This is a genomic window from Streptomyces gossypii (genome assembly GCF_025165795.1).
Classification (GTDB): Bacteria; Actinomycetota; Actinomycetes; order Streptomycetales; family Streptomycetaceae; genus Streptomyces; species Streptomyces gossypii.
In genome coordinates this window covers 403,700-461,370 of the sequence record NZ_JAJAGO010000005.1, presented here as the reverse complement: position 1 = coordinate 461,370, position 57,671 = coordinate 403,700, and the positions used below count along the sequence as shown (strand labels likewise).

Sequence of the window (57,671 nt, the reverse complement as noted above, 5' to 3'; positions counted from 1 at the left end):
AACCCTCCGCTGGCGCCAGGGTGGCCAAGAAGGAGCCGCAGGATGAAGAGGAGGACGTCGAGGAGGCCGGGACGGAGAACGGGGGCGTGGCCGCCCGGTCTGAGGTCACCCGACAGCCTCTCAGTGGCGGTTGCGGGAGCGCAGGCGGGAGCGGACGTCGCTGGGGGGCAGGAACTTCGTCCAGCGCTCCGGGAACTCCGCGGGCGGGTCTTCGTCGCCTTCGCCCTCCGCCCCGCGCATCGCGCGCCGTGCCGCCGCCGCGGCGACGACCTCGGCCGCCGCCTCCTCGCGCGCCCGCTCGGTGATCCGGCGGGCGGCGGCGGTGGCCGCGGCGGGCCAGACCCGGTCGATGGCGGCGTTGACGGCGGCGCCGACCAGTACGGCGAAGGCGGAGATGCCGATCCACAGCAGTACGGCGACGGGCGCGGCCAGTGAGCCGTAGATCGTCGGGCCCTCGATGGTGTTGGTGAGGTAGACGCGCAGCAGGAAGCTGCCGAGCACCCACATCACCAGGGCGACCAGGGCGCCCGGCACGTCCTCCCGCCATGGCGAGCGGACGGGCACGGAGACGTGGTAGAGCGTGGTGAGGAAGACGATGGACAGCAGCAGCACCACCGGCCAGTAGAACGTGGCGACCAGCCATCTGGTCTGCGGCAGCAGTTCCACGGCGGTCTCCGGGCCCGCGACCATCAGCGGGAGGGCGATGAGTCCGATGACGAGGGCGACGACGTAGAGGCCGAAGGCGAGCAGCCGGGTCTTGATGATGCCGCGGTGGCCGTCGAGTCCGTACATGACGGTGATGGTGTCGATGAAGACGTTCACCGCGCGCGAGCCGGACCACAGCGCGAGTGCGAAGCCGAGGGAGATGACGTCGGGACGGCCGCCCTTGATCACGTCGTCGATCAGCGGGCGGGCGATCTCATCGACGCCGCGGTCGGACAGGACGGTCCCGGCGGCTTCCAGGAAGTTGGCGCGGATCGACTCGATGGTGTCCAGGCCGATCCAGGTGTCGAGATAGCCGAGCAGGCCGACCATCCCGACCAGCAGGGGCGGGATCGAGATCAGGGTGAAGAACGCGGCCTCGGCCGCCAGGCCCAGCACGCGGTGCTCGATGCAGGAGTTGACGGTGTCCTTCAGCAGCAGCCAGGCCATCTTGCGCTTGGGGACGTTGCGGTACATCGCACGGGCCCGGCGAAGGGCTCCGGGCTGCTGCTCAGGGGGCTTTTCGGCTGCTTGCACCTTCTAAACGTATCCGGCCAGCGGGCCGGCCCTTTACCGGCCGCCGTCGGTGCACCGCCGGTGCCCGCCGCCCCATCGCGGGGGCGGCCGTCAAAGCTCAGCCGCCCAGGGCGGGTTCGCGCCGCGTACCGCGCAGACGGCGGCGGCGATCCGGGTGCCGAGCGTGAGCGCTTCGGACACTTGTTCGATGCGGAGGGTGTCCAGCCGCCCGCCCAGCACACCGTCACCGTGCAGCGCGTGCAGCAGGCCCGCCATGAAGGAGTCGCCCGCCCCCACCGTGTCGACGACCTCGACCGGCGGCGCGGGAACGTGCACCCGCTCGCCGTCGAGGGAGGCGAACACCCCGCCGGGGCCGAGGGTGACGACGACGAGGCGGGTGCCATGGGCGTGGAAGGTGTCGGCGGCACGCTCCGGTGCCTGACCGGGGCACAGCTCGGCGAGGTCGTCGTCGGAGAGTCGGAGGATGTCGGCGGCCCGGCACCAGTGCTCCAGCCGCTCCCGGTAGCGTGCCGGGTCCACCAGCAGGGGCCGCACGTTGGGGTCTATGGAGACGGTGGCCCGCGCCCGGATGGCGTGCAGCAGTTCCTCGAGGTGCGCGGCGCCCGGCGGGCGGACGAGCGCGAGGGAGCCGGTGTGGAGGGCGGACAGAGGCGGGTCGGTGGCCTGTGCCAGTTCTTCGGGGGTCCACTGCCAGTCGGCGGCGCCGTCCGCGTGGAAGGAGTAGTCGGCGCGGCCGTCGGGGTCGAGGGCGGCCACCGCCAGGGTGCTGGGCTCTCGGGCGGCGACGGCACCGTCCAGGTCCGCGCCGGAGCCGGTCAGATGTGCGCGGAAGAGGCGGCCGAAGACGTCGGTGGAGAGCCGGCCCAGAAAGCGGGTGGGGGTGCCCAGCCGGGCCAGGGCGACGGCGGTGTTCGCCGGTCCGCCGCCGGGGCGTACTTCCAGGCCCATGGCGGATGTGGCCATGCGCGTCGCCGCGTCTTCGACCGGTGTGGTGACGAAGGCGTCCGCGACGCATTCGCCGAGCACCGCGACGGGGGCGGAACCGGCAGGGGCGCCGGAGAGGGCGTCGGCTGGAGCAGGGGAAACAGGAGGGACGGTCACACGCGGGCCTTTCAGCGACAGGGGCTCGCGCGGAGTCCAGCAGCCCGGTGCGGTGAAGTCAACGGAGCGTCTTGCCCGGGGGCTCGGTCCGGGCGGCCACCACCGTGCTGGTTGGCTGAATCCCGATGGTTCACTGGAGTCATGCGCACCCTGTCCGTCACCACCTGGTGGCTTGAGCAGACCTCGCCGGACGACCTCCGCCTCGCCCACATGCCGGACGCCTCGTCCGGCATACGGATAGTGCGGGCGGAGACCGCCAGTCCGGAGTTCAGCCGGTTCCTCTACTCCTCCGTCGGCCAGGACGTCACCTGGACCGACCGGCTGGGCTGGACATACGGGCAGTGGCAGGACTTCCTGGGCAGGCCCGCGGTGGAGACCTGGGTGGCCTACGCGCACGGCACCCCGGCCGGGTTCATCGAGCTGGAGGGCCACGACGGGGGCGCGGTCGAGATCAGCTACTTCGGGCTGCTCCCCGCCTTCCGCGGACGCCGCATCGGCGGACATCTCCTCTCGTACGGGACCGAACGGGCCTGGGACATGGGCGAACGCCGCCCCGGCGACCGTGAGCCGACGCGCCGGGTGTGGGTGCACACCTGCAGCAAGGATGGACCGCACGCCCTGGGCAACTACCAGCGGCGCGGCTTCCGGGTGTACGACACCCGCACGGAGGACGAAAACTTCGTCCCGTCCCCGGGCCCCTGGCCTGGGGCGATGTGACCGACAGCAGAGTCATCCCACGATGCGGGACAAGTCTGTCCATATGACGGATAGTGGTGGACTGGACTGGCACCCCGTGTCAGGCTTTCCCTCATGTCTCGAGCGGGAATCGCCCTGGTAAGTCGACGCCACGTCGACCTCGGTCGCCTGTCCAGCGCCATGTGTCCGGCGGGCTGACGCACTCAGCACCGCCGTCCCTCCGCTCTCCCTCATCGTCGCGGGCGGGCGTCTCCGACACCGCAGAACCCCCCAGCCATCGAGCCGCAGAAGCACCGAACCGCCGCACCACCTGCGCACACGCCTGCCCAGGTACGCCGGTGCGGTGCGATCGAGCCGTATCCCCGTGAGTCCGAAGGACGTATCGTCATGGCCGACACCTCCCCGCGCCCCGACGCCGAACGGCCCCGTCGCAAGGCGGGCCGCCACCGCGGCGAGGGGCAGTGGTCCGCCGGGCACTTCACCCCGCTCAACGGCAACGAGCAGACGAAGAAGGACGACGACGGTCTCAACGTACGGACACGTATTGAGACGATCTACGCCAACGGCGGCTTCGACTCCATCGACGGAGCCGACCTCCGCGGACGGATGCGCTGGTGGGGCCTCTACACCCAGCGCAAGCCCGGCATCAGCGGCGGCAAGACCGCCGTGCTGGCGCCCGAAGAGCTGGACGACGAGCACTTCATGCTCCGGGTCCGCATCGACGGCGGCCGGCTGACGACGGCGCAGCTGCGCGTCATCGGCGAGATCTCCCAGGAGTTCGCGCGCGGGACGGCGGACATCACCAACCGCCAGAACGTCCAGTTCCACTGGATCCGCATCGAGGACATGCCGGAGATCTGGCGCCGCCTGGAGGGCGTCGGCCTGTCGACGACCGAGGCGTGCGGCGACGTGCCGCGCGTCATCCTCGGCTCCCCCGTCGCCGGGATCGCCAAGGACGAGATCATCGACGGCACTCCCGCGATCGAGGAGATCAGCCGCCGGGTCGTCGGCAACAAGGCGTACTCGAACCTGCCGCGCAAGTTCAAGACGGCCGTCTCGGGATCGCCGCTGCTCGATGTCACACACGAGATCAACGACGTCGCCTTCGTCGGCGTCGTCCACCCCGAGCTCGGCCCCGGTTTCGACCTGTGGGTCGGCGGCGGGCTCTCCACCAACCCCAAGCTCGGCGTACGGCTCGGCGCTTGGGTGCCGCTGGAGGACGTGGCGAACGTCCACGAGGGCGTCGTCTCGATCTTCCGGGATTACGGCTACCGGCGGCTGCGGCACCGCGCCCGCCTCAAGTTCCTCGTCACCGACTGGGGCCCGGAGAAGTTCCGCAAGGTGCTCGAGGAGGAGTACCTGCTGCGTACGCTCGCCGACGGCCCGGCCCCCGAGAAGCCCGCCCAGCAGTGGCGCGACCACGTCGGGGTGCACGAACAGCGGGACGGCCGCCGCTACGTGGGCTTCGCCCCGCGCGTCGGGCGCGTCGACGGCGCCACGCTCGGCAAGATCGCCGACCTCGCCGAGGCGCACGGCTCCGGCCGCGTCCGCACCACCGTCGAGCAGAAGATGCTCATCCTCGACGTCGAACCGGAGCAGGTCGCCTCGCTGACCGACGCGCTGGCCGCGCTCGGCCTGACCACCGAGCCGTCCGTCTTCCGGCGCGGCGTGATGGCCTGCACGGGCCTCGAGTTCTGCAAGCTCGCGATCGTCGAGACCAAGCAGGCGGGCATCGACGTCATCGAGGAACTGGAGCGCCGCCTCCCCGAGTTCGACGAGCCGGTCACCATCAACCTCAACGGATGCCCCAACTCCTGCGCACGTATCCAGGTCGCGGACATCGGTCTCAAGGGGCAGCTGGTCACCAACGACCAGGGCGAGCAGGTCGGGGGCTATCAGGTCCACCTCGGCGGCTCCCTCGGCCTCGAGCCCGGCTTCGGCCGGAAGGTGCGCGGGCTCAAGGTCACCGCCGAGGAGCTGCCGGACTATCTGGAGCGAGTGCTCCGCGCTTTCGGGGAACAGCGCACGGACGGCGAGCGCTTCACCCAGTGGGCCGCCCGCGCCGAAGAGGGGGCCCTCAAGTGAGCGAGCGTGCCGCCCCGTTCTACTGCCCGTACTGCGGGGAGGAGGATCTGCGCCCCTCCGAGCGGGAAACTGCCCGGGGCGCGGGGGCGGCGTGGGAGTGCACCTCCTGCGGGCGCGACTTCGCTCTGACTTTCCTCGGAGTGCGGGCCGTGGCCCCGCCGTCCGGGCACCGCACCGAAGGGGGCACCACCGCATGACCACCGTCAAGGACGCCCAGAAGCAGGCCGAGTCCCCGCAGCCCGCCGACCCGGACCGCCTCCGGCAGCTCGCCGAGGAGGCGGGCCGCGCCCTGGAGGACGCCAGCGCGCTCGACGTACTGCGCTGGGCTGCCGAAACGTTCGGGCCCCGCTTCTGCGTCACCTCCTCCATGGAGGACGCGGTGGTCGCGCATCTCGCCTCCCGTGCGTTCCCCGGCGTTCACGTCGTGTTCCTCGACACCGGCTACCACTTTCCGGAGACGATCGGAACCAGGGACGCGGTGGCCGCAGTGATGGACGTCGAGGTGATCACCCTCACTCCGCGGCAGACCGTGGCCGAGCAGGACGCCGAGCACGGACCGCGGCTGCACGACCGCGACCCGGACCTGTGCTGCGCGCTGCGGAAGGTGCGGCCGCTGGAGGAGGGCCTGCGCGGCTATGACGCCTGGGCCACCGGCCTGCGGCGCATCGAGTCGCCCAGCCGGGCGGACACGCCGGTCGTCGGCTGGGACGAGAAGCGGCAGAAGGTCAAGATCTCGCCGATAGCCCGCTGGACGGACGCCGACGTGGAGGCGTACGTCGCCGAGCACGGCGTGCTCACCAACCCTCTGCTGTCCGACGGTTACGCCTCGGTCGGCTGCGCACCCTGCACCCGCCGGGTGGCGGCGGGCGAGGACGCCCGCGCCGGCCGCTGGGCGGGCTTCAACAAGACCGAGTGCGGCCTGCACCTGTGATGCGCTTAGTGCGAATTTAGGGCAGGGATAGCACAGTGAACAGGGTGAGCACTGATGACGTACGGACATCCGGGGAGCGGGAGATGGGCCTGACGACAGGCACAGGGGCGACGGTGTGGCTTACGGGCCTGCCGAGCGCCGGAAAGACGACGATCGCCCGGGCGCTCGCCGACCGGCTGACCGGCGAGGGCCACCGGGTGGAGGTGCTGGACGGAGACGAGATCCGCACCTTCCTCTCCGCCGGGCTCGGCTTCTCGCCCGAGGACCGGGACACCAACGTGCAGCGGATCGGCTTCGTCGCCGAGATGCTCGCCTCGCACGGCGTCAAGGCGCTGGTGCCGGTGATCGCCCCGTACGCCGACAGCCGCGAGGCCGTACGCAAACGCCACCAGGCCGCCGGTACGGGCTACTTGGAGGTGCACGTCGCCACCCCGGTGGAGGTCTGCAGCGACCGCGACGTCAAGGGCCTGTACGCGCGGCAGGCCGCCGGTGACCTCACCGGACTGACCGGAGTGGACGACCCGTACGAGGTGCCCGCCGATCCGGATCTGCGGATCGAGGCACACCGCCAGAGCGTCGAGGAGTCAGCGGGCGCGCTGCACGCGCTGCTCGCCGAAAGGGGACTGGTATGACGGCCGCGGCCCGGCTCACGGAGGCCACCGACAGCCCGTACGCGCTCTCGCATCTGGACGCGCTGGAGTCCGAGGCGGTGCACATCTTCCGCGAGGTGGCCGGGGAGTTCGAGCGCCCCGTCATCCTCTACTCGGGCGGCAAGGACTCCATCGTCATGCTGCACCTGGCGCTGAAGGCGTTCGCACCCGCGGCGATCCCCTTCTCCCTGCTGCACGTCGACACCGGGCACAACTTCCCCGAGGTGCTGGAGCACCGCGACCGGACGGTCGAGCGGCACGGCCTGCGCCTGCACGTCGCCCACGTCCAGGACTTCATCGACGACGGCAGGTTGCGCGAGCGGCCCGACGGCACCCGCAACCCGCTGCAGACCGTCCCGCTGCTGGACGCCATCAACGGTCACCGCTTCGACGCGGTCTTCGGCGGCGGGCGCCGCGACGAGGAGAAGGCACGCGCCAAGGAGCGCGTCTTCTCCCTGCGCGACGAGTTCGGTGCCTGGAATCCGCGCCGCCAGCGCCCCGAGCTGTGGCAGCTCTACAACGGCCGCCACGCACCCGGCGAGCATGTGCGGGTCTTCCCGCTCTCCAACTGGACTGAGCTGGACGTCTGGCAGTACATCAGCCGGGAGAAGATCGACCTCCCCGCGATCTACTACGCCCATGACCGGGAGGTCTTCCAGCGCCAGGGCATGTGGCTGGCCCCCGGCGGCTGGGGCGGCCCGGCCGACGGCGAGCTGCTGGAGACCCGCCAGGTGCGCTACCGCACCGTCGGCGACATGTCCTGCACCGGCGCCGTCGACTCCGAAGCCGACACCACGGACAAGGTGATCACCGAGATCACCGCGTCCCGCCTCACCGAACGCGGCGCCACCCGCGCCGACGACAAGCTCTCCGAGGCCGCCATGGAAGACCGCAAGCGCGAGGGGTATTTCTGATCATGACCGACACCAGAAGCCTTCCCGACGCGGAGGACCCGGCGCTGGCCGCCACCTCGCTGCTGCGGTTCGCGACGGCCGGCTCCGTCGACGACGGCAAGTCCACCCTGGTCGGCCGGCTGCTGCACGACTCCAAGTCGGTGCTGACCGACCAGCTGGAGGCCGTCGAGCACGCGTCGCGCAACCGGGGCCAGGAAGCCCCGGACCTGGCGCTGCTCACCGACGGGCTGCGCGCCGAGCGGGAGCAGGGCATCACCATCGACGTCGCCTACCGCTACTTCGCCACCCCGCGCCGCCGGTTCATCCTCGCCGACACCCCGGGCCATGTGCAGTACACCCGCAACATGGTCACCGGCGCGTCCACCGCCGAGCTGGCCGTCGTACTCGTCGACGCGCGCAACGGCGTCGTCGAGCAGACGCGCCGCCATGCCGCGGTCGCCGCCCTGCTGCGGGTGCCGCACGTGGTGCTGGCGGTCAACAAGATGGACCTCGTCGACTACCGGGAGAGCGTCTTCGCCGCGATAGCCGAGGAGTTCACCACCTACGCCGCGTCGCTCGGCGTGCCCGAGGTCACCTCGATCCCGATCTCCGCGCTGACGGGCGACAACGTGGTGACCGCCTCGGCCGCCATGGACTGGTACGGCGGCCCGACGGTGCTGGAGCACCTGGAGACGGTGCCGGTCGTCGCCCGCGACCCCAGCGAGGACCCGGCCCGCTTCCCGGTGCAGTACGTCATCCGTCCGCAGACCCCGGAGCACCCCGACTACCGGGGCTACGCGGGGCAGATCGCCTCCGGGATCTTCCGTACGGGCGACCGGGTCACGGTGCTGCCGTCCGGCCGCACCAGCACGGTCGAGGCGATCGACGCGCTCGGCCACTCCGTGGACATCGCCTGGGCTCCCCAGTCGGTCACCCTGCGGCTCGCCGATGATCTGGACATCTCCCGCGGTGATCTGATCGCCCCGGCCGACGCCGCCGTCCGCGCCGGCCAGGACCTGACGGCCACCGTCTGCCATGTCGCCGACCGGCCGCTCAAGCCGGGCGACCGGGTGCTGCTCAAGCACTCGACCCGCACGGTGAAGGCGCTGGTGAAGGAGATCCCCTCCCGCCTCACGCTGGACGATCTCTCCCAGCATCCGGCGCCCGGGGAACTGGTCGCCAACGACATCGGGCGGGTGGTCCTGCGTACGGCGGAGGCGCTGCCGGTGGACGCGTACGCGGACTCCCGGCGCACCGGCTCCTTCCTGCTGATCGACCCGGCCGACGGCACGACCCTGACCGCCGGAATGGCGGGCGACGCCTTCGCCGAAGTGGCGGAAGCGGCAACCGCCGAGGCACCGGGCACCTCCGAGGACGAGGGCTGGGACTTCTAGGTGTGTATGCCGGGCCCGTCGGCCCCCTATCTCAGCGCCCATCTTCCGTAGCCGTCCCTTCCGGGGGCGGCAGACGACGAGAGGACTCACCTCCCGTGACCACCGAACTCGCCGCCCCCGCAGCCGCGTCGGCGTCCGCCGCCTCCAGCCACCCGGACCGTCACGCCTCCCGCAGCACCTCAGGCGCCGCTGCCGCCCAGGCGGGCCCGTACGCCGTCCGGCTCGACCGTGTCTCCAAGGCGTTCGGGCCGCCGGGTGCGCGGCAGCTGGTGCTGGACGACATCCGGCTGGAGGCCGCGCCGGGCGAATTCGTGTGTCTGCTGGGGGCGTCGGGCTGCGGCAAATCCACCATGCTCAATCTGGTCGCCGGGCTGGACCAGCCGAGTTCGGGCAAGGTCACGGTGCCGCACGGGCGCCCGGCCCTGATGTTCCAGGACCACGCGCTCTTCCCGTGGCTGAGCGCCGGACGCAACGTCGAACTGGCCCTGAAGTTCGGCGGCGTGCCCCGGAACGAGCGGCGGGAGCGGGCACAGGAGCTGCTGAAGCTGGTGCGGCTGCCGGACGCGCACGCGAAGCGCGTGCACGAGCTCTCCGGCGGCATGCGGCAGCGTGTCGCGCTGGCACGGGCGCTCGCACAGGGCAGCGAGGTGCTGCTGATGGACGAGCCGTTCGCCGCGCTGGACGCGATCACCCGCGATCTCCTGCACGAGGAGCTGACCAGGGTGTGGACCGCCGCGAAGGAGAGCGGCGGCCGGCAGGGCAGCGGCGGCGGCCCGCTGACGGTGCTGTTCGTCACGCACAACGTGCGGGAGGCCGTACGGCTCGGGCAGCGGGTCGTACTGCTCAGCTCGCGGCCCGGCCGGGTCGCCCGCGAATGGGACGTGGAACTGCCCTACCCGCGCCGTATCGAGGACAGCGGTGTCACCGAGCTGGCTCGGGAGATCACCGGCCACCTGCACGAGGAGATCGTCCGCCATGCCCGCCACTGACGCCGCCTCGGCTTCGGCCGGGCCGACGGCGAAGAGGGAGCAGCACCCCGAGCGGGAGCAGGGCCCGGAGCGGGAGCAGACCGCGCCCGACCCGTCCGACGAGATGGCCTCCGGCCTGGACGCGCTGGACGCCCCGGCCGACACCCGTGCCAAGGCGGTCTCCAGGCGGGTGCTCGGCAAGGCGGGCCCGCCGCTGCTGGCCGTCGGCCTGGTACTGGCGCTCTGGCAGCTCGCGCACACCCTGAACTGGTCTTCCACCCTTCCCGCACCCGGCCAGGTGTGGGCCGACCTCGCCGCCGCCCAGGCCGACGGCACCCTGCTGCCCGCGGTCGGGCAGAGCCTGCTGCGCTGCGTCATCGGCTTCGGTGCGGCAGCCGCCATCGGGATTCCGCTGGGCCTGCTGCTCACCCGGCTGACACTGCTGCGTACGGTGCTGGGGCCGATCCTCTCCGCCATCCAGTCGCTGCCCGCGGCCGGGCTGGTACCGGTGGCGGTGATCGCCCTGGGCAACTCCGAGGGGGCCGTCTACGCGGTGGTGCTTCTCGGCTCGGTGCCCTCCATCGCGGTCGCGGTCGTCTCCGGCATCGACCAGGTGCCGCCACTGCTGCTGCGTGCGGGGAAGTCGATGGGCGCCACCGGGCTGCGCGGGGCGGCGCATGTGCTGGTGCCCGCGGCGCTGCCGAGCTTCGTCGCCGCCCTCCGGCAGGGCTGGACCTTCGGCTGGCGTGCCCTGATGACCGCCGAACTGATCACCGCCACACCGCTGCCCGGAATCGGCCGGATCCTGGCCGAGGGCAAGGAGAGCGACTCGATGAGCCTGGTGCTGGCCGCGGTCCTGCTGATCCTGGCCGTCGGTGTGCTTGTCGAGTCGGCGCTCTTCGGACCACTGGAGCGGCGGGTGCTGCGGCAGCGCGGACTCACCGGAGCACGGCTGTGACCCCGCCGAGCGTCCGCGCACCGCAGTGCGGTGCGCCGACCGCCCGCCGGACAGCCGCGCGGCGCCCCGGTGACGCTCCCGCGCTGCTGATCGTCGCGCACGGCAGCCGGGACCCGCGGCACGCCACGACCATCGCCGCGCTCCGCGACCGGGTGCGCGCGTACCAGCCCCGGCTGCGCGTGGAGGTGGGCCATCTGGACTTCAACGCCCCCTCCGTCCCGCGGGTGCTGGAGCGGCTGGAGGCGGACGGCGTGCGCGAGGTGGTGGCGCTGCCGCTGCTGCTGACCCGTGCCTTCCACGCCAAGTCCGACATCCCCGCCGTGCTGCGCGAGTCCGCCGTCCGCCTTCCCCGGATGACTGTCCGCCAGGCGGCCGTGCTCGGCCCGCACCCGCTGCTGACCGGCACGCTGGAGCGGCGGCTCGTCGAGGCCGGCCTCGACCTCGCCGAGGCCGGATCGACCGGCATCGTGCTCGCCTCGGCGGGCTCCACAGACCCGGAGGCGATCGCAGTGATCGCTGAAACCGCGCGGGAGTGGCGGCGCACCAGAGGTTGGTGTGCCGTGCGGCCTGCGTTCGCCTCCGCGTCCGCACCGTGCACGGCCGATGCCGTGCGCGCTCTGCGGGCGGACGGCGTCGGCCGGGTGGCCGTCGCCCCGTACCTGATCGCGCCCGGCCGCCTGCCCGACCGGATCGTCCAGGGCGCCCGCGAGGCGGGTGCCGACCTCCTGGCCCCCGTCCTGGGCCCGGCTCCCGAACTGGCCCGCCTGCTGCTGGTGCGCTACCGGCAGGCATGCGCCCGCGAGTTCGCGAGGCTGACGGCCTGACGGCCTGACGGCGGGCTTGGTGTCCGCCTGAGCCGGCGAAGCCGGGGCGGGCGGTCAGCGGTTCAGTACCGCCGCCTCCGCCTCGGCGTCCAGGCCGACCACCGGGCGGTCCGGGCGCTGCGGAGCGACGCCGCCGATGCCGCACAGCCACTCCCAGGTGTCCTGGACGGTCTCGGCGACGGGGCGGCAGCGCAGCCCGGCGGCGAGGGCCTTGGAGGTGTCCGACTGGTGGATCGCCTCGTGCATCTCGCCCGGGGGCAGCCAGATGGGCAGGCCGGTCCAGGGTTCGATGCCCGCGTCGGTGACGACCTTCGGATCCGTCCAGTGCAGCCGGGCGTCCGATCCGGTCACCGCGAGGCAGGTATCCAGCAGCTCGCCCATCGTGGTGTGGCCGGGGGCGCTCACCAGGTTGTACGGGCCGTGCAGCTGTGTGCGGAGGGCGTGCAGAGTCCAGCGGGCGAGGTCACGGGCGTCGATGTACTGCAGCTCCAGCGCCTGAGGGCCGGGCGCCAGCACATCGCCGCCCTTGGCGATCCGCCCGAGCCACCAGGGCAGCCGTCCGATGTTCTCGTAGGGGCCGAGGATCAGCCCGGCGCGCAGCAGCAGCGTGCGCGGGGCGCCGAAGGCGCCGACGGCCGCGAGTTCGGCGCCGCGCTTGTCCCGCGCGTAGTCACGCTGCCCTTCGTCGGGCGAGCCCTCCACCACGGCGCCGTGCTCGTCGTTGCCCCGTGGTGCGGGGAAGGGGTACACCGAGCAGCTGGAGACGTAGGCGTACCGCCCGGCCCGGTCCGCCAGCAGCCGCGCCACGTCGCGCACGGCCCGCGGAGCACCGGACCAGGTGTCGACGACGGCGTCCCACTCCCCCTCCCGCAGTGCGTCCAGCCCGCCCTGCGCCGTGCGGTCTCCCTTCAGTGCGAGGGCGCCGGCGGGGGCGGGATGGTTGCCCCGGTTGAAGACCGTGACCTCCCAGCCCTCCGCCAGCGCCTCTTCGGCCATCGCGCGGCCGACGAATTCCGTTCCACCCAGTACGAGAAGCTTCATGCGGTGACTCTGGACCCCGGCGGGCGCGCGCGGGAAGGGCTGCATGCTGACAGCAGAATCGCTCTCGGCGTACGGCCTCGCCCGCGCGCGGCGGAGTGGATCAGACCGTCAGCTCTATCAGCTTGGTGACCGTGCGCCAGTTGCGCCCCGTGGCCGTCAGCCTCGGTGGGACGGTGAGGAGGGCGTCGGGGAGCTTGCTGCGCCCCATGCCGTCGGGAAAGTAGCAGTAGACGGCACGGCCGATGTGACGGAAGGTGTCCGGCGCGACGGACGCCGGATCGACTGCGGCGAAGTGGTCCGGCTCCGGGGCCTCTTCGAGGAAGAGGACGAGCAGCTTCGCCGGATCCAGCTCGGCGGCCGGGTAGGGGCATGCCTCGGCGACGGCGCGCAACTCGGCCGACGTACGGACCAGGCAGCGGACCTCGAACCCGAACCGCTCCGCGATCGCCCGCTCCAGCAAGGGGCCCGGCTCCGGATGTGAGGTGGTGAAGACGGCGTTGCCGCTCTGCAGATACGTCCGGACGTCCGTCCATCCCAGGGCCTTCATCAGCTCCCTCAGGTCGGCCATCGGGATCTTCCTGTGCCCGCCCACGTTGATCCCGCGCAGGAGTGCCGCGTATGTCGTCATGCATCGCACTCTATGCGGTGGGTCTGACACAGGCAGTGCCCGGTGCGCAGATGATTACGCGGGTCAAGCGCCGGCGCAGCACACCTAGGTGTAAGGGGCATCTCTGCTGGGAGGTAGGGCAAGCCCCAGGTCTCAGGGGGGACTGGGCACCCCCTCACCTCACCTGGCAGCAGGATGGGTTCACCCTCCGCGTCAGCCTAGTTTCGTACGGGAGGTGGCGGCAGCAGCGCGGCCACCCGGTACGAGGGGGCACCGCCGTGGTCGGGAAGCGCGGAATAGCAGCGAGAGCCGGGGCCTGGAGCGTCCGGCACAGATGGGCGGCCGTGGGGATCTGGGTGCTGTTCGTCGTGCTCGCGATGGGCATCGGCTCTGCGACCGGACGCCAGGACGTCAAGGACAGCGAAGAACTGCCCGGCACCGAGACCGGACAGTCGCAGCGGATCATCGAAGAGGCCGGTCTGGAGGAGCCCGACAGCGAGTCGGTGCTGATCCAGGCGAAGCAGGGCGGCTTGGACGCGGAGGCGGCGGACTTCAGGGGTGCCGTCGACGACGTGATCAAGGCGGTACGGGGCACCGGCGAGGCCGCCGACGTGACCTCGCCGTACGACACCGACACCATCTCGGACGACGGACGCAGCGCGCTGGTCCAGTTCGACATCAGCGGCGACCCGGAGACCGGCACCGACCGCGTCCAGACGCTGCTGGACGCGGTCGCTCAGGTGCAGGACAAGCACGAGAACACGCTGCGGATCGAACAGATCGGCGGCGCGAGCATGGACAAGACGTTCGACGACGCCTTCGGGGACGACTTCAAGCAGGCGGAGATCTCGGCGGTGCCGATCGCCTTCGGCATTCTGCTGATCGCCTTCGGCGCGCTGGTCGCCGCGCTGCTGCCGGTGCTGCTTGCCCTCACCGCGATCATCGCCACCATGGGCCTGATGGCGGTGGTCAGTCACGCCCAGCCGATGAGTGACGTCGCCGACTCCGTGATGCTGCTGGTGGGTCTGGCGGTCGGGGTGGACTACTGCCTCTTCTATCTGCGCCGGGAGCGCGAGGAGCGGGCGAAGGGCCACGACTCGCGGACCGCGCTGGAGATCGCCGCGGCGACCTCGGGCCGGGCGGTACTGATCTCCGGTGTGACGGTGATCGTGGCGATGTGCGGAATGCTCTTCACCGGACTCTCCGAGTTCGAGGCGATGGGCATCGCGTCGCTGATGGTGGTCGCGGTGGCGATGGTGGGCTCGGTGACCGTGCTGCCGGCGCTGCTGTCGCTGCTGGGCGAGCGGGTGGAGAAGGGGCGCGTGCCGTTCCTGGGACGTCTCAAGCGCGGTCGTACGAACGCGAACGGCGAGAGCCGGGTGTGGCGCGCGGTGCTCGGCAGGGTGCTGCGGCGGCCGAAGCTGTCCATCGCCCTGGCCGGCGGCGTGCTCGCGGCGATCGCGGTGCCCGCGGTCGGGATGAACACCGCGAACCTCACGCTGGACCAGGAGTTCGGCGACTCGGTGCCGATCGTCGGCACCTACGAGCGGGTCAACGAAGCGTTCCCCGGCGGCTCCGATCCGGCCCGGGTGGTGGTGAAGGCGGACGACATCAACGCGGGGGACGTCCGCACCGCGATCTCCGACTTCCGTGCGAAGGCGGTGAGCGAGGGCGCCTCCGAGGGACCGGTGGACGTGGTGACACATGACAAGGAGAACGTCGCGGTCATCGACGTCCCGCTGGTCGGCGGGTCGGACCAGGAGAAGGCCGAGGAGAGCCTGCGGGTGCTGCGGGAGGAGGTACGGCCCGGCACGCTGGGCAAGGTCGACGGGGTGGAGGCTCCGGTCGGCGGCTCGGTCGCCGGGTCCAAGGACTTCAACGACCAGCTGGTGGGGGCGGTGGCGCCGGTCTTCGTCTTCGTCGTCCTGTTCGCCTTCGTGCTGATGCTGCTGTCGTTCCGCTCGCTGACCATCGCGATCACCTCGATCGTGCTCAACCTGCTGTCGGTGGGCGCCGCGTACGGAATCCTCACCATGATCTTCCAGCACGGCTGGGGCGCCGGGCTGGTCGGCGCCGAGGGCATCGGCGCGATCATCTCCTGGCTGCCGCTGTTCCTCTTCGTGATCCTCTTCGGGCTGAGCATGGACTACCACGTCTTCGTGGTCTCCCGGATCCGTGAGGCACGGGTCGCGGGCCGCACCACCGCGGACGCGATCCGGCACGGCATCATCACCACGGCGGGCGTCGTCACGAGCGCCGCGGTCATCATGGTGGCCGTCTTCGCGATCTTCGGGACGCTCTCCATGCAGAGCATGAAGCAGATGGGTGTCGGTCTCGCCGCCGCGGTGCTGATCGACGCGACGATCATCCGGGGCGTGCTGCTCCCGGCCGTGATGGCGCTGCTGGACGACCGCAACTGGTACCTGCCCCGCTGGCTGCGGTGGCTGCCGGACATGACGCACGACGAGGCGCCGCCGGCACCGCAGGCGGCGGAGCAGCTGCCGCCAGGTGCCGCCGGAGAGGGAGCCGCGGAACCGGCCGTGCGGGTGTGACGATCTCGGAGGAGGTCGTCAGCCCGTACCGCTGACGGACGGAAGGGCCGGGCCCCGCGGAGGGGGGTCCGGCCCTTCTCTGTCGGCAAGCCCGCGTCGGTCGCCCGCGTCAGTCGCCCGCGTCAGTCGCCCGCGTCAGTCGCCCGCACCAGTCCCCCGAGGAGTCTTCTCGCCCTCGGTACGGACCCGGTGCCGTGCCTGCGCCACCGGGTCGGGCCGGAAGAGCCACTCCATCTTCGGCTCCATCACGAACCGGAACACCGCGCGGACCGGCGCCGTGCACAGCAGGGTGATCACCACGGCCGCCAGAAGGGTGACGGCGACCATCCCGGCGGGCGTCTCCACCCACTCGGGGCCGTACCAGTCCCACTCGACCGAGCCCTTGACCAGGAAACCGTGCAGCAGATAGCCGTACAGCGTCCCCGCGCCGAGCGCGGTGAACCACATCCGGCGGCCCGGGACCCAGGCCAGGAAGCAGACCGACATCAGCAGCGAGCAGCCGACCAGCGCCAGATACATGGAGCCGCCGACCCAGGCGTCCACTCCCAGCTCCTGGCCGCTCTCCCGGTGGAAGAACCACTGGTACTTGAGCCTGGTCGCGGCCCAGTAGGCGCACCCGAGCGCCGCCGCGGCGACGGGCAGGGCCAGCAGCCGCACCTTGCGCCGCCGCACCCACGCGAAGTGCTCGGGCCGCAGCACCAGTCCGAGGACGAAGAAGGGGAGGAACTGGAGCACTCGCTGGAGGTCGAGATTGCCGCCGATACCGGGAGTCACCGAACTCATCAGCCCGACGCCCACCGCGATCGGCAGCGGCCAGCGCACGGCCTGCCACAGCGGGGTGGTCAGCCGCCAGATGAACAGGGCGATGAGGAACCAGTTCAGGAACTGCGGGTTGACCACGTTGACGGGATAGTCGGGCTCGTCGGCCGACCATCGGCGGAAGTAGGCGTAGGCCACCTCGAAGACCAGGTAGGGCACGAGCACGCCGGTCACCAGCCGTCGGAGGCGGCGCGGGCTGAGGTCGAATCCGCGGGAGAAGTAGCCGGAGATGACGATGAACGCCGGCATGTGGAAGGTGTAGACGAACATGTAGAGGGCCATCGCCGCGCGGCTGTCCGCCCGCAGCGGCTCCCAGGCGTGCGCGCAGGCGACCAGCACGATCGCCAGGTACTTCGCGTTGTCGAAAAAGGCGTCGCGCCCGGCCTCCTCCGTCCGGGCCGCGGCCTTCCGGCGTCGCCAGCGGCCGCGCGGCGGCCCGGACGGCTCGTTCGCCGCCTGGTCCGGGCCGCCGTCGCTGCTCTCGTCGGCCGGCTGCCGCCGCTCGGGCGGCAGGGGTGACCGGGATTCGGCTGATGGGGTCGGCGGCATGGCTCAGCGGCTGCCTTCCGCCCCGTGCGGCCCCAGCATCCAGTCGACGACCCGGGAGGAGGCCAGGCCGTCGGCCGGCTGGCAGAAGTCCTGGACGAACTCCGCGTACTTCTCCCGGTACTCCACGGCCACCTTGTCGATATCGCGGATGGACCCGACGAGCTCCTCCGACGTCTTCAGCAGCGGGCCGGGCGCCTGGCCGATGAAGTCGAAGTAGAACCCGCGCAGATTATCGCGGTAGTGCTCCAGGTCATAGGTGAAGAAGAGCATCGGGCGACCCGAGTGCGCATAGTCGAACATCGCGGAAGAATAGTCCGTGATCAGCACGTCGGCAATCAGGTAGAGGTGCTCGATCTCGGGGTAGTCGGAAACATCCCAGACGAACCCGTTGCCGGCGCCGCTGATGTTGTCGACGATTTTCGGATGCTTCCGGAAAAGGAAGACATAGTCGTCGCCGAGTTCCCGCTGGGCTGCGGCGAGGTCGACGCGGAAGTCCAGTTTGAACTTCTTTCCGGTCCCGATCCGTACGTCGTCCCGCCAGGTGGGCACGTACAGCAGGACTTTCTTCCCCGCCGGAATTCCGAGCCGCTCCCGCACCTCGGCGGCGATCTTCCGCCGGTCCCCGCGGTAGAAGATGTCATTGCGGGGGTAGCCGCATTCGAGTATCTCGTTCTCGAATCCGAACGCCTCGCGCATGATCGGGGTGGTGAACGCGTTGGGGGTGACCATCACCTCCCACTCGTTGGAGCGGCCGGGCAGCGTCTCGATATAGGCGGGGTTGGCCTTGGTGGTGCCGCGGATGTGGGCGCCCATCTTCTTCAGCGGCGTACCGTGCCAGGTCTGCACGACCCGCTGGCCCTCCCGGCGTTTGAAGAAGCTGTTCAGCATGACGTTGGTGACCACATACCGGCTGCGGGACATCTCCGCGTACCACTCGGCGCTGTGCCACTCGACGACGCGGACACCCTCGGGCACCTCGACCCGCTGGTCCCCGACCGCCCAGACGTGCTCCACGTCCGTACCCCGCCGTACCAGCTCCTCGTAGATCGCCTTCGGCGAGTCCGAGAACTGCCGCCCGTGGTAGCTGTTGTAGATGACCTGGTCCTTGAGCGGCAGTTCGCGCTGCTGCGGGGCGTGGACGTTCTTGAGCCTGCGCTGCCGGTAGGAGCCGCGCTCGTCGTCGCCGAGCACCGGGCCTGACTCCAGGAAGATCCGGTCGAAGAAGCGCCGCTCCACGCTGTACATCCGGCGCGAGCCGGGATGCTTCAGCGGCAGCGTGCCCAGCAGGTCGGCCCGGAGCTTGACCAGGGCCGACTCCTTCTCGCGCGTCGCGTCCTCGCCGCGGAGCGACAGATACCAACGGCCCTGCCGCAGCGGCAGCTTCATACCGTAGAGGTCCATCTCCTCCGGCCGGATGCGGGCGGTGAAGCGTCCGCCGGAGATCTTCACGGGCAGGAACTTCTCCTCGGAGCTCTCGCCGTGCCGCAGCACCAGGCGCTTGCCCGCCGCGGTGCCGGAATAGGCCCCCTCCAGCACGAGGGTGCCGTCACTCCACTCCATCCGGTCCACGACGCCCTGGCGCATCCTGTCGTGCAGCTTGAGGAGTCCGCGCGCGTCAGTGGCGATCGCGATCTCCCGGCCGCCGGGCATCGGGTGGGTGCCGGTGAGCAGGCTGTCGGCGACGGTGGCACGGCGCTCGGTGCCGTCGGAGAGCAGGATCACCGGCCGGAAGTCGGTGGTCTTCTCCGTCTCGGACTTCGCCACGGAGAGGCTGGCGCAGGGCACGCGGGCGTAGTGGCGCCCGTCACGCTGCTCCACCGGGTAGGTGTGCTTGTCACCGCCGCCGACGGTCTCCATACGCAGCCACGCGGGCCGTACGCCGCCGGCGCGGGCGGGCGTCCTGATGTCGAGTTCGATGGAGTCCTTGACGACCCGCCAGCTCGCGACCTCGGCCGGCACCAGGTCGACGGAGAACTCCAGGCGCCCCTCGGTGAAGCCCGCCACCAGTCGTACGCCGTCCTCGACCGTACGGACGAGTCCGTGCCCGGCCGCGCCGACCTGCGTCTTCTCGATCCGGCCGGCGTAGATCCCGCCGGGGCCGGAGGTGGTGGTGCCCACCTCCCACTTGCCGGTCGCCCACTTCCCGCCCGTCTTGAACTGACGGGGGCTGACGGTGAACTCGAAACCCGACCAGTCGTAGCTGTGCAGGCCCTGCTTGGAGTCCCTCGTCGCCCGCGAATCCCGGAACGACTTCATCCGCAGCGGGACGGCACGGCGCGACCCCTCGCGCCGCAGGACGGCGAGCCGCGGGGTGCGCCGCTTGCTGGCGACCGGGACGTTCGTCAGGTACGCGTAGCCGCGCACGGTCAGCGCGCCGTCCTCACTCCACTGGAGGTCGGTGACCCTGCTGACGACGGGCAGCTCCCGCCGGGAGAGCAGCGCCACCTCGTCCGGCAGCGAGCCGGTGTCCAGGCCGGGGATCTCCAGCCGGGCATGCCGTACGCCGGTGACGTGGAAGGTCGCGGAGTTCTGCCGCTCGAAGCGGAGCACGGTGGTGAGGTCCTCGGTGCGCTCCTCGGCGGCCAGATACCACTTGACCCGCTCGACCGGGGGCAGCTTTCCCAGGGCCTTGGCGCTGTGCTTGGCACGCAGCTCCTTCGCCCCGGCCAGCAGCTCGGCGCGCTCCTCGGGGGTGCCTTCGGGGAAGAACCTCAAAAGCCGTCGGAGCGGCGGAGGAAGGATGTCTTCGGGGCGAGACGTCACGTCCGTGACCTTTCTGTGCTGCGATGTGCGGTGGGGGGATTCGGATGCCGTCTTGCGGGGCTGCTGACACGCCCTTCCGGACCGCTTACACGACCCGCTCCAGATTGCGGACCTCGGCCTTGGCGCTCAGCTCCCGGATCGCACGGTTGAACTGCTCGATGGACGACGGCTCCTCGGGGCCCAGCAGATAGGACTTCAGCTGCGCGCGGTGCCCGGCCAGCGGGTCCGCCGACGGGTCGGCGATCGCATCGGTCAGCACACCGATCTCCCCCGCCTCGTTGGAGAGGATGACGGCCGCGCGCACCGCCGTGTTCTGCCGCCGGAACTCGACGACGCCGAGCCCGGCGGAGTCGGTGACCGCGTAGGGCTTGCCGCTGGCGATGAAGTCGGACACCACGCTGGAGATGTCCGAGACCATGCCGTCCGATTCGTTGAAGCAGTCGTAGAGCGCCGGGCGGGAACCGGTGATCACCCGGTGCTCCCACCAGCCGAAGGACCGCCAGAAGGCGTCGTTCCACTCCTGCCGCACGCTCTTGATCTCCGCCTCGCGGGCCGGATCGGCGAGCGCGTCGCGCGCGGTCTGCGCCTCGTCGGCGGCCCGGCCGATCCTGGCGGTGAGCGCCGCCAGCCGGGCTTCGGCGTCCGCGAGTTGCGCGCGTGCCTGCGCGTGGCCGGCCTCGCAGCGGGCCTGCTCGGCGCTCCAGCGCGGGTCGGCGGCACGCTTCCCGGCGGCCTCCTCCAGCAGGGCGACGATCCGCCGGTGTGCGGCGCCGGCCTCGGGGGCGCGGGTGCCGGTGAAGGGGTGCGGCTTGTAGAGGACCCGTACCGGCCTCGGCGCCTCGACGAGGCGCCGGACGATGTTCTCACCGGCGAGCAGGATCGAGGTGTTGCCCGGGTCGTCGGTCCAGCCCTCCCACGTCGGCGCGTAGAGGACCGTCGGGATGACCTCCGGGGCGCGGTGGCGGGCCCCGCGGATGGGGGCGAGCTGCGGGCGGCCGACCTCCACGATGGAGTCGTCGCGTACGCCCACTCCGGCCAGTTCGTAGCGGTCTCGGCCCGCCTTGCCCGCCGACCACACCTCGTCGTAGACCTTGCTGTACGGGTTGACGCTGGCGATCTTGTCGCTGTCGCCGTGTCCGATGAAGACGTGCTTCATCGTCGGCACCCGCAGCATGTGGATGTTCTTCCCGACGTTGGCGGGGTAGAGCGCGACCCGCACCATCGTCAGGTCCATGTTCATCAGGTGAACGGCGGACGGCACGCAGGCCACCGGCACGGCGGTCGAGCCGAGGTCGTTGAGCGTGTGCCGCTCCCGCACGATCACCAGCGGCCTGCCCTCCAGCTTCTCCATCGTCTCCAGCCACATGTTGACCTGGTAGGTCGACGCGGCGGAGCCGGAGAAGTAGAGGACGGTGGTCGGGCCGTAGCCGCGCAGCCAGTTGTCGAACCACTCGAGCGCGGTGTCGGTGTCCGGCGCCAGTCTGCCCTTGCGCAGGCACCATGCCTGCGCGGCGAGGTAGAGCAGCGCCAGGCCGAGGGAGACGGCCATGCCCGCGTAGGCGTAGTCGGACTCGCCGGTCTCCGCAGCGGCGAGCACACCGGCGACCGCCGGGATGTCCAGGTGCTGCATCTTCTCGGCGGCCCGCCGGGTGAGCACCTTGCGGGGCGCGTCGGCGATGCGCAGGGCGCTCAGGTCGATGTTGCGGGTGATGACCGGCATCCTGCGGCGGGTGCGCAGCAGCGTGGTCAGCGCGGTGTGGGGGGCCTGGAGTCCGTAGAAGAGGAGGAAGCAGGCGATCGCGGTGTAGGCGATCGGGTCCTCGGCCAGATCCATCCGGGAGAGCAGCAGGACGAGGATCAGCTGGCGTACCAGGAAGCGCATGGAGAGCCCGGCGCGCAGCTTGCCCAGCTGGCCGAGCAGTGGGCTGCCCCGGCGGTGCAGGTAGTGGTCGGAGAGGTAGCTGACCGCGCACAGGACGGTGAAGAGGGCGAAGTGCGGGGCCAGTGCCGCCGCTCCCATCAGCGGGAAGCTGAGCAGCATCACCAGGGCGACTATGAGGTCCGGGACCGACTTGACCCGGAAGAAGCGCAGGACGGTAGGTGTCACAGTGAACCCGCGCTCTCGCTGTCGCCGCTGCGGTCGAGGACGGTGGCCAGAGCCTGGTCGAAGGCCGAGGCGGCGGCGGTGCCGCGCATCGGATCCTGTTGCCGCACGTCGATCACATGTCCGGTCATATCGGAGAGCAGGACGTCGAGCGAGGTACGGGCCACGGCCTGGGAGGAGAGCAGCGAGCCCTCCGGCTCCTTGCCGAACGCCTTGGTACGCATGGGGGTGGCGGTACGTTCCGGGTTGACGCAGTTCACCCGGATACGGTCGGCGGCCCACTCGTCGGCGAGCGCCTGGGTGAGGTTGACCATGGCGGCCTTCGTGGAGGAGTAGAGGCTGTATTCGGCGCGGCCGCGCGTGTAGCTGCTGGAGGTGTAGAGGAGCAGCTGCCCGCCGGACTCGGCCAGGTACTTGTGTGACGCGCGGGCGATCTGGACCGGCGCGAGGTAGTTGACCCGGAGGGCCTCCTCCAGGGTGCTGTTGTCGGTCTCGGCGAGCTTGCCGATGCGCAGGACCCCGGCGGTGTTGACCACGTAGTCGATGCGGCCGGACTCGGCGTAGGCGGTGGCGAGGGCCTCCTCCACGTGCGCGGGGTTCTCGACGTGGGTGCCCGTGCTGGAACGGCCGAGCGCGTAGACGCGGGCGCCGGAGGCGCGGGCGAGGTCCGCGATGTCGGCGCCTATGCCGTAGGAGCCGCCGAAGACGACGAGGGTCCTGCCTTGCAGGAGCCTGCGGTAGGCGCCCTCGTCGGCCTGGGCGGGTGCTGCGGTGGAGGCGAGCTGGAAGAGCTTGTCCGCGAGGAAGACATCGAGGGGCTCGGTGACCTTCATGTTGTACTCGTCGCCCGGCACCACATGGATCGGCACCTCGGGCAGATACTTCAGCACCACCGAGCAGTCGTCGGTGGCCTGGAAGTTGGGGTCGGCCCCCGCGATCTCGTAGGCCCGCCGGATGGTGGAGAGCGTGAACCCCTGCGGGGTCTGGCCACGGCGCAGCCGGGAGCGGTCCGGAACCTCGGTGATGAACTCGCCGTCGTCGCCGTGTGTGCGGGTGACGATCACGGTGTCGGCGGAGGGGATGGCGACGTCGACCGCCTGGTAGCGGCCAAGCGCGTCGACACAGTCCTGGATCACCCGCTGGGAGAGGAACGGGCGGACGGCGTCGTGGAAGAGGACGTTGCAGTCCTCCCCCTCCGCGAGGTCCTCGCCCAGCGCGGCGATCGCCCGCTCCGTCGTCTCGTTGCGGGACGCACCGCCCTCGATGACGCGGGTGACCTTGGTCAGACCGGCCTTGGCGACGATCTTCTCGACGTCGGCGACGTACCCGGGTGTCATCAGCACCATCACGTCGTCGATGCCCTCGGCCTGGTCGAAGACCGCGAGGGTGTGCTCGATAACCGTCTTTCCCGCGATCTTCAGCAACTGCTTGGGTATGGAGAGCCCGACTCGCTGTCCCGTACCCCCGGCAAGGACGACCGCTGTGGTCCGCGCAGCGCCCTTTTCGGTTGCTGCGCCCCCCCTCGTGTGTGTGGTCACTTGTGGCTCCTGCTGTCGCGGACGTGCTGTGGTCAAAGGCAAAGGTGAACCCCGCGTCACAAAGACCAACCAGACAGGTGAACAGTTGTAGTCGCGAGCCGAAGCGTGACGGACGTCACGTGCGCGCCGGGGTTATCCGGGAGAATAGACCGATTCACGCGCGTCGGTGGCGCCTTGGGCGCGGACGCCGACGGGGGCAGAGCGACAGTGGCATACGGCGGGCACGCCGAGCGGTGGGGGGTGTGCGTGTGCGGTGGGGGGTGCGGTGCGGTGGGCCGTACCCGGGGTCAGGAGACCGCGCGTGCGTCCTGCCAGACCGACTCGAACTCCTCGCGGTAGGTCGCGAACAGGCCGTGCTCCTCCTCGACCCCGCCGCTCCCCCGCACGATCTCGCGTCTCCCCCCGCGCAGCACCAGCACCGGCGCCTCCATGCCCCGCACCCGGCGCAGATACGTCTGCACGACGGCGAGTCCGTCGGCGGTGTCGCCGTCCACGACGTATGCGGTGAAGCGGGGCGTCTCGTCGAAGACCCGCACCTCGAAGGCGGCCGGGTCGTGCAACCGGGCCCGTACCCGGCGCATGTGCAGGATGTTCATCTCCACGGAGCGGCTCAGCTCGCCCTTCTTCAGGCCCAGCTCCCGCTCGCGGCGGCGTACGGCGGTGCTCGCCGGGTTGAGGAAGAGCAACCGTATGCGGCAGCCCGACTCCGCCAGCCGCACCAGCCGGCGGCCGCTGTAGTTCTGCACCAGCAGATTGAGGCCGATGCCTATGCCGTCCAGGCGCCTGGCCCCGCTGAAGAGATCCTCGGCGGGCAGCTGGCGCTGGAGCCGCACCCGGTCCGTGTGCACTCCGACGACATCACCGAAGCGGTCGCCGACCAGCTCCTCGACCGCGTCCACCGGCAGCCGCCGGCCTGCCGGACGCGCGGGATCAGCCGGATCAGCCGGTCCGGCGCCGCCGGAGGTGCTCAGCAGCTCCAGCAGCCGAGCGCACATGCGTTCGGCCTGGGCGAGCACCGTCTCGGACAGCGCGCGGTTGCGGGCGACGGCGCTGCGGGCCACCTCCAGCTCGTCCAGCGCCAGTTCGACCTCGCGCCGGGAGTCGAAGTACGGCTCGAAGCACGGCCAGTGCTGCACCATCAGCTCACGCAGCTGCGGCAGGGTGAGAAAGGAGAGGATGGTGTCATCCGCCGGGTCCAGCAGATAGCCCTTGCGCCGGCTCACCTCCCGGACGGCCACGGCGCGCTGCACCCACTCCTGACCGGCGGGCCCAGCCGCGGCGATCACCCACTCGTCACCGTGCACCGGCTCGTAGATGGGCCGCAGGACGGCCGCGACGACGGCACGGAGCCGCTGCTCGACCAGGTTGAGCCAGATGTACGCCCGCCCGGCACGACGGGCCCTGGTGCGCACCTCCGACCAGGTATCCGCGCCCCAGTTCAGATCCGCGCCGATCTCCATGGGTCGGGCCAGGGAGACGGAACCGGAGCGCACCTCGGTCGCCGTGTCCTCACCGCCCTCGCCTGAGCCGCCCTCGCCTGGAGGGAGTTCAAGCCCTCCCGAGCCCACCCGCGCACCGCCTTCCGGACCCCGTTGTTCGATCAAGGAAGACTACTGCCGCAGGGAGGGCGGTGCAGCCCGATGAGCAAGTCCTCGCCAATTCTCCGGATCGTAATGCCCGTTGTGACCGAAGAGTTCACGGGGGGTGAGGGGATTCGTCACAGTGGCCCTCCGTTCATCCGTACGGGTGAACGGGGGCGCGTACGGGGGGCGCGCCGCAATCGGGCACGTACGCCGCCCCCGTAGCGGGAACCCAGCACCCATGACGCCGACCGCCACCTACCGCCTCCAGCTCCAGCCGGAGTTCCCCTTCGCCGCCGCCGCCACGGCCGTCCCGCGACTCGCCCGGCTCGGTATCTCGCACCTGCACCTGTCGCCGGTGCTGACCTCCGTGCCCGGCTCCACCCACGGCTACGACGTCACGGACCACACCCGCGTCCGGGCCGAGCTGGGCGGCGAGGAGGGCCTGCGCGCACTGTCCGGCACCGCCCGCGCCCACGGGCTGGGCCTGATCCTGGACCTGGTGCCCAACCACATGGCGGCACCAGCCGACCTGCGGCTGAACGCCCCGCTGTGGCAGCTGCTGCGGGACGGGCCCGGCTCGCCGTACGCGCGCTGGTTCGACATCGACTGGGCGGCGGGCGGCGAGCGGGTGCTGTGGCCGGTTCTGGCCGGACCGCTGCGCACGGAGCACGCGAACCTGCGAGTGCGGGACGGGCGGCTGCACTACGGGCAGCACGTGCTGCCGCTGCGGGAGGGAACCGACCACCTGCCGCTGCCGGAACTGCTGGACGCCCAGCACTACCGGCTCAGCTGGTGGCGGCTGGCCCGCACGGAGCTGAACTACCGCCGCTTCTTCACCATCTCCGAGCTGATCGGGCTCCGCGTGGAGGACCCCGAGGTCTTCGCCGCGACGCACGGCACGATGCTGCGGCTCCTGCGGGAGGGCGTCGCCGACGGGCTGCGGGTCGACCACCCGGACGGGCTCGCCGACCCGGACGCCTATCTGCGGCGCCTCCACGAGGCGACCGGGGGGCGATGGACGGTCGTCGAGAAGATCCTCGCCCCCGGGGAGACCCTCCCCGGGGGCTGGCCCGTCGCCGGGACCACCGGCTACGACGCGCTGCGGCAGATCGACGGCCTCTTCACCGACCCGCGCGGGCACGCCGAACTGGCCGCGCTCTACCGCGACAGCACAGCCGTACCGGCGGACCGCGGCGGCGACTGGGCCGCCACCGCACGGCGCGCGGCCCGCAAGGCCGCGGTGGCCACGCTGGCCGCCGAGACCGAGCGGCTGACCCGCGCCGCCGTCCGCGCCTGCGACGCCGCCGGGCTGCGGCTGCGCGACCACGCCCCCTGGGCCTTGCGCACGGCGCTGCGCGAGGTGCTGGTCCGGCTGCCCGTCTACCGCCCGTACGTCTCCTTCGGCGGCCCCGTCCGCGAGGGTGACGCCGCGATGCTGGAGGCGGCGGCGGAGGGCGCGCGTACCGCCTTCGACGACCCCGGGGAGGGTGAGGCGGCGGACGCCGTACGGGACCTGGCGCTCGGCCGGGTGGGTGACGGGCCCGAGGCGCGCGACTTCGCCGCCCGGTTCGCCCAGGTGTCCGGCGCGCTGCGCGCCAAGGCGCTGGAGGACACCGCCTGCTACCGCTATGTACCGCTGCTCTCCGCCTCCGAGGTCGGCGGCGACCCCGGGCGGCCGGCGGTCTCCCCGGACGGCTTCCACTCGTACTGCGCCCGCATCCAGCGGGACTGGCCGACGACCGGGACGGTGCTCTCCACCCACGACACGAAACGCAGCGCCGATGTGCGGGCCACGCTCGCACTGCTGTCCGAGTGTCCGCAGTCCTGGGCCGCGCTGGTGGACAAGGCCACCCGGCAGACCGAGCGGGTGCCGGGCGGCCGGGCGGTGCCCGACCCGCACCTCGCCTGGACGGCCTGGCAGACGGCCCTCGGACTGGAGCCGGGGCTGGAGCTGGAACTGGAGCCAGAGCCGCCGCCGCAGCCCCAGCCCCAGCCCCAGCCCCAGCCATCGTCGGCAGCTTCGGCGAACGGCACCCCCCGCTGCCCGGACCCGCCCGAGCGCCTGATGGCCACGCTGCTGAAGTCCGTACGGGAGGCCGGGCTGTGGACCAGCTGGGCCGATCCCGACGCGGCGTACGAGGCCGCCGTCGAACGCTTTGTGACGGCGGGCCCCTGCGGCCCGGCCGGTGAGACGCTCGCCCAGTGGGCACGGGAGGTGGCACCGCAGGCGGAGGCGAACATCCTCGGCATGGCCCTGCTGCACCTCACGATGCCCGGCGTCCCGGACCTCTACATGGGCACGGAGCGCCCGTACCGCGCCCTCGTCGACCCGGACAACCGGCGCCCGCCCGGCACACTCGGTCTCGGCGCCTCCGACTCCCCTCCCCCCGGCGGCAAGCCGCGGCTGACGGCGGCCGCCCTGCGGCTGCGGCGTGCGCATCCCGAATGGTTCCTGGAGGGCTCCTCGTACGCGCCGCTGCGGGCGGAGGGCGCGGCGGCCGAGCACTGCGTGGCGTTCGTACGGTCCGGCAGCGTGGTCACCGCAGTCACCCGGCTCTCGCTGCGGCTGCGCGACAGGGGCGGCTGGGACGACACGGAACTTCCGCTGCCCGAGGGGCGGTGGCGGGAACTGCTCACGGAGCGGGTTCTGGAGGGCGGCCGCTGCCGGGTGGCCGAACTGCTGGACGGCAGCCCGGTCGCGCTGCTGGTGCGCGCGTGAACGCGGCGCGCACCCGGGGGACGATCAGGGTGCCGTAAGCCGGTAGCCGACCTGCCCGAAGCGCACCTGATCCCCCGGCCACACCCGCGTCTTCCCCGTCACCCGGCGCCCGTTGACCCAGGTGCCGTTGCTCGATCCGAGATCGCGCAGCGTCCAGCCTTCGTCGGTGTGCCGCAGCTGCGCGTGCGTCCGGGAGACGGTGAAGTCGTTGAGCCGCAGCACGGAGCCGGGGGCCCGGCCGATCGAGAGCGCGTACGGACCGGGCGCGGGCAGCAGCAGCTCGGGCAGCCGCTCCGTCTGCCACGCCCTGCGCACCATCACGGGGAACGCCGAGAGCGCCCCGACCGTACGGAACACCCATCGGGTGCCGCGTCTGCGGGTGCGCAGGTCCTGGACCGCGGCCTCCAGCTCGTCGTACCGCTGGACCTGGAGTATCACTTCCATCCGACGCAGAAACGTGTCCTGCGAGATGCGGCCCTCCACGGCACTCTCCCGCAGCACCTCGAGCGCGCGCTCCCTGTCCGCGTCCGACACCCGCGGCGGATACGCTCTGAACTCGAGTGACGTCATGCGGACAATCGTAGAACCCTCACAGGCCCTGTCCAGGCTGTGCTTGTCTCAGGAGATCGACAAACTCGGCGGCGGCGCCCATCGGTTGGGCCCGGCTCACCACGGACAGCGGGCGGCACCACGGCGGGTCCATCCGCAGCAGCTGCCGGGGCGGCGCGACCAGCCCGGCGATACACGAGGGCACCGGCACGACGCCCGCACCCGCGGCGGCCATCCGCGCGGCCGTCGTCGTGTGACCGGTGACCACCACGGTGCGGGGCAGGAAACCCAGCCTGGCGCAGGCCCAGTCGAGGAACAGCTCGCCCTCGACCCTCGGTTCGTTCGCGCAGCGCACCCAGGCCCGGTCGGCGAGCTGTTCGAGGCGTACGGACTCCCGCCCGCACAGCGGATCGTCGCCGGGGACGACGAGCAGCAGCTCCTCCCGCCCCACCGGCTGCGCCACACCGCTCCAGCCGGGCGGCGGCTCGTAGGTGAACGCCACATCGGCGATGCCCCGCTCCATCCGCTCCAGCAGCTCCTCCTGCGCCACGTACTCGTGCAGCACGACCCGCACGCCGGGATGGCCCTCGCGCATGCGCGCGACGACCCCGGGGAGCGTACCGACCGCCAGCCCGTGCAGCGTCGCGACCTGGAGCTCGCCGCCGGTTGCCCCGGCCGCGGCACGCGCGGCACGCCTCGCCTGCCGGGCACTGCGCACGGCCAGTTCGGCGTCCGGGAGGAAGGCGCGGCCCATGGCCGTGAGCTGCACGCCGCGCGGCAGCCGCTCCAGCAGGGCGCCGCCCACCTCCCGCTCCAGCGCCTTGATCTGATGGGAGAGCGCGGACTGGGTGACGTTCAGCTCCTCGGCGGCGCGGGTGAAGGACGCCGCGGCGTGCACGGCCACGAGGTACTCCATCTGCCGCAGGCTCACGACTCCCCCACCCCTGCACCGAGCTCGCCATGAAGAACGTTCATGAGCCTCATGGAAACATTGCCTTGGACTCATCACCAAGACACGGCTGATGCTTGCCCCATGAACGAGAACTCCACAGATGTGATCGTCATCGGCGGCGGCACGGGCGGCTACAGCACGGCCCTGCGCGCCGCCGCCCTCGGCCTCTCCGTCACGCTGTTCGAACGCGACCTGGTCGGCGGCACCTGCCTGCACCGGGGCTGCATCCCCAGCAAGGCCATGCTGCACGCGGCCCAACTCGTCGACGGCATCGCCGAGGCACGCGAACGCTGGGGCGTGAAGGCCACCCTGGAGACCGTCGACTGGGACGCGCTGACCGCCACCCGCGACGACATCGTCACCCGCAACCACCGCGGCGTGGAAGGCCATCTCACCCGCGCGGGCGTACGGGTGGTACGCGGCACGGCCGAACTGACCGGGCCCCGTACGGTGCGGGTGACCGGCCCGGAAGCGGGCCGATGGACCGCCGCCCGGGGCGTGGTGCTGGCCACCGGCTCCCGCCCCCGCACCCTGCCGGGCCTGGAGCCGGACGGGCACCGGATCGTCACCAGCGACGACGCGCTGTTCGCCCCCGGACTGCCCGGCTCCGTGCTGGTACTGGGCGGCGGCGCGATCGGCGTCGAGTACGCCTCCTTCCACCGCTCCATGGGCGCCGAGGTCACCCTGGTGGAGGCGGCGGACCGGCTGCTCCCGCTGGAGGACGCGGACGTCGGCCGCCACCTGACGCGCGGCCTCAAGAAGCGCGGCATCGACGTCCGTACGGGCGCGCGGCTGCTGGACGCGCAGCCGTACGAGGGCGGGCTGCGGGCCACCGTACGGAACGCACGCGGCGAGGCGGCCACCCTGGACACGGAGCGGCTGCTCGTCGCCGTCGGCCGGGCGCCCGTGACCGGCGGGCTGGGGCTGGCCGCCGCCGGACTGACGACGGACGGGCAAGGCTTCGTGGCACCCGCCGACTGGTCCCGGCTGGAGACGGCCGTGGCGGGCATCCACGTGGTCGGCGATCTGCTGCCGCCGCCCTCGCTCGGCCTGGCCCACGCCTCCTTCGCGGAGGGCCTGCTGGTGGCCGAGACCCTGGCGGGCCGGCCGTCGCGGCCCGTCGACTACGCGGCCGTACCCCGGGTCACCTACTCCAGCCCGCAGACCGCCTCCGTGGGGCTGAGCGAGGCGGAGGCACGGGAGCGGGGGCACGAGGTGGCGGCCAACACGATGCCGCTGACCGCCGTCGCGAAGGGGATGGTGCACGGCAAGGGCGGCATGGTGAAGGTGATCGCGGAACGGGGTGCCCAGGGGCGCGTGCTGGGCGTCCACCTCGTCGGCCCGCATGTCTCGGAGATGATCGCGGAGAGCCAGCTGATCGTCGCCTGGGACGCCGCCCCCGCCGACGTCGCCCAGCACATCCACGCCCACCCCACGCTCTCGGAGGCGGTCGGCGAGGCGTTCCTGACCCTGGCGGGCCGCGGCCTGCACCAGTCCTGAGCCGCACCGTTCGGTCGGGGCGCGGCTGCACGCGGCGCGGCAGAAACGGGGTGGACGTCCCGCCGCACCTGCGGTTATCGTTCAGCCACGCCCTTGATCGAGGAAGGAGGCGAGAGCCGATGTACCGCAGCACCGCACCGCGCTCCCGCCCCATCTCCCGGGCGTCATCACTTCGTTGACTTTCACCTGCCGGGAGCGCACCAAACCCTTCCGGAAGGAATCTCGTGACCAGTCTGGTCATCCGCCCGCTCGTCCAGCACGAAGCGCGGCAGCTCTTCACCTCTCTCGATGACTCCCTCGACGACCCCGGCCTGGTCGGCCGCGCACTCCTCGGGCGCTCCTACGAAAGCCTCGCCGACAGCGGCGAATACCGCCCCGAGTGGACTTGGGCCGCCCTCCGCGAGGGCAAGGTCGTCGCCCGCGCCGCCTTCTGGGCGGCTCCCCGGGCCACCGAGCCGCACCTGCTGGACTGGTTCGACTTCGCCCCCGGCGAGCATGAAGCAGCCGCCCAACTCCTGCGCGAGGCGACACCGCGCCTGGAGTACGAGCTGATCCTGCCCCCCTCCTGGCGCGAGGACCCCGCCATACGAACGGCCGCCGACGCCCGCATCAGCGCAGCGGAGGCAGCAGGATTCCGGCTCCTCGTAGAACGCTTCCGCTACAGCTGGACACCCGACTGCGGACTCCCCGCCCAGCCCGGCCGCCTCGACTTCCGGCCCGAGCCGGACGACGCGGTCATCCTCGACGTCCTGCGCCGGATCGAGCAGGGCTCGCTGGACGGCCACGCCCAGCAGGCGGTGGCGGAGGGCGGCGTCGAACAGGCCGCACAGGAGGAGCTGGACCACTTCCGGTGGATGTCCTCACCGCGCGAATGGTGGCGGCTCGCCTACACGCCGGAGGGCGAAGTCGTCGGCCTGCACGTGCCCGGCCTCGTCCCCAGCGGACCGGCCGCCGCCTTCATCGGCGTCGTGCCCGAACAGCGCGGGCACGGCTACGCGTACGACCTGCTGGCCGACTGCACCCACCACCTGGCCGCCGAGGGGGCGAAGACCATCGCCGCCTCAACGGACCTGGGCAACACCCCGATGGCGGCGAACTTCACCAAGGCGGGCTACCCGGTCATCCAGCACCGCTACTGCATGACCCCGGCGGCGTCACCGGCGGGGGCACCGGCCGCCTGACGCCGGTCACCTCAGCGATCGTGTGCGTATACGGCCACCTGATGGCCGTATACGCACACGATCCCGGCTCCCCCGGACCCGGCCGCCCTACCGCCCGCGGATCTGCCGCCCGCCCTGCGTGTCCGGGTACAGGACCGCGTCAGCCACCCGCCCGCCGGAGTCCTTGGCGCCGCCCACGAAGTTCAGCACCCCCGCGGCGTTCGCCCGCGCGGCGATTCCGTCCCAGTAGCGGGGCTCCCGCTCCCACCGGATGTCGGCGAGCAGGCTGCGGAAGTCGTCCTCCGTCAGCGGTCCGCCGACCGTGGCCCAGCTGGTCGTCTGGTGCAGCGCGATCCCGAGGCCGCCGAGTACGGCAGGCGCCGAGACGGCAGACCGCGCGGCGAACTGCTCGAAGAGCCGCGTGACCGTACCGGCCACCAGCGGTACGACCTCCCGCTCCAGCTGCCCGGCGGAGACGCCCTGCGGCAGGTCTCCCTCCCGTAGGGTCCCTGAGGCCCGCTCCAGCCCGGTGCGACCGAAGATCGTGGCGATGACCAGGACCCGGAGCGCCGAGAGCGTCACGAGCTCGGGGTCGGACTTGGCGAGCTGCCGCTTGCGCGCCTGCACGAACGTGGCGAAGGGCACCACCCGGCCCTCGTGCTCGACCTCGGCCGCCTGTGCGATCCGGTGCGCCAGCTGGGTGCCGAAGTCCCGCTGGTCCATGGACATCGCCAGGTTCTTGGTGACCGAGACGCCCTCCACGTTGCGGTCGTAGAAGATCTGGCGTGCGTCCTCGACGGCCAGCCCCCAGTAGAGCTCGAAGGGCAGGCGTACCGCTGACAGGCTCTCGTAGCTGAGGCCGAACTTCTCCGGGGCGTCGTAGAGCTCGTGCAGTGCGGTGACCTGGGTCTCGCCGTCGATGGCCACCACCGGGGAGCCGGAGAGCAGCGTGATCTTGCGGATGCCGCTGCCGTCGACCAGCTCGTCGCTGACCGCACCCGGCTGCCCGTCGAGCCACAGCGTGATCGGCGGCGTGGACCAGCCGGACGCGTACTCACCCTTGATGCCGGCGGCGATGTAGGCGGCGTAGCTGCCGACGTTCTTGCCCTTCTGCGTCGACTTCAGCATGCGCTGCACGAGCGCACGGACCTCCGCGTGGCGTCGCATCGCCCCGGACGAGTACTTCATCGCCCGCTTGTCCTCCTCCACCTTCGGAGACGGGACGAGCTGAAGGAGGGTCGGCAGGCCGATCGTCCCGACCACCGCGTCGGCGCGGAAGGGCATGACGGTCAGCTGAATGCCCTCGGCCGTGGCCGTGGGCATCGAGAGGGTGAGGGACATGCGGGCACTTCCTGTCGCGTCGAGGGAGTGAAAGCACGACAAGAACAGCAGTGAGTGAAAGCACTGTCAAATCGTTTCGCGTTGGTGGTGATGTGTGTACAGTGACGGCAACGTGACGACATGCCTCCTCCAGGCATCGACAGGAAGTGCCCATGCCCCAGCGACGCTCCCCGGCGGCCCCCGCACCGGCCCCGCAGACCGGGCAGATCCAGCAGGGCCGACCGGCCCAGCAGGCGCAGCAGACCCCTGCGCGAGTGACCGCGGCCGAGATCTCCCGCCTCGCGGGAGTCACCCGCGCCACGGTCAGCAACTGGCGGCGGCGGCACCCGGACTTCCCCGCCCCCAGCGGCGGCACCGAGGCGAGCCCCGCGTACGACCTCGGATCGGTCGAGGAATGGCTCGCCGCGCGCGGCCAGTTGCCGTCCACCTCACCGGCTGACCGGTTGCGGACGCAGCTGCGCAAGGCACCCGGCGGCGCTACGACAGCCGACCGGCTGCTTCCCCTGATCCTCGCCGCCCGCCGGGCCGGACCGGATCGCCAGCGCAAGTGGGCCCGGCTCGCCGACGCCGCACTGACGCCCCGGCTCGCGGCAGCCGTGCGCGCGCACGCCGCCGACGTGCCCGACGTGCGGGGCGAAGGTGAGGACGGCTACCGGGATCTGGACCCGGCCCTGCTGCGCGCGGTGCTGGACAGCGTGCGCGAGGACGGTGAACCCGCGACCCTCGCCCTGCTCGCCGAGCGGCAGCGGGAGGACAGCGGCACGCGTGGCTCCGGCGCCACCCCGGAGGGCCTCGCCACACTCATGGCCGAACTGCTGCGACGCCCGGACGGCAGCTATCCGGCGAGCGTGCTGGACCCGGCCTGCGCGACCGGGGCGTTGCTGACGACGGCGGGGCGGCTCGGCGCGCGGACGCTGCGGGGGCAGGACTCTGTAGCGTCCCAGGCCGCGCATACGGCCGTGGCCCTCGGCGTTCTCGCTTCGTCCGCCGACACAGAGGTGCACGCCGGGGACAGCCTGCGCGCGGACGCCTTCCCTCAGTGGGCGGCGGAGGGCGTGCTGTGCAACCCGCCCTTCGCCGACCGGGAGTGGGGCCACGACGAGCTGGCCTTCGACCCGCGCTGGGAGTACGGCCTGCCGCCCAGGGGCGAATCCGAGCTGGCCTGGGCCCAGCACTGCCTGTCCCACCTGGAGCCCGGTGCCCTGGCCGTGCTCCTGATGCCCCCGGGTGTGGCGGAGCGCGCCTCGGCCCGCCGCATCCGCGCCGCGCTCGTACGGCGGGGCGCCCTCCACGCCGTACTGGCGCTGCCCTCCGGTGTGGCCCAACCCCTGCACGTGGGGCTGCACGTGTGGGTCCTCCAGCAGCCCGGCCCGGCTGGGAGCGGCGCTACGGCACAGCAGGTGCTGTTCGTCGACACGGCGGGTGGGAGTGCCGGTGCGGATGCGGGGTCCGCAAGTGCGGGCGGGGCGCGGGACCGGCGGGGCGCGGAGTGGGAGATGCTGAGTCGTACCGTGCTGGACGCCTGGCGGGACTTCGCGGCCGACCCGGAGGGCTTCGCGCCCGTGGACGGCACGGCTCGCACGGTTCACCTGGTCGACCTGCTCGACGAGACGGTCGACCTCACCCCGGCCCGCCATGTCCGTACGGCCGTCGGCATCCCCCCGGAGGAACACGCCGAGGCCGCCCGGTCCGTACGCGCCATGCTCCGCCGGTCGGTCAGCGCGCTCGCCGCACTCAGCGGCGGCCAGGACTGGCAGCCCGCGGACGCGGAGCCCTTGCAGTGGCACACCACGACGGTCGCCGACCTGGCACGCGGCGCCGCCCTCACCGTCCAGCGCGCCCACCCGGCCACCCGGCCGAGACGCGCCCGCACGGGGGAAGGGGAGGCGGCGGACGGGGAGCGTGCCGACGGGGCGGCGGCCTCGTCGGAGGTGGAGATCCGGCGCGGCGACGTCATCCTCCCCGAGCTGCTGCACGGCGGCGCGGGCCGCGCCCGCGTCGCGGAGGAGCGGGACGAGGGCCGCCCCCTCGGACAGCAGCACTACCTGCTCCGGCCCGACCCGGAACACCTCGACCCCTGGTTCCTGGCGGGCTTCCTGTCCGCCGAGGAGAACGTGCGCAGCGCCGCCACCGGAAGCACCATCGTGCGCGTCGACGCCCGCCGGCTGCGGGTGCCGCTGCTCCCGCTCGCCGAACAGCAGCGCTACGGGCGGGCGTTCCGCAGGCTGCGCGCCCTGCGCAGCGCGGCGGACCTCGCGGGACGCCTGGCCGACGAGGCGGCCCACGAACTGGGCAGCGGACTCACCAGCGGCTCACTGCTCCCGCCCGGACCGGATGAACCGGATCTGCGCTGAACGCCACGGGGCGCACCGCGTTTCCGTAAGACTTGGACACATCGGCTACCGTCCGTCCCGGTTCGGGTACGGATCAGTGGAAGGATCATCGTTGAACAGCAGTAAGCACCAGGAGCTGGTCAGCTTCATCTGGTCAGTCGCGGATCTCCTGCGCGGCGACTACAAGCAGTCGGAGTACGGCAAGGTCGTGCTCCCGTTCACGGTGCTGCGCCGCCTGGACTGCGTCCTGGAGCCGACGAAGGACGCGGTGATCGAGGAGCATCGGCGGTGGTTCGGCAAGCCGATGGACACGACACGGCTGATGGAGAAGGCGGCGAAGCAGTCCTTCTACAACACCAGCAAACTCACGCTGCGCACGGCGGTCGCCGACCCGGCCCAGGTACGGAAGAACCTCACTGCGTATGTCGGAGCCTTCTCGGAGAACGCGCGGGAGATCCTGGACAAGTACGAGTTCGACCGGCAGCTGATGCGGCTGGAGGAGGCTGGGCTGCTCTACCAGGTGGCGGGCAAGTTCGCGGAGGTCGACCTCCACCCGGACCGGGTCTCCAACCACCAGATGGGATACGTCTTCGAGGACCTCATCCGGAGGTTCAGCGAGCAGTCGAACGAGACGGCGGGCGAGCACTTCACGCCCCGCGAGGTCATCCGCCTGATGGTCAACCTCCTGCTGGCTCCGGACGAGGACGGACTGACCGTGCCTGGTGTGGTGCGCACCATCCTGGACCCGGCGTGCGGCACCGGCGGCATGCTGACGGAGGCCGAGGAGCACATCACCCAGCTCAACCCGAATGCGACGGTGCAGGTCTTCGGGCAGGAGCTGAACGCCGAGTCGTACGCCATCTGCCGCTCGGACCTGATGATCAAGGGCCAGCCGACGTCGAACATCGTCTTCGGCGACTCCTTCCGCGAGGACGGGCACGGGCGGAAATCCTTCGACTACCTGCTCGCGAACCCGCCGTTCGGCGTGGAGTGGAAGAAGGCCCGCGAGGAGATCGAGTACGAGCACAACGAACTGGGCTGGGCGGGCCGCTTCGGGGCCGGACTGCCGCGCATCAACGACGGCTCGCTGCTCTTCCTCCAGCACATGATCAAGAAGATGAAGCCGGTGGAGGACGGCGGCGGCCGGATCGCCATCGTCTTCAACGGCTCGCCGCTGTTCACGGGCGCGGCGGAGTCGGGTGAGTCGAGGATCCGGCAGTGGATTCTGGAGAACGACTTGTTGGAGGGCATCGTCGCCCTCCCGGACCAGCTCTTCTACAACACGGGGATCTCTACGTACTTCTGGATTCTGACGAACCGGAAGGTGGAGGGGCAGAAGGGCAAGGTCGTCCTGCTGGACGCGCGGGAACACTTCGCCAAGATGCGCAAGTCGCTGGGCGACAAGCGCAAGTACGTGACCGATGAGCAGATCGCGGAGATTACGCGGCTGTACCGCGACTCCCTGACGGTCGCGGAGGACGCCGAGCACCCGCTGCACGGCAAGGTGAAGGTCTTCCGCAACAGGGACTTCGGCTACCACCGCATCACGGTCGAACGCCCGCTGAAGCTCCGCTTCGAGGTGACGGAGGAGGGGTTGGCGGAGCTGGAAGCGACCATGGCGGGCAGCAAGACGCTCGCCAAATACGAGACGCGGGCACAGTTGCTGGACGCGCTGCGGACGCTGGTGGGGCAGCCCGCGTCGGTGAAGCGGGTGGAGTTCGCTGACGCGCTGCGGAGTGCCTACGCGGAGAACGGCGTCGACAAGCTCCCGGCGAACGTCGACAAGGCGGTGTGGTCGGTGGTCGCCGTGCGGGACGCGGACGGCGAGGTGCAGAAGAAGCGCGGGGGTGTGGTCGAGCCGGACGCGGAGCTGCGCGACAACGAGAACGTCCCGCTGGACGAGAACGTGGACGCGTACGTGGAGCGGGAAGTGCTCCCGCACGTGCCGGACGCGTGGGTGGACCACAGCAAGACGAAGGTGGGGTACGAGATCCCGTTCACCCGGCACTTCTACGTGTACAAGCCGCCGAGGCCGCTGAGTGAGATCGACGCGGAGCTGAAGGCCCTTGAAGGCGAGATCCAGGCACTGCTGGGCGAGGTGACGGAGTGACCTACGTACTGGGAACTCGCCTACCGGAGGGCTGGCAGGCGCGCCGTCTGAAGCACGTGACGACGAAACTACATCGCGGATCTGCACCGAACTATGCCGATAACGGAGCCGTGCGGGCGGTCAGCCAAGCGGCGAACCAGTCGGCCGGGCTCGACTGGAGCCGCACCCGCCTGCATGACCCTTCAGGCGATGGGCACAGGATTCGCGGATACCTGAATGTTGGTGATGTGCTCATCAACTCGACAGGCACCGGAACTCTGGGAAGAATCGGATATTTCTCCGGCTCACCTGATTCACTGCCCTGCATTGCCGATTCTCATGTGACCATCGCCCGGGGATCGCAAGATCGTCTCTACTCACGATTCCTCTACTACTGGCTGTCCTCGAGCCTTTTCCAGGAGTACATCGAAGCCGCTCTCACCGTGGGGGCCACCAACCAGATCGAATTGAATCGTGAAGCCCTCGCCGAGGCGTCACTGCCCTGTCCCCCGCTGGTGGAACAGCGCCGCATCGCCGACTTCCTCGACGCGGAGACCGGTCGACTCGATCGTATGATCTCGCTGCACAGACGTCAGGCCGACCTGCTGGCCGAACGGCAGGTAGCGGAACTTCGGATGCGCATGACCGGATCGAGCAAGCCAGGCGAGGCCGGAACCAGAATCCCCTGGCTAGGTACGGTCACAGAGAGGTGGCACATTTCCCATCTCAACAGAGTGGGCACATTTCATATGGGCACGACGTTCCCGCATGCCTTCCAGGGTGAGAAGTCCGGCGACTACCCGTTCGTCAAGGTCGGGGATTTCGCCTCCGCTGACATCATGGGAAACATCGACTCGGCAGACAACTGGGTGACGAATATGACACAGCGAGTTCTCGGGGGCCGGGTTGTCCCTGCGGGTTCTGTCATCTATGCGCGGGTCGGTGGGGCGCTGCTACTCAACCAACGACGCGTCATCACTCGCAAGTGCCTCGTGGACGACAACGTGCGGGGAATCGAGTTCACGGACGGTGAGCCAAGATTCTGGATGCATCTATTGTCGCTGCTGGACATGGGGCAACTCTCGAACCCCGGCCCCGTACCCTCTGTCAGCGAGTCACAGGTGGCAGGGGTGCGGGTGCCGGTTCCAGCGCTCAGCGAACAGCGCGAGATCGCTCGTATTGTCGACAAACAGCTGGGCAGCACAGCTCAGGTCCGAGAACGAATCTCCCACCAAACAGCTCTCATGCTGGAACGCCGCCAGGCGCTGGTCACATCCGCCGTCACCGGTCAGATCGATGTCACCACCGCACGGGGAGTGGACGTGTCATGAGTCCGATACACCACCACGAGCACGCCTTTGAGGACGGCGTGGTCGCCTCGCTGCTCGCCAGTGGCTGGCGGCAGGGCGAGGCCAGCCACTACAACAGCGAGCTCGCGCTCGACACCGCGCGGCTCTTCGAGTTCATCGGCGCCACCCAGGGCGACGCCTGGAACGAGCTCCTCGCCAAGTACGGCGTGACAGGCAACGACGACCCGTCGCACGTGCAGCGGGAGTTCGCCAAGCGGCTGGCCAAGGAGATCGACGACCGGGGCGCGCTCGACGTGATCCGGAACGGCGTGAAGGACCGGGGCGTCAGGATTCGCCTCGCCTACTTCCGGCCCACCCACACCCTCTCCGGTGCGGACGCGCTCACCGAGTACAACGCCAATCAGCTCACCGTCACCCGGCAGCTCCCGTACGCCGCCAAGAAGGCCGACGCGGGCAACACGCTCGACCTCACCCTCTTCCTCAACGGCATCCCCGTCGCCACCGCCGAGTTGAAGAACCCGCTCACCCAGCAGACCGTCGAGGACGCGAAGCGCCAGTACCGCAGCAGCCGCGATCCGCTGGAGCCGATCTTCGCGCGCCGGGCGCTCGTGCACTTCGCCGTGGACCCGGACCTCGTCTTCCTCACCACCAAACTCAAGGGCAAGGAGACGCACTTCCTGCCCTTCAACACCGGCTCTGAGGGCCCCGGCAACTCCGGCGGTGCCGGGAACCCCGCCTCAGCCGACGGCTACCGGAGCGCATACCTCTGGGAGCAGATCTGGCACCCGGACACCTGGATGGATCTGCTTCAGCGCTTCCTCCACGTGCACACGGCCAAAGACGACCGGGGCCGCATCACCCACACCCTGATCTTCCCGCGCTTCCACCAGTGGCACGCCGTCCGCGAGTTGACCGCCCACGCGGCGCAGCACGGCTCAGGCCAGCACTATCTGGTGATGCACTCCGCAGGCTCCGGCAAGTCGAACACCATCGCCTGGCTCGCCCACCGCCTCCAGTCCCTCTTCACCACCGCCAACGATCATGTCTTCGACAAGGTCATCGTCATCACCGACCGCTCGGTCCTGGATACGCAGCTCCAGGAGACTGTGGGCAAGTTCGAGCAGACCGAGGGCGTCGTACGGAAGATCGACGGCTCCGGTTCATCCAAATCGCAGCAGGTCGCGGACGCGCTCACCGGTGAGACGGCGAAGATCATCATCGTGACGCTCCAGACCTTCCCCTACGTGCTGGAACACCTCGCCAGCCACCGCGAGGCGCTCTCCCGCCACAAGTTCGCTGTGATCGTGGACGAGGCGCACTCGTCCCAATCCGGGGAATCCTCCACCGACCTCAAGCGGGTACTGCGCGGGCTCGGCGCCAAAGAGGACGTCGACTTCGACAACAGCGACGACGCCAAGGACGACTGGCTCACCGCCTCCGCCAAGGCCCGCGGCCGGCACGCGAACCTCTCCTACTTCGCCTTCACCGCCACGCCCAAGCCGAAGACCCTCGAACTCTTCGGCACTCCGGACAAGGCGACCGGCAACCCCCGCGCCTTCCACATCTACTCCATGCGCCAGGCCATCGACGAGGGCTTCATCCTCGACACCCTGCGCAACTACGTGACGTACAAGACCTACTGGAAGCTCGCCAACTCCGGCCCTGATGACCCCGAGGTGGACGCCGCCAAGGCGAACTCCGCCCTCGCCCGCTTCGTCTACCTGCACGAATCGACGCTCTCCCAGCACGCCGAAGTGATCGTCGAGCACTTCCGCCACCACACGCTGCGCCGCCTGGGCGGCCGGGCAAAGGCGATGGTCGTCACCCGCTCCCGCGAGAGCGCGGTGCGGTTGCACCGGTCCATCAACAAGTACGTCGCCGACCACGGTTACCCGGAACTCAACGCACTCGTCGCGTTCTCCGGGCCGCTGAAGATCGACGACGAGGAGGTCACCGAGGCCGGGATCAACGGCTTCTCCGAGCGGGAGCTGCCCAAGCGCTTCGCGAACGTCCCCAAGGACGCCAAGGGCAAGGAACGGGAGCTGCCCGAGCACCGCATCCTGGTCGTCGCGGAGAAGTACCAGACCGGCTTCGACCAGCCGCTGCTGACCACGATGTATGTGGAGAAGCCGCTCAAGGGCGTCGCGGCCGTCCAGACCCTCTCCCGCCTCAACCGCACGCACCCGCGCAAGAGCCAGGACGACATCTTCGTCCTCGACTTCGCCAACGAGGCGGAGAACATCCAGGCCGAGTTCAAGCCCTTCTACGAAGAGGCACTCACCACCCCCACCGACCCGAACCTCCTCTACACCGCCCAGCGCGCGGTCATGGAACACCGCATCCTTGTCGACTCGGAGATGGAGGCTTTCGCCGACGCGTACGCCGAGGCCCAGCGCTCTGCTGGTGGGAACCAGGCGCAGGGCGAGAAGTTGCACGCGGCCCTCTACCGCCACACCGACCCGGCCCGCGACCGCTTCGCCGCGCTCCTGGACAGCGACGACGAGGACGAGGCGGCGCGTGCGGAGGAGTTCCGTTCCGCGCTGCGCGATTTCGTGCGCAAGTACGGTTTCCTCGCGCAGATCGTGCCGTACGCGGACCCAGAGCTGGAGCGGCTGTACCTGTTCGGCAAGCACCTCCAGAACCGCCTGCCGCGCCGCCAGGACGGCAGCATGGACATCGAGGTCGACCTCACCCACCTGCACACCCGCAAGACCGGCGAGACGGACGTCAGTCTGTCCCCCGAGGGCGAGCAGGTCCTGCCGGGCTTCGCCGACGGCGCTGGCGGGGCGGGCAAGGAGGCCGACGAGAAGCTGCTCTCCGAAATCCTCGCCCAGCTCAACGACAAGTTCGGCGAGGGCCTTACAGACGAGCACCGCCTCTTGGCCGAACAGCACATGGAGGCGGCCCGCGCGGACACCGCAGTCCAGCAGGCCGCGCTGGCCAACACGGAGGAGGCGTTCGGGCACGTCTTCGACAAGCGGTACGAGAACGAGGTCGTCGACCACGCCTCCACGAGCAGCAGCTTCGTGGAGAAGTTCTACGGCCACGACGACCTCCGCAGCGCGATTACGCGCGAAGCGCGGCGGGCGGCTTATCGCTTGATCCGTCGCGACCACGGTGTCGCTGACGCGGCGTGACGCGTGCGCCGGGGGGTAGTGGGGCGGGCCGCGGCCCGCCCCGCTACCGCCCGACCTTCGCCTCCGCGACGAACGCGCGCCAGGCCCCCGCTGGGAACGCCAGCGCGGGCGCGTCCACCCGCTTCGAGTCCCGCACGGCTATCTCGCCACCCACGTCGGATATCTCAAGGCAGTCGCCTCCCGTGCCGCTGTAGCTGCTCTTTCGCCATGCCACGTCGCCGCGTACCGCTGCAAGCATCTCTCGCTACCCTTCCATGCCTTCTTACGCGTACAGCTCCTGCCGCACCTGAGTGATCATGTCGATGCTGTCCGCCGGGCTCAAGGCGCTCGATCGCAGTGAGTCGAAGATCAAGGTGTACTGCTCTGTCTCCTCCTGCGTCTCCATGTAGAGCGTCCCGGTGCGATGTTCGACGCACACGACGTCGGAGAAGGCCGCAGCAGGGAAACTGAAGAGCACGAAGGAGCCCATCAGTCCGGCATGCGCGCCCGCACGATCCGGCAGTACCTGCACTTCAACGTGCGGCCGGGCCGCCATCTGCACAAGGTGATCGAGTTGGTTACCCATCGTCTTCTCGCCGCCGATGGGCACTCGGAGCGCGGATTCACCTTGGATGACGCACAGCCGGGGTGGGTCGTTGCGGTTGAGCACCTCTTGGCGCTCCATGCGTGCCGTCACGAGATCATCGACCTGGTTCCCGTCCAGCACGCCCGGCGCCGCACGCACGATGGCACGGGCGTAGTCAGGGGTCTGCAACAGTCCGGCGATCAACTGAGCTTGGAAAGAGCGGATGTAGTCGGCGCTCTCCTCGTAGTTGATGAAGTCGGGGTAGGAGGGCCTGGCCAGGCTCGCGCGCTGGACCCAATTCGGTTCCTTGCCGCGCCGGGCAAGTGACACCAACTCGTCTACGAGGTCCTGGTCTTCGACTCCGTAGAACGTCAACAGGTCACGAAGCTCACCGAGCGAGATGCCCAGCCTGGCCGTTTCGATTCGGCTGACCTTCGTGCGATGGCACCCGAGTCTGTCCGCAGCCTGCGCCGGAGTCTTCTCCGCAGCTTCTCTGAGCTTGACCAACGTAGCTGCGAGACGTCGCCTCCGCACGGTCGGACGTGGTTCCGGCATGTAACCCCCTGCTCACGAGTCGATACGGCAGCAGCGTACATCTCTTCGCGAAGATCTTGGAACTAGTTCCAAATGCACGATTGCTGTTCGAACTCGATCCAGGGCACTCTGACATTCATCACTAAGCGAGCTCACCTGACTTCGCCTGGTGACAGACCGCTGCGCCCTCACGCGAGGAGACCCGATGTACGACGCCGCCGTGACCACAGCCAGGCACCGGTACCCCCGCACGCCCCACACCGTGAGCCGCTCGCGCGCCAACCTGCGGGCGCAGCTGCGCGCCTGGGGGCTGAGCCCGGACGACGTGGCCACGGCCGAGCTGGTCCTCTCCGAGCTGGTCACCAACGCCGTGCAGCACGCGGGGAATCCGCCGGGACGTCAGGTCGAGGTGCGCTTCACTCTCACCGACGCCCCCACCCTCCTCCGCCTGGAGGTCTCCGACGCCTGCACTGCACTCCCCCGCCCCCGCACCGCCGCCCTGGACCTCACTCCCGACCCGGACGCGGAATCCGGGCGCGGCCTCCTCCTCGTCACGGCGCTCGCCGACGGCTGGGGCGTCACCCCGCGCCCGCACGGCATCGGGAAGACCGTCTGGGCGGAGCTCAAGCTCACACAGCTGGGCGACGGCCAGCGTCAACCATGACGCCGCATCACGCCCCACCACAGGGCGACTGCGGGGAGTCCGTCGGCACCAACCGCACATGCTCAGCTGGCAGCTTCATCGGGCCGTCGCTGTCGGTGTCCCACAGCACCACGTCGCCGTCCGCGATACCGAAGGTCACATAGGGCCGCTGCGGCACCAACCGTCCGCCCTCACCCGCGAGTTCCCGCCCCGGCACCACAGGCTCCACACACATCCACTCGGGCGCGACCCCGAAGTACGGCGGTGGCTGCTTCCGCTGCTCCGCCGCGCGAATCGTCCGGTCAGACGCCCGGGCGGCGGAGTCGAGCACCGACTGCACAGACACCGTGGTGAGGAGCACCAGGAGGAGGCCGGTGACCACGATCCCCCAGCGCTCGCTGCGCACGTAGTGGAAGTGCTTCGCGAAGCCATAGCAGGCTGGCACCAGCAGGATGGGCGCCAGTTCCAACAGCAGCCTCAGGACGGCGATGGCCTGCCACACTCCGGGGACCCCCAAATCCCCTGGCGTGAGGGACAGGCCGTCCGCGTACAGCGTGTGCATCACCGATCCGGCGGCCAGCAGCGACGAGCCCACGAAGGCGGCCACGACAGGGCCTCCCCAGGCGAGCCACTCCCCCACGGTCCACTGCCGGACCAGGAGCCACAGACCGGCCAGGACCAGTACGCAGAAGAGCAGAACAAAGGTCTGCGACCGCGTCATGCCCTCCCGTACACCGAACGGCACACCTACCCAGATGCTGAGCAGGAACACGGCAGCGATCCCGGCGGCGACGGCCCCCGACCGCGCGCCCCCGTTCTGATACAGCCGCGAGCCGACCCGCAACACGGCGCAGAAGGCCGCCGCCGCAAGCGTGGCCATCACATACCGGCCGAAGCCCGCTCCACCCCTCGCCAGCACCGCCGCCGCCAGCATCGCGGTCAGTAAGACGCTCAGGCCGACGATCCGCCCGTTGAGATCGTCCTCCCTGCGCTGCTCCGTTCGGCTCCGCGCGCGTCCGTCCGCCGGGCGCACGTCCCAGCCGTCCAGGCCGGGCCCGCTCTCCTCGCCCGGCATGCGGGCGAGACGCCGCGCCTCGGACGGAGTGCCGGTGAGCACCACCCCGACGTCGTGGCGGCCCATTCCCTCGACGCTCCGAGCCACGGCCCGTGCCCACCGGTAGGCCCACGCCCCGGCACCGCTGGCAGCCGGTCGTCGCAGAACGGGCGGCCGGTGGTCCGTGGAGTGGGCGTACCAGCCGGGCAGCAGCTCACGGTCGCGGTGCAGCAACTGCGCGCGCCGCACGTACATCTCCACGCCGACTCGCCGCGCCAGCCGCTGCACCCGCCACGCCGCGCCCCGTTCGGCCCGGTGCACCGCGCCGAACAGGCGCACCTCGACGCGTAGGAGCAGACACCCCGGCCTCGGCCTCAGCACCCCCGCCGACGCGCCCTCTCCCCGTCCGAACTCCTCCGTGACAGGCCAGCCCCGCGCCTCGAATGCCGCCTTCGCCTCCGCCCACTCCCGGTCACCGCCCCGCACCTCGACCAGCGCCAGCACCCTCCGGTCGAACCGCTTCCGCGCCACGCGCACACTCCCGTCCCGTTTCCCAGCCAGGCGAGCGTTCCCTGCCGATCGCCCCCGTCCGCCCACCCCGTCTTCTTCCCGGCAGTCCACGGCAGACGGTCACCGTGGGAACGCTGGACGAGTATGTCCGAAGTCGCTTCGCGATTGTCCATGGCGGAACGTACGGTACGCAGGCACGAGACTGAAGGGGAGATCATGGGCGACTGGTTCCAGACGATCGTCGACATCGAGGCCACGCCAGGGGAGGCGCGGGGGCTCGCGGCGAACATACTCGATTGGCTGATCGCGGACGGCTTCGTCTCAGCGGAACGTACCGACTGCGTCCTCGGCGCTGACGCCGGGCACGCGCCAGGGACGCGTTACGGCGAAGCCGTCGAGGACGAGGATCCCGGGCTGGCCGATGTGTGGAGCAACGGCTTGCGCGTCACCGTAGGGCGTACGGTCTTCGACGCTGGGCAGGGCGAACCCTCGGCCGTCACCTGCCCGCACTGCGCGGCGGAGACACCCCTCGTCGACGAGCACTGGTCGCTCATCGAGGAGACGTGGGCCCTGTTCGGGGGCGCGGTGAATTCCTGGGCCGAGGGTCACGATGAGCCCGTCGCGTGCCCGTCCTGCGGCCGGACCGCTCCCGTGCACACGTGGCTCTGGGCCGACGACTGCTTCGCGTTCGGTCATCTCGGCTTCACGTTCTGGAACTGGCCCACGCTGCGCCCCGAGTTCGTCGGGGACTTCTCACGCCGTCTCGGTGGCCACCGCACCGTACTGGTCGAAGGCAAGCTCTGACAGGACGACGGCAGCTCCGTCCCCGGCCCCGCCGCGGACCGGAGCCGCTGCCATCCCCTCACCACCCGCAGCTACGGTGTGATTACGTATGATCGCTCTCCCGGTGCACGCGCATGCGCTCCCGCATGCCGTGGTGGACTGCCATCTTCATCAGCGGAGCAGCCATGTCCAAGGGCGGCAGAGTCCAAGTTCCCGAGCAGGTACGACAGGTGCAGCGCATCCTGTTGGAGACGTACGGCGATGGCCTCATCGACATGGCCGACTTCGAGAGTCACTCACCCGATTCCCGTCAACAGGCCCTGCTCTCCCGTGCGCTGACCGCCCTGACGGTACGCATCCTCACCGGCTGCGACTCCGAGAGCGCCACCGCTGCCGTGATCGATGGTCGCGATGACCAGGGAATCGACGCCATCGCCCTGACCCACTCGCCTCCGCACGTCTACCTCGTCCAGACCAAGTGGAGCAGGACGGGCAACGCCACGGCCAAGACCGACGCCGCTCACAAGATGCTGGCCGGCCTCCGCTTGATCGACGTGGAGGAGTACGACCAGTTCAACACCAAGGGCTGCATGCTCGCGGAGCAGGCCAAGACGCTCATCTCCGAGCACGCAGCCAAGGTCACGCTGGTGACCGCGCTCATGGGCACCGAGCCGCCCTCCCCCGAGGTGGAAAAGGTCCTGGCCAACGGCGAGGCCGAGTTCAACGCCTTCGGCCGGTTCCTCGACCATCGCGTCGTCCATACCCCCGAGTTCTGGGAGCAGGTGCGTGCGGACTTCACACCGAAGCCCGTGAACCTTTCCATCGCCCTGTCCCCCTGGTTCAGCGTCGACATGCCCTACCCGGCGTTCCAAGGCGTCGCGTCGGCCCAGGAGGTCGCCTCGTGGCTCGACACGCACGACTCTCCGCTCTTCCACCGGAACATCCGGGGCCCGCTCGGCCTCACGCGCACCAACAGCGACATGCAGGGCACACTCTCGCAGGAGCCGTCCAATTTTTGGTACTTCAACAACGGCATCACGGTGCTCTGCGACACGATAGAGCCGCGGTACGGATCGCAGAGGGCCCCGCACAGCAAACCCGTGACGCTGAAAGTCAACGGCGCCAGCGTGGTGAACGGAGCACAGACGGTCAAGGCGATCGCGGAAGCCGTGGCCAAGGACGATGACGCCGCTACGGCCCAGGTCAGCGTGAGGGTCATCGCCACCGGTGGCACCGGGGATTTCGCGGGGCGGACCACCAAGGCCAGCAAATTGCAAAATCAGGTGGAAGCTCGCGACTTCATCTCCCTGGACCCAGTCCAGAACGAGCTCCGTGCCGATCTCAAGGCGGGACTGGACAAGAGTTACACCATCCGGCGTGGGGAGCCGGATCCCTCCCCCGACACCGGATGCGCGGTTGTCGAGGCGGCAATAGCGCTCGCGTGCGCTCATCCGCACCCCAAGCACGCCGCACGGACCGCCGGTTCGCTGGACTCTCTCTGGGAGCGGGGACCGCAGGGAACGTACGACACGCTCTTCCGGCCCCAGCCGAACGCGTTCCAGGTGTGGAATTCCGTACTGACCCTCCGCGAGGTACGGAAGATCCTGCACGGAATGCGCCCGTCGGTAGAAGGCCGAGCCGCCGCGACGGTCGAACACGGCCACCTGCTGCTCTCCCACCTGGCAATCCAGCTCCTCGCCTCCCCCGGCCTCGACGATGCGGAGCTGGATTGGGGAAAGACGGTGGCTCCCGAGCTCCCCGGCTTGCTGAAAAAGCTGCTGCCCGAACTGGTTCTCGCCATCGATGAGCTCTACCCCAGGGCCCAGATCCGCCCCCTGTGTGCGGACCCGGCCCGCTGCAAGGATGTAGCCGACCTGGTCCTCGAACGCGCCAGGCGTAGCGGGGCACCGACGAACCTTCCGGCCAAGTACCGTCACGTCCGGGCCAAGCGCACCAAGCGACGCAGCGAGAACGCCGTTCACACCATCATCAACCACAGTGCCCTCAGCGAGGGCACCCCGTTGTCGCTCTACACACCGCAGGCCCCGGAGCGCGAGGCTCTTGAGAGCTGGCTCGCCGAGGACCCACGACGCGGCAGGGCCACCTGGGTCAACAACCGTGCCAGGCCCCTCCTCTGGGAGGCCGACGGCCTGGAGTATTCACCCTCCGGGCTCATCAAGCTGATGTGGGAACTCGCCGAGTGGGAGAACCGTCCGGTGGCCAATCAGGGCACCGCGCGCTGGATGACGTCCGAGGGCCAGACCTTGGCCGAGCTCGCCTGGAAGCTGCGCCAGGAGCTGGAGGAGCCGGAGGAGTGAGTGCCCGCCTGAGTCCGTGGCGGATTACGGCCAGCAGGTGGCCGTATTACGCCACGGACTCAGGCGGGCACCACGCTGATGCGGTGCAGAGGGCCGTGCGGGCCCGTGGTGAGGGCGGTGCGGAGGGCGGTGAGGACCTCGTCGGGTGTGCGGCGCAGTTGGGACGGGGAGACGTGGAGGACACGGAAGCCCAGCGCCGCCAGGCGGTTGTGGCGGGCCATGGTGCGTTCCCAGTCCGCCACCGCCCAGTGGTGCGCCCGCGAATCCACCTCCAGCAGCACACCGTGCTCGGGCCAGTAGGCGTCGGGGACGGCGAGGAGGTCGCCGTCAAGGTGGAGGGTGGGGTTCCAGAGGGGTTGGGGCAGGTCGGTGCGGCGGATGGTCGTACGGGCGAGCGCTTCGGCGGGTGAGCGGGTGCCCGCGCTCAACTCCTCCAGTACAGCGGCGAGGTCCGGGCGCCGGGGCAGGCGGGCAGCGCGCAGTTCTGCGGCGAGCGCGGCGGGGGCGATGCCCCTTGCCTGGACGATCTCGTGCAGGAGGGTGCGGGTGCGGTCGCCGGGGCCGGTGAGGCGGGCCGTGTCCACGGCGGCGCGCAGCAGTGGGGCGACCGGGAGTCGGCCCTGCATGAGGACCGGGCGCGGCATTCGGCGCGTGCGGTGCACGCGCACCCACTGCCGGGAGGCGAGGTGCGAGGACGTCGGAGTGAGGACGTCGATCTCCCGTACGTCTTCCGGCGCGGGCGCGGCCTTCAGCCGGTAGAGGGCGAGGGCGGCCGGGCCGGTGAGGAGCGGGGCCGTGAGGAGTGGGCCGTCCCGCGCACCGGGGGCTCGCCGCCTGCCCGGTCCGGTGGGCGACGCGCTCCGGGCAGGCGGGCCCGTACGGCTGCCGGTGCCGTGCGCGGTGCGGCGGGGGCCCGCGTAGAGCAGCGCCGCACGGTATCGCTGATCCCAGCTCAGAGCCCCGGAGTGCAGGGCGACGACTCCGGGGAGCGGGGTCTGCCAGCGGCCGGAGCGGCAGCGGTTGCTGACCGTTCTGTCCGGGACCCCGGCCGCGAGGAGTTCGGTGCGGAGGATGATCCCCTGCTGGTCCCGGGCCAGATCGGTCGGCGTGGGTCGGTCTTCCTGGCGGGCGTGGTGTGCTGGCATGTTGCTCTCCCCCTGTTCCCAGGGGTCCTGCCCCCGGAGGCAGAGGCCCATCGCTGAGCGCCGCTCGGTGCACTCGTTCCGGTGAACGCTCTACGCGGGCGAAACGCGCACGCCCGCCTCCGTCAGGAAGCTGCTCGGTTCGCCGGACCAGGAGACGTAGAGGCCGTCGCGGGCGCGGGTGCAGGCGACGAAGAGCAGGCAGCGTTCGGCGAGCAGGTCGGCCTCGTGCTGGAGGCGGTCAAGGTCTTCGGGCGTGATGGCGCGGGGGAAGGGGAGAGCACCGTCGTGGACGCCGATGACGGCGACGCAGCGGAACTCCAGTCCCTTGAAGGCGTGCATGGTGCCGATGCTGACGGCGTCGTCCGGGTCCGAGGCGCGGGCGCGGAGGCGGCGGGCGGGGATCTCGGCTGCCGTGAGGCGGGCGAGGGCGGCGTCGCCGGTCTTCTTGAAGCGGGTGGCGATGCCGATGTCGGACGGGTTCACGCCTGAGTCGATCCACTCGCGGCAGCGGTCGGCGAGGGCGTCGAGCTCGGTGGCCTCGTCGGTGGCGGCGTGGAGGGCCGGTCCGGTGCCGCGCAGGGCGGAGCGGTAGCCGAGCAGCGACTCGGCGGTTGCCGTGTCGGCCAGTTCGTCGATCGGACGGCCGAGGAGCAGTGCCGTGGACCAGGCGAGGATCTCCTGTGTGCTGCGGTAGTTCTTGCGCATGCGGGTGGAGCGGCCGACGACCTTGATGCCGAGAGCTTTGAGGGAGACCTTGGAGTCGTAGATCCGCTGGTGCGGGTCGCCGGCGATGAACAGGTCGTCGGGGCGTGCGGGGACTGCCGCGCGCAGCAGGCGCCACTGGGCCGGGTGGAGGTCCTGGGCCTCGTCGATGACGACATGGCGGTAGGGCGGACCGGTGCCGGTGTCGTTGTCGGTGAGGACGCGGGCGGCTTCGGCGCTGGTCTGGAGGTAGGTGCGGAGTTCGTCGGCCTCCAGGCCGCTGGTGAAGGCTTCGAAGGCGCGCCAAGTGTGCGGTTTGAGCGCGGGTGTGAGGCGGCTGCCGCGACCGGCGCGGTCGGCGGCCTCGTACGCCTCCCGGCTGCGCAGGTCCTGGGCGAGTACGACGTGCTTGTACTCCTGGGCGAGGAACTGGGCGCTGCCCGGGTACTGGACGGCCTCGGCCGCCCGCGTCCAGCGGCGTTCCTCCTCGGCGCCGCCGATCGCCCGGCGGTGGGGCTGGCCGGGGGCGGTGGTCAGGACGCGGCTGGCGAAGGCGTCGACCGTCATGACGTCGACACGGTCGCGGAGCTGCTCGTCGTCGACCAGGGCGGTGAGGCCGGAGCGGAGGGAGGTGACGAGGGCGTTGGTGTAGGTGGTGAGCAGGATGCGCTCGTCGTCGCGCAGGTGGGCCAGCAGATGCTTGACGCGGTGCAGGGCGACGACGGTCTTGCCGGTGCCGGGGCCGCCGGAGACCTGGGCCGGGCCGGAGTAGCTGGGGCGGTAGGCGATCCGGCGCTGGGAGGGGTGGAGGAAGATCCGCCAGGCGGAGAAGGGCTTGTCGAGGATGTCGTGCAGCTCTTCGGAGGCGGTGACGAGGAGGATGCGGGAGACCGTGTGCCGGATGGCGGTGTCGTAGTCCGTCTCGTCGACTGCTCCGGTGCCGCCTGCGGGAACGCGGTGGGCGACGAGCTCCCGCCAGACCTCTTCGACCGAGATGCGTTCGGCGAGGTACTGGAGCACCTCGCACTGGTCGGGCGGGAAGAAGGGGGCGAACGCCTCCAGTTGTTCCTTGTCGGTGAGGGTGCGCGCACGGCGGATCGTGTCGGCGTCGATGCCGAGGGAGGCGAGCTCGCCGTCGGAGACATGGGCCAGGAGCCGGGATTCGGACGGCGCCTCGGTCTTCTCCTCGTGGGGAGGGGTGAGTTGGTCGAGGGTGGCAGCGTCGCGGAGCTCGACGGCGCGGGTGACGGTGTTGATGCTGGACCGCTGCTTGACGCCCCAGGCGATGGCCTTGTCGTGCGGCAGGACCTTGAGCAGGACGAAGGTGTCGCCGGACTCCGGCGCGAGGACGACACCGCGCCAGAATCCGGTGATGCGGATGGTGCGGATGTGCGGGTCGCGCGCGTTGCGCAGCTTCTCGATGTGGAGCCCGGGGTCTGCCAGGAGCTGTGTGAGTGTGCGGACTTGGAACCTCTGCCAGGCGTCGAAGACGCCCTTCTTCACGTCTGCCTGGAGCTTGTGCAGTTCGGTGCAGAAACCGATGTCGAAGGCCAGGTGCGGCATTGACGTCCTTCCGTGCGGCGGAGCATAGGTGCGGCGGAGCAGGCGTGCGGCAGGGTGTGGTGTGGCCCCCGGGCAGGGGAACGTACGGGTCAGGTGGTGCGGCCGTCCTGGAAGCGGATACGGGCGAGGATCGCGGCGACATCGGTGACCAGGGGGTGGGCGCGGCCGAGCGCGGCTGCGGCCTCTGAATGCAGGAGGCGGAGCGTACGGGCCGCTGTGCCGTCGCGGCCGGCGGCCACCTGGAAGCGGGCATGGTCCAAGCGCAGCGCGAAGAGTTCTTCGGAACGGTCGCCGAACAGGGCTGCGGCGTGCGGTCGTAGGTTCTCCATCTCGTGCAGGGCCTCTTCGAACTGACCGAGTTCGGCGTGACAGTAGGCGGCCTGCTTGCGGCAGTCGATCGCTCGGCCATCGCTTGGGCCGTGGAGGCGGCTCAAGGTGTCGGCGAGGGTGCGCAGTTCCGGCAGTGCGCGCCGGAAGTCACCGCCGAGGAAGAGCGCCACCGCATGGGTGAGGCGCAGTTCCAGGAGCTTGGGGCTGTCCGCTCCCTGTCCTGCCGGGGCCAGGGCGATGACCTCGGCGAGGACGTCGGCGGCCTGCGAGAAGCGGTCCTCGTCGAGAAGGGCCAAGGCGTGGTCCACGGCCTCGTCGATCTCCTGCTCGGCGACGGTGCCGCCGACGGAATCGGAGCCGGCGGGTGTGGATGGGTCGACGGGAGAGGGGGCTTCGGGGGCCGGAGCCGGGCCGGTGGGCCCGCCGGTCGCCACGGGACGCGGACGGGGTGCCGCGGGGCGCCGGTAGGGACGGGTCGGGTCGGGCACCCCGGTGGGCGGCGGTGCCAGGTCCGGGCTGGCGCCGGTGTCCGGTGGGGGCAGCAGCGGGGCGAGCCGCTCGTACACCGTCCAGGCGTCGACGGGGCGGTCCGCCGCCTCCTTCGCCAGGAGTTCGAGGACGAGGAGTTCGAGTGCGGTGGGCACGTCCGGGCGCAGCTTCCGCAGGGGCACGGGCGGCTCGGAGAGGTGCTGGTACATCAGCGGAATCTCGTCCACCGCGTCGAAGACACGTTCGCCCGCGAGGAGTTCGTGCAGGAGGCAGCCCAGGGCGTAGAGGTCGCTGCGGGGGCTGACGGGCACGTTCCTGATCTGCTCGGGCGACATGTAGGGGCGGGTGCCCAGGACGCGGCCGGTGGCCGTCAGCCTGGTGACGTCCGTGCCGAGGACGGAGGCGATGCCGAAGTCCAGGACCTTCACGGAACCGGCCCGGTCGACCATGACGTTCTCGGGCTTGATGTCCCGGTGAACGACGGGGACCGCATGCGCGTAGGAGAGCACCGTGCAGATCTGCGCGGCTATCGAGACGGCCCAGGACACGGGCAGTGGGTCCGCGTGCTCGGCCAGGAGGTCGGCGAGTGACAGACCGCGGACCAGCTGCATCACGAGATAGAGCCGATCGGCTTCCTCATCGAACGAGGCGTCGAAGACGGACGGCACCCCGTGATGCTCGATCTTCGCCGTGACCCGGGCTTCGCGACGGAATCGGGCCAGGAACTCCGCTCGGTCCGCGGACTCGGCGATCTCCGGTTTGATCAGCTTGACGGCGATGTCACGGTCGAGGACGGTGTCATAGCCCCGCCAGACCTGCCCCATGCCGCCACTGCTGATCAATGAGATCAGTTCGTAGCGCCCGGCGATCCTCTGCGGCACCGCTCTTCGGCCCATGCGTGCACCCCCACGGTGATGTTCCGTGATCAGTGTGACGCTTCGAGTGATGTGCCGTCCACGTGTTGCGGATTATCGGACTGGGCGGCGGTATGCCCTCCGAGGGGGGGCTGGGTCGCCGAAGGTTGAGGGGCCGCGCGGCGGTCAGCCGTCCAGGGCGAGGCGGAGGCCGAGGGCGAGGAGGACGCCGCCGGAGATCTGCTCCAGGCGCTTTCGTACGCCGGCGCGGGAGAGCACGCGCTTCAGGCGGCCCACGCCCCATACGTAGGTGAAGTAGTAGCCCATCTCGAAGGTCGCCCAGAGGCCGGCCAGGGCCACCATGGTGGGCAGCTGCGGTGCCCCGGAAGGCACGAACTGAGGGAGGAAGGACATCGCGAAGATGGCGGCCTTGGGGTTCGCGAGGTTCATCAGGAGTCCGGCGCGATACGAACGCATGCCGGACGCCGCGCGGGACTCGCCCTCCCCCTCGACGAGTTCGGAGTGCCCGCCGCGCCGGGCGGACCGTATCGCCTGGATTCCGAAGACGATCAGCACCACGGCCCCCACGTACCGCATCACGTCGTAGGCCACCTCGGACGCGGCGAGCAGCGCGGTCAGCCCGCAGGCCGCGACGACGCCCCAGACGAAGACCCCGCTCTCGTTGCCCAGGACCGTCATCATTCCGGAGCGGCGGCTGTGCATCGAGTTGCGGATGATCAGCACGGTGCTCGGACCGGGTGACATCGCGACCAGCAGGCAGGCGCCGAGGAACGGCAGCAGGAGCTCATACATGCGCGCCATCCTGCGCCGCGCACAACCGGCCGGGCCAGTGAATTACGGGCTCTCCGCCGGGCGCACCATGTGGGGCGGGGATCAGTCGACGGAATTGCCGGGTTGGGCCCTGCTTCGTGGTCAATCCGTCGACCGATCCGAAGCGGCGGGCGTTCTGCTCTCAGCCAAGCCGGTCGCGCCTGCGAGGGTGCGGGCGACAGGATCGACACATGCAGCCGGTCTTCGTTCTCGTGCACAGTCCGTCCGTGGGTCCCTCGACCTGGCACCCCGTGGCCGAACGCCTGGCAGCGGCGGGATACCAGGTGCGGGTCCCGTCGCTGCTGCACATAGGCGCTGGCGCTCCGCCATTCTGGCCCCGTGTCGCCGATGCCGTCCGCGACGACCTCCGGCAGGTCCCGGACGGCAGCCCCGTCACCTTGGTGGCACACAGCAACGCAGGCTTGTTCCTTCCGACGATCCGCTCGGGCCTCGACCATCCGGTGACCAGCTCGATCTTCGTCGACGCCGCGCTACCGGCCCGGCACGGACCGACCCCGGTCGTCCCACCCGAGTTGCTGGAGTTCCTCCGCCCGATGGCCGTGAACGGCAGGCTGCCACGCTGGACCGACTGGTGGGACGAGGCGGACATCGCTCCCCTGTTCCCCGATCCGGTGATCCGGCAGACCGTCACCGAAGAGCAGCCCACCCTGCCGCTGTCCTACTACGAGCAGCACATCCCGGCCTCCGGCGGCTGGGACGACCACCCCTGCTCCTACCTGCTGTTCGGCCCTCCCTATGACGACCTCGCCGCCGAGGCACGCGAACGCGGCTGGCATGCGGCACACCTGCCCGGCGCGCACCTGCACCAGATCGTCGATCCCGCCGGCACGGCCCGCCACCTCGTCGAACTCGCCTAGGCGAGGCCCGGCTCGGTGGGCGGGGCGGCCGGTGGGGGGGTCGAGGCGCTGAGGGCTGCGCGGTGGGTGCGGGCCATGGCGAGCGTCTGGGTCGGGTCGGTCCGGCGGAGGACGAAGAGGGTGGCCAGGGCGAGCACGCTGGGCCCGGAGAGCATCGCGGCGAGCCATGGCTGGCCACCGAGTCCGACGAGGACCGCGCCGGTGAGCATGGAGACGGCGATCAGGAATCCGGAGGCCAGGCCCGCGAGGCCGAGCCGGTGGGCCCGGCGGGCGTCCGCCTCCTGCTGCTCCAGCCGTGCCAGCCGGTAGTGGTGTTCGCGCGCCAGCTGCGGCTCCAGCGCCCTGAGGGCGGCCTTGAGGTGATCGGCCGGGAGTTCGGCCCACCGGGCCGCGATCTCCAGGCTCGTGGGAGCCGGGCGGTCCGCTTCGATGTCAGAGGCCATGTGAACCCCCGTTCCGTTCGCCGCCTCGCGAGGGGTTGACGCGGGCTGCTGATTCGGCTGTTCCTGGGCCCCTGGCGGGCCCAGAGTGGTGAGGAGCCGGCAGTACGCGCCGGAGAGCCGCGCCGCGGCGAGCGCGGTTTCCCCGTCCGCCGCTGCGGCTTCGGGTTGCGCCCGGGAGCGGTGACTGGTGTGGGTCTGCCGCTCGGTGCCGGGGCCGGGGGTCGTCGGGCCGGGATTCCGGCCTTCGAACCAGGGTCTTTCGCTCTCACCGGGAAGCCCGGGAGTACCTCGAGTATCGCGCGGATTTCCGTACGGGGGGCGCTGCTGGCAGGCCTGCTGACCAGGTGTCACCGATTCGGCCCATCGTTTCTCACGATTCGCCCTCCGTCCGCCGCCGCGGCGCAGGGTCAGCAGGCGGGAGCAGAGACCGGTCGCCCCCAGTCCGCACGCCGCGACGGCGCCCAGTGTCTTCAACGTCCATGTGATGAGTGACATGGGTCCGTGCCCGCCTCTCCGTCGCCGCCCGCCTGGTCCGAAGCACAGGTTGACGCGTGAAACATGGCTCTCGGCAGCGGCGCGACGGGAGGACCGCCGACTCCGGCCAAGGCCCCACCCCCTCGGCGGACCATGCAGCAAGTGGAATTCATGAGGTTCATCCGGGGCATGACGAAAAGCGACAAGATTTCAACTCACGGGCACTGCCGGTGCGGCGAGGGCCGAGGCATGGCGGACCACCCGTCCGGGTCTTTCGAGGTCATCGGTGAGTCCCCGCGGACGGCCTGCACCAGCCGGTGCGCCTCGGTCTTGCTCACGCCCACCTCCTCGGCGATCTGCTGGAGTGTCGGGGTCTTCTCTGTCTGCTCCAGCAGTGTTCGCACGCGGGCGATGCGCTCCTGCCGGTCGGTGGCCTGTACGTCGTGGCGGCGACCACGGCCGGCGGCCCGGCCGGCGGCCCGCAGCAGCCGGTTGCCGTGGCCCACGGAGACGCGGAGGGCTGCGTTGACGTCGCGTCCGGAGAGGGCCTGGCCGCTGGCGAGCAGCTTCTCGGTTTCGTCTCGGGCTGCGCTGCCGACAGGCCGGCCCCGCTTGCCCGGGGTGTGACCCTCCGGCAGGGAGGCCCGGCGGGCCTCGACCTGATGCCGTGGAGTGACGCGGATGCTGGCGATGTCCTCTCCGGTGGCGTCCTTCGGGTGGGTGCCCTTGGGGAGGTAGCCCTGCGTGCGGTAGGCGCTGACGGTGGAGGTGGCCACGCCCAGGAGGGCGGCCACCTCACGGTCGTCGAGGAGGTCGTCGGGGTGCTCGCCGGCGGGCAGGGCCTGGATGGGCTGGCCGTCCAGGTAGGCGAGTGTCTGCTCCAGGTCGTAGACGAGGTACCGGCCCTGGACCAGGCTTTTGACGCGCTGGTGGAAGTTGGGGGCGTCGCGGCGCCTCCAGGTGCTCAGCGATACACCGGCGCGGTGGGCGATCTCGGCAGGGGTGATGACCTTCCGGCCGCGGGGGATCATGGTTCTCCTTGGCATCTGTTGGCGTCTCCCGGGCGGGAAGCTATTTTGGTAGCTACTGGGTCCGTGGTGTGCGTCACTGGGCGCGCCTTCTCGGATTTGGTTTGGTGAAAAGGGGCCGGAGGATGTGCCGGGCTACTTC

General features: G+C 70.6%; 44 protein-coding genes. 23 read left to right on the top strand and 21 right to left on the bottom strand.

From position 1 onward, the window contains the following. Positions 1-120: 120 nt before the first annotated feature. Both LHJ74_RS13500 and LHJ74_RS13495 read right to left on the bottom strand, forming a co-directional pair. The gene (locus tag LHJ74_RS13500; protein WP_260218212.1) at positions 121-1,239 is read right to left on the bottom strand and encodes a YihY/virulence factor BrkB family protein; all 1,119 of its coding nucleotides are present in this window, start codon (positions 1,237-1,239) and stop codon (positions 121-123) included. Positions 1,240-1,329: 90 nt separating this feature from the next. Further along, the gene (locus tag LHJ74_RS13495; RefSeq protein ID WP_375546738.1) at positions 1,330-2,340 is read right to left on the bottom strand and encodes a carbohydrate kinase family protein; all 1,011 of its coding nucleotides are present in this window, start codon (positions 2,338-2,340) and stop codon (positions 1,330-1,332) included. Positions 2,341-2,481: 141 nt separating this feature from the next. Between LHJ74_RS13495 and LHJ74_RS13490 the strand changes: the two genes are divergently transcribed. From LHJ74_RS13490 to LHJ74_RS13445, 11 genes are all read left to right on the top strand, one after another. Continuing rightward, positions 2,482-3,057, top strand: coding sequence for a GNAT family N-acetyltransferase (locus LHJ74_RS13490; RefSeq protein ID WP_260218211.1), 576 nt, complete (start codon positions 2,482-2,484; stop codon positions 3,055-3,057). A gap of 93 nt (positions 3,058-3,150) precedes the next feature. Beyond that, positions 3,151-3,234, top strand: coding sequence for a putative leader peptide (locus LHJ74_RS34175; RefSeq protein WP_311203293.1), 84 nt, complete (start codon positions 3,151-3,153; stop codon positions 3,232-3,234). Positions 3,235-3,423: 189 nt separating this feature from the next. After that, the gene (locus LHJ74_RS13485; RefSeq protein WP_260218210.1) at positions 3,424-5,121 is read left to right on the top strand and encodes a nitrite/sulfite reductase; all 1,698 of its coding nucleotides are present in this window, start codon (positions 3,424-3,426) and stop codon (positions 5,119-5,121) included. After that, positions 5,118-5,318 (top strand): hypothetical protein, encoded by a 201-nt coding sequence (locus tag LHJ74_RS13480; RefSeq protein ID WP_260218209.1) that lies wholly within the window; start codon positions 5,118-5,120, stop codon positions 5,316-5,318. The genes LHJ74_RS13485 and LHJ74_RS13480 overlap by 4 nt, the downstream gene beginning before the upstream one ends. After that, the gene (locus LHJ74_RS13475) at positions 5,315-6,052 is read left to right on the top strand and encodes a phosphoadenylyl-sulfate reductase (protein ID WP_260218208.1); all 738 of its coding nucleotides are present in this window, start codon (positions 5,315-5,317) and stop codon (positions 6,050-6,052) included. Before LHJ74_RS13480 ends, LHJ74_RS13475 begins: the two co-directional genes overlap by 4 nt. An 83-nt stretch (positions 6,053-6,135) precedes the next feature. Beyond that, positions 6,136-6,684 carry an adenylyl-sulfate kinase gene (gene cysC / locus LHJ74_RS13470; protein ID WP_260218248.1) on the top strand — a complete coding sequence of 183 codons (549 nt, stop codon included), beginning with the start codon at positions 6,136-6,138 and terminating at the stop codon, positions 6,682-6,684. After that, positions 6,681-7,616 carry a sulfate adenylyltransferase subunit CysD gene (gene cysD, locus LHJ74_RS13465; RefSeq protein WP_260218207.1) on the top strand — a complete coding sequence of 312 codons (936 nt, stop codon included), beginning with the start codon at positions 6,681-6,683 and terminating at the stop codon, positions 7,614-7,616. The genes cysC and cysD overlap by 4 nt, the downstream gene beginning before the upstream one ends. Positions 7,617-7,618: 2 nt before the next feature. Continuing rightward, positions 7,619-8,989 carry a sulfate adenylyltransferase subunit 1 gene (locus tag LHJ74_RS13460; RefSeq protein WP_260218206.1) on the top strand — a complete coding sequence of 457 codons (1,371 nt, stop codon included), beginning with the start codon at positions 7,619-7,621 and terminating at the stop codon, positions 8,987-8,989. A gap of 95 nt (positions 8,990-9,084) precedes the next feature. After that, positions 9,085-9,978, top strand: coding sequence for an ABC transporter ATP-binding protein (locus LHJ74_RS13455; protein WP_260218205.1), 894 nt, complete (start codon positions 9,085-9,087; stop codon positions 9,976-9,978). Next, the gene (locus LHJ74_RS13450; RefSeq protein WP_260218204.1) at positions 9,965-10,915 is read left to right on the top strand and encodes an ABC transporter permease; all 951 of its coding nucleotides are present in this window, start codon (positions 9,965-9,967) and stop codon (positions 10,913-10,915) included. Before LHJ74_RS13455 ends, LHJ74_RS13450 begins: the two co-directional genes overlap by 14 nt. Positions 10,916-10,998: 83 nt before the next feature. Continuing rightward, complete coding sequence (locus tag LHJ74_RS13445; protein WP_260218247.1) at positions 10,999-11,739, top strand: sirohydrochlorin chelatase; 741 nt, start codon at positions 10,999-11,001, stop codon at positions 11,737-11,739. Positions 11,740-11,793: 54 nt separating this feature from the next. On the opposite strand, the gene LHJ74_RS13440 is transcribed toward LHJ74_RS13445, so the two are convergent. Then, complete coding sequence (locus LHJ74_RS13440) at positions 11,794-12,780, bottom strand: NAD-dependent epimerase/dehydratase family protein (protein ID WP_260218203.1); 987 nt, start codon at positions 12,778-12,780, stop codon at positions 11,794-11,796. A 100-nt stretch (positions 12,781-12,880) separates the two neighbouring features. Continuing rightward, positions 12,881-13,408, bottom strand: a complete 528-nt coding sequence (locus LHJ74_RS13435) for a DUF1697 domain-containing protein (RefSeq protein WP_260218202.1) — start codon at positions 13,406-13,408, stop codon at positions 12,881-12,883. Positions 13,409-13,731: 323 nt separating this feature from the next. Between LHJ74_RS13435 and LHJ74_RS13430 the strand changes: the two genes are divergently transcribed. Beyond that, the gene (locus LHJ74_RS13430) at positions 13,732-15,939 is read left to right on the top strand and encodes an MMPL family transporter (RefSeq protein ID WP_260218201.1); all 2,208 of its coding nucleotides are present in this window, start codon (positions 13,732-13,734) and stop codon (positions 15,937-15,939) included. 135 nt (positions 15,940-16,074) lie between these two features. Here the strand turns inward: LHJ74_RS13430 and LHJ74_RS13425 are convergent, their stop codons facing one another. From LHJ74_RS13425 to LHJ74_RS13405, 5 genes are all read right to left on the bottom strand, one after another. Next, the gene (locus tag LHJ74_RS13425) at positions 16,075-17,307 is read right to left on the bottom strand and encodes an acyltransferase family protein (protein WP_260218200.1); all 1,233 of its coding nucleotides are present in this window, start codon (positions 17,305-17,307) and stop codon (positions 16,075-16,077) included. 3 nt (positions 17,308-17,310) lie between these two features. Then, positions 17,311-20,070: a CDP-glycerol glycerophosphotransferase family protein gene (locus LHJ74_RS13420; protein WP_260218199.1), complete on the bottom strand. Its 2,760-nt coding sequence runs from the start codon at positions 20,068-20,070 to the stop codon at positions 17,311-17,313. 85 nt (positions 20,071-20,155) lie between these two features. After that, on the bottom strand, positions 20,156-22,177 hold the full coding sequence (locus LHJ74_RS13415) for a hypothetical protein (protein ID WP_375546737.1): 2,022 nt from the start codon (positions 22,175-22,177) through the stop codon (positions 20,156-20,158). Beyond that, positions 22,174-23,712, bottom strand: a complete 1,539-nt coding sequence (locus LHJ74_RS13410) for a bifunctional cytidylyltransferase/SDR family oxidoreductase (RefSeq protein ID WP_260218198.1) — start codon at positions 23,710-23,712, stop codon at positions 22,174-22,176. The genes LHJ74_RS13415 and LHJ74_RS13410 overlap by 4 nt, the downstream gene beginning before the upstream one ends. A gap of 287 nt (positions 23,713-23,999) precedes the next feature. Then, a complete protein-coding gene (locus tag LHJ74_RS13405; protein ID WP_260218245.1) occupies positions 24,000-25,280 on the bottom strand; it encodes an SAV2148 family HEPN domain-containing protein in 1,281 nt (426 codons plus the stop codon). A gap of 253 nt (positions 25,281-25,533) precedes the next feature. Between LHJ74_RS13405 and treY the strand changes: the two genes are divergently transcribed. Next, positions 25,534-28,014, top strand: coding sequence for a malto-oligosyltrehalose synthase (gene treY, locus LHJ74_RS13400; RefSeq protein ID WP_260218197.1), 2,481 nt, complete (start codon positions 25,534-25,536; stop codon positions 28,012-28,014). Between the two features lie 24 nt (positions 28,015-28,038). Here the strand turns inward: treY and LHJ74_RS13395 are convergent, their stop codons facing one another. Both LHJ74_RS13395 and LHJ74_RS13390 read right to left on the bottom strand, forming a co-directional pair. Then, on the bottom strand, positions 28,039-28,584 hold the full coding sequence (locus LHJ74_RS13395; RefSeq protein WP_260218196.1) for an FHA domain-containing protein: 546 nt from the start codon (positions 28,582-28,584) through the stop codon (positions 28,039-28,041). A gap of 19 nt (positions 28,585-28,603) precedes the next feature. Continuing rightward, a complete protein-coding gene (locus LHJ74_RS13390) occupies positions 28,604-29,479 on the bottom strand; it encodes a LysR family transcriptional regulator (RefSeq protein WP_260218195.1) in 876 nt (291 codons plus the stop codon). A gap of 117 nt (positions 29,480-29,596) precedes the next feature. On the opposite strand from LHJ74_RS13390, the gene lpdA reads away from it, so the two are divergent. Together lpdA and LHJ74_RS13380 are read left to right on the top strand one after the other, a co-directional pair. Further along, positions 29,597-31,015, top strand: a complete 1,419-nt coding sequence (gene lpdA, locus LHJ74_RS13385; protein ID WP_260218194.1) for a dihydrolipoyl dehydrogenase — start codon at positions 29,597-29,599, stop codon at positions 31,013-31,015. Positions 31,016-31,239: 224 nt separating this feature from the next. Beyond that, the gene (locus tag LHJ74_RS13380; RefSeq protein ID WP_260218193.1) at positions 31,240-32,196 is read left to right on the top strand and encodes a GNAT family N-acetyltransferase; all 957 of its coding nucleotides are present in this window, start codon (positions 31,240-31,242) and stop codon (positions 32,194-32,196) included. A gap of 87 nt (positions 32,197-32,283) precedes the next feature. Here the strand turns inward: LHJ74_RS13380 and LHJ74_RS13375 are convergent, their stop codons facing one another. Continuing rightward, complete coding sequence (locus LHJ74_RS13375; protein ID WP_260218192.1) at positions 32,284-33,516, bottom strand: DNA sulfur modification protein DndB; 1,233 nt, start codon at positions 33,514-33,516, stop codon at positions 32,284-32,286. 152 nt (positions 33,517-33,668) lie between these two features. On the opposite strand from LHJ74_RS13375, the gene LHJ74_RS13370 reads away from it, so the two are divergent. The 4 genes from LHJ74_RS13370 (at position 33,669) to LHJ74_RS13355 (ending at position 42,385) form a co-directional block, all read left to right on the top strand. Further along, complete coding sequence (locus LHJ74_RS13370) at positions 33,669-35,870, top strand: N-6 DNA methylase (RefSeq protein WP_260218191.1); 2,202 nt, start codon at positions 33,669-33,671, stop codon at positions 35,868-35,870. Between the two features lie 91 nt (positions 35,871-35,961). Beyond that, the gene (locus LHJ74_RS13365) at positions 35,962-37,959 is read left to right on the top strand and encodes a type I restriction-modification system subunit M (RefSeq protein ID WP_260218190.1); all 1,998 of its coding nucleotides are present in this window, start codon (positions 35,962-35,964) and stop codon (positions 37,957-37,959) included. Beyond that, positions 37,956-39,269: a restriction endonuclease subunit S gene (locus LHJ74_RS13360; protein ID WP_260218189.1), complete on the top strand. Its 1,314-nt coding sequence runs from the start codon at positions 37,956-37,958 to the stop codon at positions 39,267-39,269. Before LHJ74_RS13365 ends, LHJ74_RS13360 begins: the two co-directional genes overlap by 4 nt. Continuing rightward, positions 39,266-42,385, top strand: a complete 3,120-nt coding sequence (locus LHJ74_RS13355) for a type I restriction endonuclease subunit R (RefSeq protein ID WP_260218188.1) — start codon at positions 39,266-39,268, stop codon at positions 42,383-42,385. The genes LHJ74_RS13360 and LHJ74_RS13355 overlap by 4 nt, the downstream gene beginning before the upstream one ends. A 43-nt stretch (positions 42,386-42,428) precedes the next feature. Here LHJ74_RS13355 and LHJ74_RS13350 read toward each other — a convergent pair whose 3' ends face one another. Next, a complete protein-coding gene (locus LHJ74_RS13350) occupies positions 42,429-42,623 on the bottom strand; it encodes a DUF397 domain-containing protein (protein WP_260218187.1) in 195 nt (64 codons plus the stop codon). A 24-nt stretch (positions 42,624-42,647) separates the two neighbouring features. Beyond that, a complete protein-coding gene (locus LHJ74_RS13345; RefSeq protein WP_260218186.1) occupies positions 42,648-43,505 on the bottom strand; it encodes a helix-turn-helix domain-containing protein in 858 nt (285 codons plus the stop codon). 184 nt (positions 43,506-43,689) lie between these two features. On the opposite strand from LHJ74_RS13345, the gene LHJ74_RS13340 reads away from it, so the two are divergent. After that, positions 43,690-44,148, top strand: a complete 459-nt coding sequence (locus LHJ74_RS13340) for an ATP-binding protein (protein ID WP_260218185.1) — start codon at positions 43,690-43,692, stop codon at positions 44,146-44,148. Between the two features lie 7 nt (positions 44,149-44,155). Here the strand turns inward: LHJ74_RS13340 and LHJ74_RS13335 are convergent, their stop codons facing one another. Next, entirely contained in the window at positions 44,156-45,712 is a 1,557-nt protein-coding gene (locus tag LHJ74_RS13335; RefSeq protein ID WP_260218184.1) for an NnrS multi-domain protein, read from the bottom strand. 195 nt (positions 45,713-45,907) lie between these two features. On the opposite strand from LHJ74_RS13335, the gene LHJ74_RS13330 reads away from it, so the two are divergent. Together LHJ74_RS13330 and LHJ74_RS13325 are read left to right on the top strand one after the other, a co-directional pair. Then, a complete protein-coding gene (locus LHJ74_RS13330) occupies positions 45,908-46,495 on the top strand; it encodes a hypothetical protein (protein WP_260218183.1) in 588 nt (195 codons plus the stop codon). A 113-nt stretch (positions 46,496-46,608) separates the two neighbouring features. Then, the gene (locus tag LHJ74_RS13325) at positions 46,609-48,792 is read left to right on the top strand and encodes an AIPR family protein (RefSeq protein WP_260218182.1); all 2,184 of its coding nucleotides are present in this window, start codon (positions 46,609-46,611) and stop codon (positions 48,790-48,792) included. A gap of 59 nt (positions 48,793-48,851) precedes the next feature. Here the strand turns inward: LHJ74_RS13325 and LHJ74_RS13320 are convergent, their stop codons facing one another. The 4 genes from LHJ74_RS13320 to LHJ74_RS13305 all read right to left on the bottom strand — a co-directional run bounded on the left by LHJ74_RS13320 (position 48,852) and on the right by LHJ74_RS13305 (position 54,688). Continuing rightward, entirely contained in the window at positions 48,852-49,937 is a 1,086-nt protein-coding gene (locus LHJ74_RS13320; protein WP_260218181.1) for a type IV toxin-antitoxin system AbiEi family antitoxin domain-containing protein, read from the bottom strand. Between the two features lie 90 nt (positions 49,938-50,027). Next, positions 50,028-52,202 carry a UvrD-helicase domain-containing protein gene (locus LHJ74_RS13315; protein WP_260218180.1) on the bottom strand — a complete coding sequence of 725 codons (2,175 nt, stop codon included), beginning with the start codon at positions 52,200-52,202 and terminating at the stop codon, positions 50,028-50,030. Positions 52,203-52,291: 89 nt separating this feature from the next. Then, positions 52,292-53,917 carry a serine/threonine-protein kinase gene (locus LHJ74_RS13310; protein WP_260218179.1) on the bottom strand — a complete coding sequence of 542 codons (1,626 nt, stop codon included), beginning with the start codon at positions 53,915-53,917 and terminating at the stop codon, positions 52,292-52,294. A 144-nt stretch (positions 53,918-54,061) separates the two neighbouring features. Continuing rightward, positions 54,062-54,688 carry a LysE family translocator gene (locus LHJ74_RS13305; protein ID WP_260218178.1) on the bottom strand — a complete coding sequence of 209 codons (627 nt, stop codon included), beginning with the start codon at positions 54,686-54,688 and terminating at the stop codon, positions 54,062-54,064. Positions 54,689-54,933: 245 nt separating this feature from the next. Between LHJ74_RS13305 and LHJ74_RS13300 the strand changes: the two genes are divergently transcribed. Then, complete coding sequence (locus tag LHJ74_RS13300; RefSeq protein WP_260218177.1) at positions 54,934-55,584, top strand: lipase family protein; 651 nt, start codon at positions 54,934-54,936, stop codon at positions 55,582-55,584. On the opposite strand, the gene LHJ74_RS13295 is transcribed toward LHJ74_RS13300, so the two are convergent. Continuing rightward, positions 55,581-56,027 carry a hypothetical protein gene (locus tag LHJ74_RS13295; protein WP_260218176.1) on the bottom strand — a complete coding sequence of 149 codons (447 nt, stop codon included), beginning with the start codon at positions 56,025-56,027 and terminating at the stop codon, positions 55,581-55,583. The two genes, LHJ74_RS13300 and LHJ74_RS13295, sit on opposite strands and share 4 nt — an antisense overlap. A gap of 689 nt (positions 56,028-56,716) precedes the next feature. Next, complete coding sequence (locus LHJ74_RS13290; RefSeq protein ID WP_260218175.1) at positions 56,717-57,532, bottom strand: hypothetical protein; 816 nt, start codon at positions 57,530-57,532, stop codon at positions 56,717-56,719. Positions 57,533-57,671 lie beyond the last annotated feature (139 nt).

Bases quoted from the DNA above. Each gene is read 5' to 3' on its own strand.
- LHJ74_RS13490 (WP_260218211.1), top strand. From the start codon at position 2,482: ATGCGCACCCTGTCCGTCACCACCTGGTGGCTTGAGCAGACCTCGCCG.
- LHJ74_RS34175 (WP_311203293.1), top strand. From the start codon at position 3,151: ATGTCTCGAGCGGGAATCGCCCTGGTAAGTCGACGCCACGTCGACCTC.
- LHJ74_RS13485 (WP_260218210.1), top strand. From the start codon at position 3,424: ATGGCCGACACCTCCCCGCGCCCCGACGCCGAACGGCCCCGTCGCAAG.
- LHJ74_RS13475 (WP_260218208.1), top strand. From the start codon at position 5,315: ATGACCACCGTCAAGGACGCCCAGAAGCAGGCCGAGTCCCCGCAGCCC.
- cysC (WP_260218248.1), top strand. From the start codon at position 6,136: ATGGGCCTGACGACAGGCACAGGGGCGACGGTGTGGCTTACGGGCCTG.
- cysD (WP_260218207.1), top strand. From the start codon at position 6,681: ATGACGGCCGCGGCCCGGCTCACGGAGGCCACCGACAGCCCGTACGCG.
- LHJ74_RS13460 (WP_260218206.1), top strand. From the start codon at position 7,619: ATGACCGACACCAGAAGCCTTCCCGACGCGGAGGACCCGGCGCTGGCC.
- LHJ74_RS13450 (WP_260218204.1), top strand. From the start codon at position 9,965: ATGCCCGCCACTGACGCCGCCTCGGCTTCGGCCGGGCCGACGGCGAAG.
- LHJ74_RS13440 (WP_260218203.1), bottom strand. From the start codon at position 12,780: ATGAAGCTTCTCGTACTGGGTGGAACGGAATTCGTCGGCCGCGCGATG.
- LHJ74_RS13435 (WP_260218202.1), bottom strand. From the start codon at position 13,408: ATGACGACATACGCGGCACTCCTGCGCGGGATCAACGTGGGCGGGCAC.
- LHJ74_RS13425 (WP_260218200.1), bottom strand. From the start codon at position 17,307: ATGCCGCCGACCCCATCAGCCGAATCCCGGTCACCCCTGCCGCCCGAG.
- treY (WP_260218197.1), top strand. From the start codon at position 25,534: ATGACGCCGACCGCCACCTACCGCCTCCAGCTCCAGCCGGAGTTCCCC.
- LHJ74_RS13395 (WP_260218196.1), bottom strand. From the start codon at position 28,584: ATGACGTCACTCGAGTTCAGAGCGTATCCGCCGCGGGTGTCGGACGCG.
- LHJ74_RS13390 (WP_260218195.1), bottom strand. From the start codon at position 29,479: ATGGAGTACCTCGTGGCCGTGCACGCCGCGGCGTCCTTCACCCGCGCC.
- lpdA (WP_260218194.1), top strand. From the start codon at position 29,597: ATGAACGAGAACTCCACAGATGTGATCGTCATCGGCGGCGGCACGGGC.
- LHJ74_RS13375 (WP_260218192.1), bottom strand. From the start codon at position 33,516: ATGTCCCTCACCCTCTCGATGCCCACGGCCACGGCCGAGGGCATTCAG.
- LHJ74_RS13370 (WP_260218191.1), top strand. From the start codon at position 33,669: ATGCCCCAGCGACGCTCCCCGGCGGCCCCCGCACCGGCCCCGCAGACC.
- LHJ74_RS13355 (WP_260218188.1), top strand. From the start codon at position 39,266: ATGAGTCCGATACACCACCACGAGCACGCCTTTGAGGACGGCGTGGTC.
- LHJ74_RS13350 (WP_260218187.1), bottom strand. From the start codon at position 42,623: ATGCTTGCAGCGGTACGCGGCGACGTGGCATGGCGAAAGAGCAGCTAC.
- LHJ74_RS13345 (WP_260218186.1), bottom strand. From the start codon at position 43,505: ATGCCGGAACCACGTCCGACCGTGCGGAGGCGACGTCTCGCAGCTACG.
- LHJ74_RS13340 (WP_260218185.1), top strand. From the start codon at position 43,690: ATGTACGACGCCGCCGTGACCACAGCCAGGCACCGGTACCCCCGCACG.
- LHJ74_RS13330 (WP_260218183.1), top strand. From the start codon at position 45,908: ATGGGCGACTGGTTCCAGACGATCGTCGACATCGAGGCCACGCCAGGG.
- LHJ74_RS13325 (WP_260218182.1), top strand. From the start codon at position 46,609: ATGCGCTCCCGCATGCCGTGGTGGACTGCCATCTTCATCAGCGGAGCA.
- LHJ74_RS13320 (WP_260218181.1), bottom strand. From the start codon at position 49,937: ATGCCAGCACACCACGCCCGCCAGGAAGACCGACCCACGCCGACCGAT.
- LHJ74_RS13315 (WP_260218180.1), bottom strand. From the start codon at position 52,202: ATGCCGCACCTGGCCTTCGACATCGGTTTCTGCACCGAACTGCACAAG.
- LHJ74_RS13310 (WP_260218179.1), bottom strand. From the start codon at position 53,917: ATGGGCCGAAGAGCGGTGCCGCAGAGGATCGCCGGGCGCTACGAACTG.
- LHJ74_RS13305 (WP_260218178.1), bottom strand. From the start codon at position 54,688: ATGTATGAGCTCCTGCTGCCGTTCCTCGGCGCCTGCCTGCTGGTCGCG.
- LHJ74_RS13295 (WP_260218176.1), bottom strand. From the start codon at position 56,027: ATGGCCTCTGACATCGAAGCGGACCGCCCGGCTCCCACGAGCCTGGAG.
- LHJ74_RS13290 (WP_260218175.1), bottom strand. From the start codon at position 57,532: ATGATCCCCCGCGGCCGGAAGGTCATCACCCCTGCCGAGATCGCCCAC.